The sequence below is a fragment of the Mesorhizobium sp. B283B1A genome, from assembly GCF_020165735.1.
In the GTDB taxonomy this organism is placed as follows: Bacteria; Pseudomonadota; Alphaproteobacteria; order Rhizobiales; family Rhizobiaceae; genus Mesorhizobium; species Mesorhizobium opportunistum.
Genome location: NZ_JAIUIQ010000037.1, coordinates 1 through 56,290 on the forward strand (window position 1 = coordinate 1; position 56,290 = coordinate 56,290).

54 protein-coding genes and 2 tRNA genes (1 of these 56 cut by a window edge) are annotated in these 56,290 nt (G+C 63.6%); 29 read left to right on the forward strand and 27 right to left on the reverse strand.

Features of this window, described 5'->3' with window-relative positions:
* Positions 1-254: 254 nt before the first annotated feature.
* The 3 genes from LB577_RS25435 to LB577_RS25445 form a co-directional block, all read right to left on the reverse strand.
* Positions 255-554 (reverse strand): DUF982 domain-containing protein, encoded by a 300-nt coding sequence (locus tag LB577_RS25435; protein ID WP_023763476.1) that lies wholly within the window; start codon positions 552-554, stop codon positions 255-257.
* Positions 555-600: 46 nt separating this feature from the next.
* Positions 601-1,053, reverse strand: coding sequence for a hypothetical protein (locus LB577_RS25440; RefSeq protein ID WP_224689415.1), 453 nt, complete (start codon positions 1,051-1,053; stop codon positions 601-603).
* Between the two features lie 66 nt (positions 1,054-1,119).
* Complete coding sequence (locus LB577_RS25445; protein WP_224689416.1) at positions 1,120-1,608, reverse strand: Hsp20 family protein; 489 nt, start codon at positions 1,606-1,608, stop codon at positions 1,120-1,122.
* A 347-nt stretch (positions 1,609-1,955) separates the two neighbouring features.
* Here LB577_RS25445 and LB577_RS25450 point away from each other — a divergent pair, with 347 nt between their 5' ends.
* Positions 1,956-2,387, forward strand: a complete 432-nt coding sequence (locus tag LB577_RS25450) for a cupin domain-containing protein (RefSeq protein ID WP_224689417.1) — start codon at positions 1,956-1,958, stop codon at positions 2,385-2,387.
* 97 nt (positions 2,388-2,484) lie between these two features.
* Here the strand turns inward: LB577_RS25450 and LB577_RS25455 are convergent, their stop codons facing one another.
* Together LB577_RS25455 and LB577_RS25460 are read right to left on the reverse strand one after the other, a co-directional pair.
* Complete coding sequence (locus tag LB577_RS25455; protein ID WP_013895073.1) at positions 2,485-2,940, reverse strand: carboxymuconolactone decarboxylase family protein; 456 nt, start codon at positions 2,938-2,940, stop codon at positions 2,485-2,487.
* 126 nt (positions 2,941-3,066) lie between these two features.
* Positions 3,067-3,495: an SRPBCC family protein gene (locus LB577_RS25460; protein ID WP_224689418.1), complete on the reverse strand. Its 429-nt coding sequence runs from the start codon at positions 3,493-3,495 to the stop codon at positions 3,067-3,069.
* A gap of 202 nt (positions 3,496-3,697) precedes the next feature.
* Between LB577_RS25460 and LB577_RS25465 the strand changes: the two genes are divergently transcribed.
* A complete protein-coding gene (locus tag LB577_RS25465) occupies positions 3,698-4,456 on the forward strand; it encodes a copper homeostasis protein CutC (RefSeq protein ID WP_224689419.1) in 759 nt (252 codons plus the stop codon).
* Positions 4,453-4,941 (forward strand): GNAT family N-acetyltransferase, encoded by a 489-nt coding sequence (locus LB577_RS25470; protein ID WP_224689420.1) that lies wholly within the window; start codon positions 4,453-4,455, stop codon positions 4,939-4,941. Before LB577_RS25465 ends, LB577_RS25470 begins: the two co-directional genes overlap by 4 nt.
* Before the next feature lie 133 nt (positions 4,942-5,074).
* On the opposite strand, the gene LB577_RS25475 is transcribed toward LB577_RS25470, so the two are convergent.
* The 4 genes from LB577_RS25475 to LB577_RS25490 form a co-directional block, all read right to left on the reverse strand.
* Positions 5,075-6,097 carry an acyltransferase family protein gene (locus LB577_RS25475; protein ID WP_224689421.1) on the reverse strand — a complete coding sequence of 341 codons (1,023 nt, stop codon included), beginning with the start codon at positions 6,095-6,097 and terminating at the stop codon, positions 5,075-5,077.
* A gap of 273 nt (positions 6,098-6,370) precedes the next feature.
* Complete coding sequence (locus LB577_RS25480) at positions 6,371-7,168, reverse strand: FAD binding domain-containing protein (protein WP_224689422.1); 798 nt, start codon at positions 7,166-7,168, stop codon at positions 6,371-6,373.
* 115 nt (positions 7,169-7,283) lie between these two features.
* Positions 7,284-9,635, reverse strand: coding sequence for a xanthine dehydrogenase family protein molybdopterin-binding subunit (locus LB577_RS25485; protein WP_013895065.1), 2,352 nt, complete (start codon positions 9,633-9,635; stop codon positions 7,284-7,286).
* A gap of 113 nt (positions 9,636-9,748) precedes the next feature.
* Complete coding sequence (locus LB577_RS25490; RefSeq protein WP_224689466.1) at positions 9,749-10,249, reverse strand: (2Fe-2S)-binding protein; 501 nt, start codon at positions 10,247-10,249, stop codon at positions 9,749-9,751.
* Between the two features lie 343 nt (positions 10,250-10,592).
* Here LB577_RS25490 and LB577_RS25495 point away from each other — a divergent pair, with 343 nt between their 5' ends.
* The 3 genes from LB577_RS25495 to LB577_RS25505 all read left to right on the forward strand — a co-directional run bounded on the left by LB577_RS25495 (position 10,593) and on the right by LB577_RS25505 (position 13,617).
* Positions 10,593-11,699, forward strand: a complete 1,107-nt coding sequence (locus LB577_RS25495) for an FIST signal transduction protein (protein WP_224689423.1) — start codon at positions 10,593-10,595, stop codon at positions 11,697-11,699.
* A gap of 14 nt (positions 11,700-11,713) precedes the next feature.
* Positions 11,714-13,054, forward strand: a complete 1,341-nt coding sequence (locus tag LB577_RS25500) for a hybrid sensor histidine kinase/response regulator (protein ID WP_224689424.1) — start codon at positions 11,714-11,716, stop codon at positions 13,052-13,054.
* A 134-nt stretch (positions 13,055-13,188) separates the two neighbouring features.
* Positions 13,189-13,617, forward strand: coding sequence for a hypothetical protein (locus LB577_RS25505; RefSeq protein WP_224689425.1), 429 nt, complete (start codon positions 13,189-13,191; stop codon positions 13,615-13,617).
* 103 nt (positions 13,618-13,720) lie between these two features.
* Here the strand turns inward: LB577_RS25505 and LB577_RS25510 are convergent, their stop codons facing one another.
* The gene (locus LB577_RS25510) at positions 13,721-14,404 is read right to left on the reverse strand and encodes a response regulator (protein WP_013895059.1); all 684 of its coding nucleotides are present in this window, start codon (positions 14,402-14,404) and stop codon (positions 13,721-13,723) included.
* A 206-nt stretch (positions 14,405-14,610) separates the two neighbouring features.
* On the opposite strand from LB577_RS25510, the gene LB577_RS25515 reads away from it, so the two are divergent.
* From LB577_RS25515 to LB577_RS25530, 4 genes are all read left to right on the forward strand, one after another.
* A complete protein-coding gene (locus tag LB577_RS25515) occupies positions 14,611-15,306 on the forward strand; it encodes a fumarylacetoacetate hydrolase family protein (RefSeq protein WP_224689426.1) in 696 nt (231 codons plus the stop codon).
* Between the two features lie 4 nt (positions 15,307-15,310).
* Entirely contained in the window at positions 15,311-15,961 is a 651-nt protein-coding gene (gene maiA / locus LB577_RS25520) for a maleylacetoacetate isomerase (RefSeq protein ID WP_224689427.1), read from the forward strand.
* A complete protein-coding gene (locus LB577_RS25525) occupies positions 15,951-16,436 on the forward strand; it encodes a DUF4262 domain-containing protein (RefSeq protein ID WP_224689428.1) in 486 nt (161 codons plus the stop codon). The genes maiA and LB577_RS25525 overlap by 11 nt, the downstream gene beginning before the upstream one ends.
* Before the next feature lie 88 nt (positions 16,437-16,524).
* On the forward strand, positions 16,525-17,565 hold the full coding sequence (locus LB577_RS25530) for a zinc-dependent alcohol dehydrogenase family protein (protein ID WP_224689429.1): 1,041 nt from the start codon (positions 16,525-16,527) through the stop codon (positions 17,563-17,565).
* Between the two features lie 21 nt (positions 17,566-17,586).
* On the opposite strand, the gene LB577_RS25535 is transcribed toward LB577_RS25530, so the two are convergent.
* A complete protein-coding gene (locus LB577_RS25535) occupies positions 17,587-18,450 on the reverse strand; it encodes a DMT family transporter (protein ID WP_224689430.1) in 864 nt (287 codons plus the stop codon).
* A 106-nt stretch (positions 18,451-18,556) separates the two neighbouring features.
* Here LB577_RS25535 and LB577_RS25540 point away from each other — a divergent pair, with 106 nt between their 5' ends.
* Positions 18,557-19,975: a PLP-dependent aminotransferase family protein gene (locus tag LB577_RS25540; protein ID WP_224689431.1), complete on the forward strand. Its 1,419-nt coding sequence runs from the start codon at positions 18,557-18,559 to the stop codon at positions 19,973-19,975.
* A gap of 2 nt (positions 19,976-19,977) precedes the next feature.
* Here LB577_RS25540 and LB577_RS25545 read toward each other — a convergent pair whose 3' ends face one another.
* Positions 19,978-20,868, reverse strand: coding sequence for a LysR family transcriptional regulator (locus LB577_RS25545; RefSeq protein ID WP_224689432.1), 891 nt, complete (start codon positions 20,866-20,868; stop codon positions 19,978-19,980).
* A gap of 128 nt (positions 20,869-20,996) precedes the next feature.
* On the opposite strand from LB577_RS25545, the gene LB577_RS25550 reads away from it, so the two are divergent.
* The gene (locus LB577_RS25550; RefSeq protein ID WP_224689433.1) at positions 20,997-22,433 is read left to right on the forward strand and encodes an MFS transporter; all 1,437 of its coding nucleotides are present in this window, start codon (positions 20,997-20,999) and stop codon (positions 22,431-22,433) included.
* Between the two features lie 144 nt (positions 22,434-22,577).
* Here the strand turns inward: LB577_RS25550 and LB577_RS25555 are convergent, their stop codons facing one another.
* The 3 genes from LB577_RS25555 to LB577_RS25565 form a co-directional block, all read right to left on the reverse strand.
* Positions 22,578-23,075, reverse strand: a complete 498-nt coding sequence (locus LB577_RS25555; RefSeq protein WP_140573867.1) for a MaoC family dehydratase — start codon at positions 23,073-23,075, stop codon at positions 22,578-22,580.
* Between the two features lie 259 nt (positions 23,076-23,334).
* Positions 23,335-23,763, reverse strand: a complete 429-nt coding sequence (locus LB577_RS25560; RefSeq protein ID WP_023780364.1) for a phasin family protein — start codon at positions 23,761-23,763, stop codon at positions 23,335-23,337.
* Positions 23,764-23,865: 102 nt separating this feature from the next.
* Complete coding sequence (locus LB577_RS25565) at positions 23,866-25,161, reverse strand: DUF445 domain-containing protein (protein WP_224689434.1); 1,296 nt, start codon at positions 25,159-25,161, stop codon at positions 23,866-23,868.
* Between the two features lie 287 nt (positions 25,162-25,448).
* Here LB577_RS25565 and rirA point away from each other — a divergent pair, with 287 nt between their 5' ends.
* Complete coding sequence (rirA, locus tag LB577_RS25570) at positions 25,449-25,910, forward strand: iron-responsive transcriptional regulator RirA (protein WP_013895047.1); 462 nt, start codon at positions 25,449-25,451, stop codon at positions 25,908-25,910.
* Positions 25,911-25,938: 28 nt separating this feature from the next.
* On the opposite strand, the gene LB577_RS25575 is transcribed toward rirA, so the two are convergent.
* The 5 genes from LB577_RS25575 to hemP are packed head-to-tail and all read right to left on the reverse strand — an operon-like array spanning position 25,939 to position 30,096.
* Positions 25,939-26,730: a heme ABC transporter ATP-binding protein gene (locus LB577_RS25575; RefSeq protein WP_224689435.1), complete on the reverse strand. Its 792-nt coding sequence runs from the start codon at positions 26,728-26,730 to the stop codon at positions 25,939-25,941.
* A 22-nt stretch (positions 26,731-26,752) separates the two neighbouring features.
* Positions 26,753-27,856 carry a FecCD family ABC transporter permease gene (locus tag LB577_RS25580; protein WP_224689436.1) on the reverse strand — a complete coding sequence of 368 codons (1,104 nt, stop codon included), beginning with the start codon at positions 27,854-27,856 and terminating at the stop codon, positions 26,753-26,755.
* Positions 27,857-27,861: 5 nt separating this feature from the next.
* Positions 27,862-28,800, reverse strand: a complete 939-nt coding sequence (locus LB577_RS25585; RefSeq protein WP_224689437.1) for a hemin ABC transporter substrate-binding protein — start codon at positions 28,798-28,800, stop codon at positions 27,862-27,864.
* Positions 28,801-28,810: 10 nt separating this feature from the next.
* Positions 28,811-29,869: a hemin-degrading factor gene (locus tag LB577_RS25590; RefSeq protein WP_224689438.1), complete on the reverse strand. Its 1,059-nt coding sequence runs from the start codon at positions 29,867-29,869 to the stop codon at positions 28,811-28,813.
* Between the two features lie 20 nt (positions 29,870-29,889).
* Positions 29,890-30,096: a hemin uptake protein HemP gene (gene hemP, locus LB577_RS25595; RefSeq protein ID WP_224689439.1), complete on the reverse strand. Its 207-nt coding sequence runs from the start codon at positions 30,094-30,096 to the stop codon at positions 29,890-29,892.
* Positions 30,097-30,296: 200 nt separating this feature from the next.
* Between hemP and LB577_RS25600 the strand changes: the two genes are divergently transcribed.
* The 4 genes from LB577_RS25600 to LB577_RS25615 are packed head-to-tail and all read left to right on the forward strand — an operon-like array spanning position 30,297 to position 34,460.
* Positions 30,297-32,474: a TonB-dependent hemoglobin/transferrin/lactoferrin family receptor gene (locus LB577_RS25600; RefSeq protein ID WP_224689440.1), complete on the forward strand. Its 2,178-nt coding sequence runs from the start codon at positions 30,297-30,299 to the stop codon at positions 32,472-32,474.
* 5 nt (positions 32,475-32,479) lie between these two features.
* Positions 32,480-32,923, forward strand: coding sequence for a hypothetical protein (locus LB577_RS25605; RefSeq protein WP_224689441.1), 444 nt, complete (start codon positions 32,480-32,482; stop codon positions 32,921-32,923).
* A gap of 53 nt (positions 32,924-32,976) precedes the next feature.
* A complete protein-coding gene (locus tag LB577_RS25610; RefSeq protein ID WP_318013559.1) occupies positions 32,977-34,086 on the forward strand; it encodes a TonB family protein in 1,110 nt (369 codons plus the stop codon).
* Between the two features lie 59 nt (positions 34,087-34,145).
* Entirely contained in the window at positions 34,146-34,460 is a 315-nt protein-coding gene (locus LB577_RS25615; protein WP_224689442.1) for an antibiotic biosynthesis monooxygenase family protein, read from the forward strand.
* 126 nt (positions 34,461-34,586) lie between these two features.
* Here the strand turns inward: LB577_RS25615 and LB577_RS25620 are convergent, their stop codons facing one another.
* Complete coding sequence (locus LB577_RS25620) at positions 34,587-35,639, reverse strand: glycosyltransferase family 2 protein (protein WP_224689443.1); 1,053 nt, start codon at positions 35,637-35,639, stop codon at positions 34,587-34,589.
* Positions 35,640-35,748: 109 nt separating this feature from the next.
* Entirely contained in the window at positions 35,749-39,357 is a 3,609-nt protein-coding gene (gene putA / locus LB577_RS25625) for a bifunctional proline dehydrogenase/L-glutamate gamma-semialdehyde dehydrogenase PutA (protein WP_224689444.1), read from the reverse strand.
* 163 nt (positions 39,358-39,520) lie between these two features.
* Here putA and LB577_RS25630 point away from each other — a divergent pair, with 163 nt between their 5' ends.
* Positions 39,521-39,973, forward strand: coding sequence for an Lrp/AsnC family transcriptional regulator (locus LB577_RS25630; protein WP_224689445.1), 453 nt, complete (start codon positions 39,521-39,523; stop codon positions 39,971-39,973).
* Positions 39,974-40,042: 69 nt separating this feature from the next.
* Here the strand turns inward: LB577_RS25630 and LB577_RS25635 are convergent, their stop codons facing one another.
* Both LB577_RS25635 and LB577_RS25640 read right to left on the reverse strand, forming a co-directional pair.
* Positions 40,043-41,242, reverse strand: coding sequence for a cytochrome-c peroxidase (locus tag LB577_RS25635; RefSeq protein WP_224689446.1), 1,200 nt, complete (start codon positions 41,240-41,242; stop codon positions 40,043-40,045).
* A 7-nt stretch (positions 41,243-41,249) separates the two neighbouring features.
* The gene (locus LB577_RS25640) at positions 41,250-41,699 is read right to left on the reverse strand and encodes a FixH family protein (protein WP_224689447.1); all 450 of its coding nucleotides are present in this window, start codon (positions 41,697-41,699) and stop codon (positions 41,250-41,252) included.
* 149 nt (positions 41,700-41,848) lie between these two features.
* Between LB577_RS25640 and LB577_RS25645 the strand changes: the two genes are divergently transcribed.
* Positions 41,849-42,769: a sugar kinase gene (locus LB577_RS25645; protein WP_224689448.1), complete on the forward strand. Its 921-nt coding sequence runs from the start codon at positions 41,849-41,851 to the stop codon at positions 42,767-42,769.
* Positions 42,770-42,781: 12 nt separating this feature from the next.
* Here the strand turns inward: LB577_RS25645 and LB577_RS25650 are convergent, their stop codons facing one another.
* From LB577_RS25650 to LB577_RS25660, 3 genes are all read right to left on the reverse strand, one after another.
* On the reverse strand, positions 42,782-43,804 hold the full coding sequence (locus tag LB577_RS25650; RefSeq protein ID WP_023763438.1) for an aldose epimerase family protein: 1,023 nt from the start codon (positions 43,802-43,804) through the stop codon (positions 42,782-42,784).
* A gap of 93 nt (positions 43,805-43,897) precedes the next feature.
* Complete coding sequence (locus LB577_RS25655) at positions 43,898-45,355, reverse strand: NAD-dependent succinate-semialdehyde dehydrogenase (RefSeq protein ID WP_224689449.1); 1,458 nt, start codon at positions 45,353-45,355, stop codon at positions 43,898-43,900.
* 170 nt (positions 45,356-45,525) lie between these two features.
* Positions 45,526-46,476 (reverse strand): AEC family transporter, encoded by a 951-nt coding sequence (locus LB577_RS25660; RefSeq protein WP_224689450.1) that lies wholly within the window; start codon positions 46,474-46,476, stop codon positions 45,526-45,528.
* Positions 46,477-46,602: 126 nt separating this feature from the next.
* Between LB577_RS25660 and LB577_RS25665 the strand changes: the two genes are divergently transcribed.
* From LB577_RS25665 to LB577_RS25710, 10 genes are all read left to right on the forward strand, one after another.
* Positions 46,603-49,623: a caspase family protein gene (locus LB577_RS25665; RefSeq protein ID WP_224689451.1), complete on the forward strand. Its 3,021-nt coding sequence runs from the start codon at positions 46,603-46,605 to the stop codon at positions 49,621-49,623.
* 100 nt (positions 49,624-49,723) lie between these two features.
* Entirely contained in the window at positions 49,724-50,272 is a 549-nt protein-coding gene (locus LB577_RS25670) for a histidine phosphatase family protein (protein WP_013895026.1), read from the forward strand.
* A gap of 206 nt (positions 50,273-50,478) precedes the next feature.
* A tRNA-OTHER gene (locus LB577_RS25675) sits at positions 50,479-50,550 on the forward strand.
* 5 nt (positions 50,551-50,555) lie between these two features.
* A tRNA-Met gene (locus LB577_RS25680) sits at positions 50,556-50,625 on the forward strand.
* 343 nt (positions 50,626-50,968) lie between these two features.
* A complete protein-coding gene (locus LB577_RS25685; RefSeq protein ID WP_224689452.1) occupies positions 50,969-52,111 on the forward strand; it encodes a slipin family protein in 1,143 nt (380 codons plus the stop codon).
* A gap of 232 nt (positions 52,112-52,343) precedes the next feature.
* Positions 52,344-52,625 carry an acyl carrier protein gene (locus LB577_RS25690; protein ID WP_010909964.1) on the forward strand — a complete coding sequence of 94 codons (282 nt, stop codon included), beginning with the start codon at positions 52,344-52,346 and terminating at the stop codon, positions 52,623-52,625.
* A gap of 56 nt (positions 52,626-52,681) precedes the next feature.
* On the forward strand, positions 52,682-53,872 hold the full coding sequence (locus LB577_RS25695) for a beta-ketoacyl-ACP synthase (RefSeq protein ID WP_224689453.1): 1,191 nt from the start codon (positions 52,682-52,684) through the stop codon (positions 53,870-53,872).
* A 43-nt stretch (positions 53,873-53,915) separates the two neighbouring features.
* Positions 53,916-55,193 carry a beta-ketoacyl-ACP synthase gene (locus LB577_RS25700; RefSeq protein ID WP_013895023.1) on the forward strand — a complete coding sequence of 426 codons (1,278 nt, stop codon included), beginning with the start codon at positions 53,916-53,918 and terminating at the stop codon, positions 55,191-55,193.
* A 36-nt stretch (positions 55,194-55,229) separates the two neighbouring features.
* The gene (locus LB577_RS25705; protein ID WP_224689454.1) at positions 55,230-56,258 is read left to right on the forward strand and encodes a zinc-binding dehydrogenase; all 1,029 of its coding nucleotides are present in this window, start codon (positions 55,230-55,232) and stop codon (positions 56,256-56,258) included.
* 13 nt (positions 56,259-56,271) lie between these two features.
* On the forward strand, positions 56,272-56,290 hold the beginning of the coding sequence (locus LB577_RS25710) for a lipid A biosynthesis lauroyl acyltransferase (RefSeq protein WP_224689455.1). Its footprint extends 965 nt past the window's final position; 19 of the gene's 984 nt are visible here — the first part of the coding sequence; its start codon is at positions 56,272-56,274; its stop codon lies off the right edge, out of view.

Genomic DNA, 56,290 nt, shown 5'->3' on the forward strand with positions numbered 1-56,290 from the left:
TGCACACCAAATTACCATCGATGGTTGAATCAACCGTTACCGCACGTGCTTTCCAGTGTGCGTTCCTGATCATTAGATTTTGACGGAACGGAGGGTTCCGGAACATTTTAGACGAACTGAAAGTTCGATGGGATGACGAACCTATCGGACCTCGGCCCGCCGATCTCCGGAAAGTTGCACGGCGGCGCAGACATCCGGAAGAGCAGCATAGCGGCAGCGACGCCACCTTCGTGGCGCCGCCACCATTGTCGAAATCAAGCCGCGATCCCGCCGCGGCCGGAATTCATGCCGCCCATCCAGGGGAGCGGAGCAAGCGGCTCTTGCAGGATTTTGACGGATCTTGCGAACCCGGCGACAGCATCACGCGCGACCGACAGTGAAACCTGGCCGTCGTAAGCACGCTGGCAGGCCCGGAAGGCGGTTTCGAAAATCGGGCCCCGCCGCTCCCGTGGCCAATCATGCAAGAAGTCGAAAGCGTCTTCGAGACATCCCAGTTCTTGAATGAACTGGCCATTGCTTACCAACACCGGTTGATCGAACATCCTATCGCCCATCTAGACCTCCTTTCGGTTGAGCGAACCAGTTTGCCGAATCGGCTCGTCACGTGGCTGCATGCTCAGGCTCCGCGAACACGCCACCATCTCCGCGTCTGGGCGGGACCGCGACATACGCGGGAACCGGCGGCGGATCATCGTCGTCATCTCGCCAGGGGTACCGCAACCAGCTGCGTCTGGCTTTGTCGCGACACCGATCTGAGGATCGGCCGCCGCTCTCCTGCACCCTGGAAACCGGCGGCTTGCGTCCAATTTTGTCCAAGTGGTTGAGAGCACGAAGAATATCGCCGACCTCCACAATGACGCCATTGTCCAATCGACGTAAGGCAGGCCTGCCCGGAACCGCATGGACATCGGAAGCCCAAAAAGCGAGCAAAGCCCGTTTTTCGCCGATCGTCATCTCCTCGTTCAGGACATCGTGGGGCGTCTGCAGCGCCGCGTATTCCCCGGCGAGATCTTTCGATTCAGGTTCATGATAATCGTAAGCTTCGGATCTCATCTCCATTCTCCGCAATCTGTGCCTCCCGGCAGAGCCGGGAGGCAGGCGACAAACTGGACTGCAGGGTCAAGCGGCTTCGCGCTCCGGTTCTGCGTTCAGCTTGATGGCTTCCTTCTTGTCGGATTTCTTGAGGGGAAGCCCTTTGGCTTCGGAGCTGATCTCAATGCGCCGGGGCTTGAGTTCCTCGGGCACTTCGCGGACCAGGTCCACCGACAGCAGGCCATTCTGGAGATTGGCTGCCTTGACCTTGACGTGGTCTGCAAGTTTGAACACCTGTTTGAAGTTGCCTATCGCCAGACCGCGATGGAGGATCTCCCGATTTTCCTGGTCAGGTTTCCTCTGTCCGATCACGGACAATTCGGGCCCGTTCTGCACAAGCTCCACTTCGTCGAGACCGAAGCCGGCGACGGCCATCGTGATGCGATAGTCATTGTCGCCATTCTTCTCGATGTTGTAAGGAGGCCAGTCCGAACGCACGCTGTTTTGGAGCATGTCGAAGAGTCGGTCGAAACCGACTGTTGTGCGGTAAAGGGGGGCATAATCAAAGCTTCTCATAGCCATATCCTCCGTGAAGCAACATGGGGAGGCCGCCGCAGCGTCGCCGCGACGCCATTTTGTCGAGCCGTAGCCTCGACGGAAAACGATCTGGGAATCGCGTTTTTTCTCTTCAAGAGGTCGTTGCTAAAATTTTTTCGGAACAGCACCAACGATCCTTCCCTGGCGGTACGAGACCGCTGTTGTGAGAGCCGTGTCGTGATCCTAGCGACTACATGCGTGACGTTAGCGAGTGCGTGGATCATGGGCCGGCCCGCCGTTACTCGATCGCATCGCCCTCAACTCAAGTACAATGCTTGCGCGCGGTTGTGCGCCGCGCGATAGATGTGCCGGTTCAGGGAGGAATCATGCGGAGAATCTCAGCATCGGTGCTGCTGCTTGCGGCTGCGCTTTACGCGAATTGTGCCTTGGCACTCGACAGCAGCGGCACGCCTGTCGTGGTCACGCCGCTGGCTTCGCGCACCACCACCGCGTCCGGGCAGCCGATCACGCTGCCGCAGAAGAACGTGCAGGTGGTGGTATCAACTTACGACATCGCGGCGGGCGCGACCTTGCCGGTCCACCGGCACCCCTTCCCCCGCTATGCCTATGTCGAGGCCGGGACGCTGAAGGTCACCAATGTCGAGACCGGCAACAGCAACACCTACAAGACGGGCGATTTCATCATCGAAATGATCGGCCAGTGGCATCAGGCCACCAACATCGGCGATGGCCCGATCAAGCTGCTGGTGATCGATCAGGTCGAGGAAGGCACCAAGAATACGGAGCTGCGCCAGTAGCCAAGGCGATGCCTGTGCCCTGAAGGCGGGCGCGATGCGCCGCCCGCCTTCCCCCGGTCGCCGACAATCGGCCCGCCCCAAGCGCTCGACCCAGCGCTCAGCCCCAAGAGCCGACCATCTGTCGTGTCGTCGCGTTCAGCCGGTTGAAAGCGTTGATCAGGGCGATCTGGACAACGAGCGCGGCAAGCGCCTTTTCGTCATAGTGCCGGGCAGCTTCGTCCCAGACATCGTCCGGCACGGCGTCTGCCCGGTCGGCGAGCCTTGTGCCGGCCTCGGCCAGCGCCAGGGCCGCGCGTTCGGCATCGGTGAAGTATGGCGTCTCCCGCCATGCCGCCAGCGCAAAGATGCGCTCGTCCTTCTCGCCGGCCTTCTTCAGTTCGCGCGCATGCATGTCGACACATAGGCTGCAGGCATTGATCTGGCTGGCGCGCAGATGGATCAGCTTGCGCGTCACATAGGGCACGTCGGCCGCCTCGGTCGACTTGTCCAGCGCCAGCAACGCCTGCAGGGCGCCTGGGATAAGCATCACCGGGTTCTTGATTCTCGCTTGCATGGTCTTCTCCTTTGAAACCGTGTTTCGGTAGGGCGTGTTTTGCCGAGCCCGGAAGCGGAGCCTCCGGGCGCGAAGTGTTGCGATCGGCAGCAGTGCCGACCGGTTTGGTCGATGAAAGCTCGGCCGTCAGCCTTGCTTCGCGGCCACCTGCTCCAGCCGTTCCAGAATACGCGGCCAGCCGCTTCCCATGCCGACATATCCGCGCTCGTCGGCGGGCCGGAACCCCGAATGCTCCATCCGCACCCGGGTCGCCGCACCTTCGGGCGTGAGCGACCAGGTCACCACGGTCTTCAGCCCGCTGTCGGATTCGCTTCCGTCGCCCCAGCTATAGGCCAGCAGGCGCGGCGCCTCGACTTTCAGCACCACGCAGTTCGTCACCCCGGACCAGCCCGGCACCGGTGCCGCCCGGAAGGTGAAGCGATGCCCCTCCTGCGCCGCCAAATCGTTCTGCATGAGCCGCTCGGCAACGAGTTCAGGCACGGTCAGTGCGCGCCATATCTTCTCCGCCGAATGCGGAATCAGCCGCTCGACGACGATCGATTTGGTTTGCGTCATGCCTCGTTCCTCCTTGCCGTGTTCGCGCTGCTCGGGCGCAATCAATAACTCGACAGCTATGAATTAACCCATAACCCTGCAGTTATACAACTGTCAAGCCGGGAAATGCCCGCCTGGTCCAAATGGCGGCCTGCCGTTCACGCTTTCGCGCCGGCCGGCCGGGTGCTAGGGCTTTTCGCGACATCATGGATTGGATCATCCCTTGACCGCTGAAACTCGCCCACCGCTGATCGAAATCTGTGTCGAAGGCATCGATGGCCTGCTCGCCGCGCAGGAGGCCGGCGCCGACCGGGTCGAACTGTGCGCCAGCCTTGTCGAAGGCGGCATCACGCCGAGCCTAGGCGCGGTGCGCGCCGCGCTGGACCAGGCCACCGTGCCGTTTCACGTCATGGTGCGGCCGCGCGGCGGCGATTTTCTCTACAGCGAGACCGAATACCACTCGATGCTCGCCGATGTCGCAGCACTCCGCGACCTCGGCGTGCCCGGCGTGGTGTATGGCTGCCTGAACGCCGATGGCACCTTCGATGAACGCCGCATGGGCGAATTGACCGAGGCGGCGGGTCCGCTGAACGTCACCTGTCACCGCGCCTTCGACATGACGCGCGATCCCAGCGAGGCGCTGGAAGCGCTGATACGCTGCAAGGTTGGCCGCGTGCTGACCAGCGGCCAGCGCGACACCGCCATCGAGGGTTTGCCGTTGCTGGCGGATCTGGTGCGGCAGGCCGGTGACCGGATCATCATCCTTGGTTGCGGCGGGCTCGATCTCGGCAACATCGCCGAGGTGCGCGGAAAGACCGGGCTGGCGGAAATGCATTTCGCCGCCCTCAAGGAGGTGCCGAGCGCCATGCGCTACCGCAATCCAAGGGTTGGCATGGGCGGCTCCGATCTCGACCGTGAGTACCGCAACATTTTGACCGACACACCGCTGGTGGCGGCAACGATCGCGGCGGCCAAGGCATGACCTCCCCTATCAGCCGCGTATCGCAGGGCGACGAAGCCTTTATCCTCGCCCTCAACAACGAGCATGCCGCCGAACTGTCGTGGCTCGAAGCAGAGCGGCTGTCCTTCCTGCTCGGCGAAGCGTTTTACGCCAGGCGCATCGGCGATCTCGAAGCCTTCATCATGACCTTCGACCAGGACGCCAGCTACGACAGCCCGAATTTTGTCTGGTTCCGCGAACGCTACGAACGCTTCGTCTATGTCGACCGTGTCGTGGTGGCCGCGCATGCGAGGGGCCTTGGCCACGCGCGCCTGCTTTATCAGGATCTGTTCGACCACGCCCAGCGCGCCGGCCACACGCTGGTCACCTGCGAGGTCAACAGCGACCCGCCCAACCCCGCCTCGGACGCCTTCCACGCCACGCTCGGCTTCGCCGAAGTCGGCGACGCGGTCATCCATGGCGGCAAGAAGGCGGTGCGCTATTACGCGCGGCAGATCGTTGCCTAATCCTGTGGCGCTGGCGGCGCCATCTGGCCGAGAAATGAGACGATCGGCTAACGGTAGGCGAAAATTCGTCCTGCCCGTAGGGATGGCTGGCGTGCCGTCCGCGCCGCGATCGTACGACCTTTGCGTGCCGCATTCACCAGTTGCGGTTGAGCCATTCGCGCGCCGGCCGCTCGATGACGTAGTAGCTGCAGAGCGCGCAGGCAAAAACTCCGGCCAGCATCAGCCACGGGTCGCTGCCTTGTTCGTAGACGAATTTGTAGAATGGCTGCTGCCACAGATAGAGCGAATACGACCACAGGCCCAACGTCGCCATCGGCCAGGACGACAGCAATCCGGAAAAGAATTGGGTGCTGAAATCGAGCGCGTTGACGGCAATCGCCAGCAGCGGCACGGCGACCAGGTAATGGATCGGCGTCGGCACGGGGTCCATGAACAGCAAAACCGCGCCGGCCGCAGCCGCCAGGGCGACATAGGGCCCCTTCAACATGGGCGGCAGCCTGCCATCGGCCTTGAGCAGGCAGATCGATGCCGACAGCAGGATCGATGCGATGTGCACATCGGTGCGCCAATAGGTGGTCTCATAGTCCAGTCTGAACACCCAGTAAGACACCGCCCCGTTCGCCATTGCGAGCAAGGCCAGCGCCAGCAGCAACGGTATGACGCGGTCGCGCCTGGCAACGGTGGCGCTGATCAGGGCCAGGATCACATAGGCATGCTCCTCGACGCAGAGCGACCAGATATGGTCCAGCGCACCGGCCCGGGTGACGAGAATTCCGGCGTAGTTGTAGCTGAATGTCAGCGCCGTCAGCGCCGCCTTCCATTTGAAGGCGATGAACGTGCCCGACAGCGCGACCATGGCAACGGCAACGAACACCAGAAGCGCTGGATAGATGCGCGAAAAGCGGCGCTTGAAGAACTTCTTCAGCGGGTAGCGTTCGATGAACAGGATCTCGCCCATCAGCCGGCCGCTGAGCACGAAGAAGAATTCGACGCCCAGCACCCCGAGATTGATTCCGGGAACCGGAAAGAAATGCCCGATCAGCACCAGGGCGATCGACAGTCCGCGCCAGCCGTCGAGATAGGCCAGCCTGGTTCTGGCCGATCTGTCGGCGACCGATAGCGGCGGAGCCAGATGGGTGACGGAAACTTCGGACATGCCGATCCCTTCGCGTTGGACATGCGAAAGGCACGGCGGTGCATGCTCCGAACCCGGCTCGCATTCCCGCCCAGTGTCATATTGCAGTGCAAGATAAATTTGTGCAAGTGCGAGATTGCAGTCGGGCAGTACCAGGAGAAGCAGCTGGCCGTAATTGCTTCAAGCAGAGGCACTGCGCAGGGGTCGATTCCCTAGGGGAATTGGACCGCTAAGGGTCGCCGCATACGAAAAAGGGGCCGTGGCGGCCCCTCTCCTTGTCCAAAACCGATGGTGTCAGGCGTTGGCTGCCGCCACCGCTCGCTTGGCCATCACCGAGATCAGATTGGCGCGATAATCGGCGGAAGCGTGGATGTCGGTCATCAGGTTCTTGGCTGGCACCTTCACGCCATTGAGCGACGCGGCGTCGAAGCTCTTCGCCAGCGCCGCCTCGATCTCCTTCGAGCGGAAGACGCCGTCGTCGCCGGCGCCGGTGACGGCGACGCTGACGCCATCCTTGCCCTTGGCCACGAACACGCCGACGATCGCGTAGCGCGAGGCCGGATTGCGGAATTTTTCATAGGCGGCCTTCGCCGGTGCGGTGAAGGTGACCGCGGTGATGATCTCGCCATCCTTCAATGCGGTCTCGAACAGTCCCTTGAAGAACTTGTCGGCGGCTATCTCGCGCTTGTTGGTGACGATGGTGGCCCCCAGCGCCAGCAGCGCCGCGGGATAGTCGGCCGCCGGATCGTTGTTGGCGATCGAACCGCCGATCGTGCCCCTGTGGCGTACCGCCGGGTCGCCGATCAGCGACGCCAGATGGGCAAGCGCCGGGCACGCCTTCTTCAGCTTCTCGTCATTGGCGACCTCGAAATGCGTGGTGGCGGCGCCGATGGTGATCGTCTTGCCCGACACTTTGACACCTTGCAACTCCGTGATGCGCGACAGATCGACGAGATCGGAAGGCGCCGCCAGCCGCGTCTTCATGGCCGGGATCAAGGTCATGCCGCCCGAGAGCAGCTTGGCGTCGTCCGTCTTGATCAGCTTGGCGGCTTCAGTGACCGAGGCGGCACGGTGGTAGTTGACTGCGTACATGGGGTCCTCCTTGAGAGTGCTTGGTCAGTAGTGGGTAGTCGGTAGTGAATGCTCAGCTGCCGTTGTTGATGAAGCGTTTCCCTATTCGCTACTCACTACTCCCTGCTCACTCTTTTCAGTGCTTCGTCGCGGCACGGATCGCTGCCCACACGGTGGACGGCGAAGCCGGCATGGCAATGTCGGGGATACCGATGGCATCGGTGATGGCGTTGATCACCGCCGGCGGCGAGCCGATGGCGCCGGCCTCGCCGCAGCCCTTGATGCCGAGCGGATTGCCCGGACACGGGGTGTTCGACGTCGAGACCTTGAACGAAGGCAGGTCGTCCGCGCGCGGCATGGTGTAGTCCATGTAGCTCGCCGTCAGCAGCTGCCCGCTGGCGTCGTAGTGAGCGCCTTCCAGCAGCGCCTGGCCGACGCCCTGGGCGATGCCGCCATGCACCTGGCCCTCGACGATCATCGGGTTGATGATGTTGCCGAAATCGTCGGCGGCGACGAACTGGACGATCTCGGTCGTACCGGTTTCCGGATCGATCTCGACCTCGCAGATATAGCAGCCCGCCGGGAAGGTGAAATTCGACGGATCGTAGAAGGCCGTTTCCTTCAGCCCGGGCTCCATTCCGGCCGGCAGATTGTGCGCGGTGTAGGCGGCAAGCGCCACCTGGAACCACGGCACGTTCTTGTCGGTGCCGGCGACCTTCAGCGCGCCGTTCTCGATGACGATGTCGCCTTCGTCGGCCTCGAGCAGATGCGCGGCGATCTTCTTGGCCTTGGCCTCCACCTTGTCGAGCGCCTTGGCGATCGCCGACATGCCGACCGCACCCGAGCGCGACCCGTAGGTGCCCATGCCCATCTGCACCTTGTCGGTATCGCCATGGACGATCGAAACTGAATCGATCGGCACGCCGAAACGCTCGTTGACCAGCTGCGCGAACGTCGTCTCATGGCCCTGGCCATGGCTGTGAGAGCCGGTCAGCACCTCGATCGTGCCGACCGCGTTGACCCGCACTTCCGCCGATTCCCAAAGGCCGACGCCGGCGCCGAGCGAGCCGACCGCCGCCGACGGCGCGATGCCGCACGCCTCGATGTAGCAGCTCATGCCGATGCCGCGCAGCTTGCCCTGCTTTGCCGCCGCGGCCTTGCGCTTGGCAAAGCCGGCATAGTCGGAGGTCTTCATGGCCGCATCGAGCGAGGCGCCATAGTCGCCGGCGTCATAATTCATGATCACCGGGGTCTGGTGCGGAAAGACGGTGATGAAGTTCTTGCGCCGCAGTTCGGCCGGAGAGACGCCGAGTTCGCGCGCTGCTGCTTCCATGGTGCGTTCCAGGAGATAGGTGGCCTCCGGCCGCCCTGCCCCGCGATAAGCATCGACGGGTGCCGTGTTGGTGTAGACGGTGCGCACATTGGCATGGATGGCCGGAATATCGTACTGACCCGACAAAAGCGTCGCATAGAGATAGGTCGGCACGCAGGACGAAAACAGCGACATGTAGGCGCCGAGATTGGCGATCGTGTCGACCTTGAAGCCGGTGATCCGGTTGTTCTTGTCGAACGCCATCTCGACGGTCGAGACATGGTCGCGGCCATGCGCGTCGGTGAGGAAGCTTTCGGTGCGGTCTGCGACCCATTTGACCGGCACGCCGGTCTTCTTCGACGCCCACAGGCAGACGATCTCTTCGGGATAGATGTAGATCTTGGAACCGAAGCCGCCGCCGACATCGGGTGCGATCACCCGCAGCTTGTTTTCCGGCGCGACATTGTAGAAGGCGCTCATCACCAGCCGCGCGACATGCGGGTTCTGCGATGTCGTCCAGCAGGTATAGTGATCTTCCGCCTTGTCGTAGTGGCCGAGAGCCGCGCGCGGCTCCATGGCATTCGGCACCAGCCGGTTGTTGACGATCTTCATGCGGGTGACATGCGCCGCCGCCTTGATGGCGGCGTCGGTCGCCTTGGCATCGCCGATCTCCCAGTCGAAGATCAGATTGTTCTCGGCTTCGGCGTGGACCTGCGGCGCGCCCTTTTCGAGCGCCTTGGTGGCGTCTACGACGGCCTTCAGTTCCTTGTAGGTGATCTCGACCGCCTCGGCCGCGTCGCGCGCCTGGCCCTTGGTCTCGGCCACGACGATCACGACGGCGTCGCCGACATAGCGGACCTTGTCGACGGCCAGCGGCGACCATGCGCCCATCTTCATCGGAGAACCGTCCTTGGAATGGATCATCCAGCCGCAGATGAGGTTGCCGATGCCGTCGGCCTTGAGTTCCTTGCCGGTCAGCACGCCGATGACGCCCGGCATGCCCTGCGCCTTCTTGACGTCGATCTTCTTGATCTGCGCATGCGCGTGCGGGCTGCGCACGAACGCCGCGTGCTTCATGCCGGGAACCACCATGTCGTCGACATAGCGGCCGGCGCCGGTGATGAAGCGCTTGTCTTCCTTGCGCGCCACGCGAGCGCCTACACCTTCAATGCCCATCAGAAATTCCCTCCCGAGATTTAGGGGGAGTAGGTGAGTAGGGCAGTACGGCAGTAGGGAAAATTGGCTCCGGTTCCCTACTGCCCTACTGCCTTACTGCCCTACTGCCTCGTTCACGCAGCTTGTTTCGCTTTACCCTTGGTCCCCTTCGACATCGTCTTCGATGCGGCAAGGATCGCCTTGACGATGTTGTGGTAGCCGGTGCATCGGCAGATATTGCCCTCCAGTTCGGCCCGTACCGTCGCCTCGTCGAGGCCTTCGGGATGGCGCTTGATCATGTCGGTAGCCGTCATCATCATGCCTGGCGTGCAGAAGCCGCATTGCAGGCCGTGATGTTCCTTGAACGCCGCCTGCACGGGATGCAGGTCGGCGCCGTTGGCCAGACCTTCGATCGTCACCACACTGGAGCCGGACGCCTGGACCGCGAGCATGGTGCAGGACTTGACCGCCTTGCCGTCGACATGCACGACGCAGGCGCCACATTGCGACGTGTCGCAGCCGACGTGCGTGCCGGTCAGGCCGAGATTCTCGCGCAGGAAGTGAACCAGCAGCGTTCGATCCTCGGCAGCGCCGCTGACCCGCTTGCCGTTCACCATCAACGAAACGTCCGACATGGTCCCTCCCTGGGTATCAACCTTGGTCATCACGCTGCCGACGCGCTGTGGCACTTCGGCCATGCGTCATTCGTACACCGCACAATGCACAAAAAACAGCGCGACGGAAAAGCGGGATCATTGTACTTTCGGTCATGGCCAGGGCCAAGGATGCATTCCCCTCACCCCATTGCCAAAACGCCGGTTGGAAGCAACAATGTCCTTCGACGCCCGCGCGCCGGAAGCTTGTAAAAACAGCAGCGCATAAAAACAGCGTCGGAGGAAATGCGGGAGAACGCCGCTGACGAGTTCACGGACGCGCTACGCATGCGGCTTGTCGGCGCTGACGACGGACGAGCCCGACATGGACGCATTTGCATGCGCGGTGGCGGCCGAGGCTGCCGCCATCGACGCTGGTTTTGCCCTGTTGTTCTTCTCCCAGAGCCTCGTCGAGGCCGACGCCCTGTCACGGGCACTTCTGGCCCACGCACCGGGGCTCCACCATGCCGGCTGCTCGACCGCCGGCGAGATCACGCCACAGGGCCTCGAGGACGGCCATGTACTCGCCATGCTGCTGCCCTCCGCGGCGTTCACCGCCGTCAGCACCATGGTCGACGATCTGTCCTCGTCGGGCATGGACAGGATCACCGGCGAGGTTGAAGCCTTGAGGCGCAACCTGCGCGGCCGGGTCGGCGGCGAGCACACCAGGAACACTTTCGCGCTCTGCTTCATCGACGGGCTATCCTATGCCGAGGAGGCGGTCAGCTCCGCCATCCACTGGGGCCTTGACGACATCCCCCTGCTCGGCGGCTCGGCCGGCGACGATCTGAAGTTCGAGACGACACACCTGATCTCGAACGGCAGGGTCACCTCGGACAGCGCCATCATCGTGCTGATCGCCACGGAAATCCCTTTCCACGTCTTCAAGACCGACAATTTCGTTCCGACCGACGAAAAGCTGGTGGTGACGGCATCCGATGCCGATCATCGCATCGTGCGCGAGTTCAACGCCACCAATGCGGCAGACGAATATGCCGCTTCCGTGGGCATCCTCCCGCAGGCCCTGACGCCCTTGAGCTTCGCCTCGCATCCGGTGGTGGTGAAGGTGGGCGGCGAATATTACTGCCGCTCGATACAGAGAATGCACGCGGACGGTTCGCTGTCGTTCTTCTGCGCCATCGACGACGGCGTCGTGCTGTCGATCGCCCAGCCCAAGGACATGGTGGAATCGACACGCGCCGCCCTGCGCGAGGTCGAGGAGCGGCTGGGTGGCATCGACCTGATCCTCGGCTTCGACTGCGTGCTGCGCCGGCTGGATGCGCGCAACCGGCAGGTCTTTCGCGACATTTCGGAGCTTTACCGGATGAACAATGTCGTCGGCTTCGGCACCTATGGCGAGCAGTACCGGTCGATGCATCTGAACCAGACCTTCACCGGCATCGCTTTCGGCGTCCGCCAGGCGGCAGAATAAGGCGGCCGAACAACATGCCGCTCAGGGACATAAACGATCTTGAAAAGCTGAAGAAGATCAACGCCGCACTGGTCAGTCGCGTCGAGCGGTCGATGGACCAGCAAGGCAACGCCTTCTCGCTGTTCCAGACCGCGATTTCGCTGGAAAATCGCGTGCGAACGCGCACCGAAGAGCTGCATTCGACGCTGCGCCGGCTGGAGCAATCCAACATCGACCTCAGCGCCGCCAAGGAAAATGCCGAGCTGGCGAACCTGTCCAAAACAAGGTTCCTCGCCGCCGCCAGCCACGACGTGCTGCAACCGCTGAACGCGGCTCACCTCTCCGTCTCGGCGCTGGCTGAAGTGCAGACCAGCGACGAAGGCAGGAAGCTGGTGCGCCAGGTCGAGCGCTCGCTCGAAACGATGGAGGACCTGCTGCGCACCCTGCTCGACATCTCCAAGCTCGATGCCGGCGTGGTGCAACCCGACATCGGCGACGTCAGCCTGGAGGCGTTGTTCTCGTCGCTGCGCTCGGATTTCCAGCCGGTGGCGGCACTCAAGCAGCTGTCGCTGAAATTCCGCCCGGTCAATGCCGTGGTCCGCTCCGACCGCACATTGCTGCGTCGCATCCTGCAGAACATCCTTTCCAATGCGCTAGGCTATACCCGTTCGGGTGGCGTCCTTGTCGGCACCAGGCATCGCGGCGACACCATCCGCATCGATGTCGCCGATACGGGCTGCGGCATTCCCGAGGACCAGCGCGAGGCGGTGTTCGAGGAGTTCCATCGCGGCACCTTGCCCGCCAATGCCGAGCTCGACGGCGGCGGTCTCGGTCTCGGGCTCGCCATTGTGCGCCGCATGGCCGGCGCGCTCGGGCACCCGGTGACGTTCTCGTCGAAGGTCGGGCGCGGCACGATCTTCCACATCGATGTTCCTGTCGGCATCGGTGCCCCTGCCGACGCCATCGCCAGCGCCGCCAGTCTGGAGCGGCCGCGCGGCTACGGCCTGTTCGGCACCAAGGTGCTGCTGGTCGAAAACGACATCGAGGTGCTGGAGGCGATGACCTTCCTGCTCGAACGCTGGCAATGCCTGGTGCGGGCCGCTACCTCGACCGACGATGCGCTGGACATGCTTGGCGATACCGACTGGGTGCCAGACATCGTCATCGCCGACCAGCATCTCGACGGCGGCGATCTCGGCACCGCCACCATATCAGAGGTCCGCGACTATCTCGGCCGCGCCGTGCCGGCGCTGATCGTCACCGCCGACGGATCGGAGGCCGTAGCCAAAGCCGCCCGCGCCGCAGGGATCGAGCTGATGCGCAAGCCGCTGAAACCGGCGCAATTAAGGGCGCTGCTAGCGCATCTGCTGGCTTGAGCCCTTCTCCCCGTCACTATACGGGGAGAAGGTGGCGGCAGCCGGATGAGGGGCAGCGCCGACGTTCGCGATCTCTCTTCGATGGCGAGAAAGAAAATAGTGCACTGTCACCGTAATTCCCGAGAAAACCCATCATGATAGTGCAATTCTATGGCATCACCTTCGACGCGCCCGTCGGATGGGAAGACATAACTCACGACCTTCCTGCAGGATCACCGCCCACCATAGCTAAGGCATCGGGCGTCAGCGCCGTTCAATTCTCTATTGCGAAGTATCGAAGCGGGAAAAAGCCAAACGCGGATTTTGGCGTTCTCAGGTCATTTATGCTCGAGTTTTGTCAAAAAAACAGTATAGATTCCAAGCACATTTGGGCTAAAAAATTTAACAACACAATGTGTGTTGGTGTATTATCAAAGACCGAAAAACAAGTACTGGCTGCATGGTACTTATCACACAGAAATAATTTCGCGCTCGTCACATATATATCTCTTGATGAAGAGCAGCACCTTGTGGATGAGGAATTGGAAGAAGCAAGAAAAATAGTTTCGTCTATATCATTCTAACGTAAGAAAAAAATCAGTAAATATTATGCAATTGCGCAAACCCCGCTCTTCACACCTTTAACAGCGCATTTCGGCCATGTTCGCCCGACCATTGGCACCGCCCTCAAAATCCCGCCTGATCGCGAAACAGCTCCGCATTGTCCAGCTTCGAAACCTCGATCACCGCTTGCGTGCGGCTGTAGACATTGAGCTTGCGCAGGATCTCGGAGACATGCGCCTTGACCGTGGTCTCGCCGACCTGCAGCTCATAGGCGATCTGCTTGTTGAGCAGACCCTGGCGCAGCATCTGCAGCACCCGCAACTGCTGCGGCGTCAGCTTGGACAGGCGCTGGACCATGTCGGCGCGGTCGCTGCTGTCGGCGTCCGCCGGCTGGCCCTCATAGGTTTGCGGCACGTAGATGGCGCCGTCCATCACCGAGCGGATGGCGGCCGCCAGGTCGCTCTTGCGCGCCGATTTCGGAATGAAGCCGGCCGCACCATAGGACAAGGCCTCGGAGATGATCCTCGGCTCCTCATATCCCGACACGATCACCACCGGCAGGCGCGGATAGCGGGTCCTGAGCTGCAGCAGGCCGTCGAAGCCATGCACGTCGGGCATTGAGAGATCGAGAAGCGCCAGGTCGAAAGGCTTGGCGTCAGCCAGGAGATCGAGCGCCTCGGTGATCGAGCGCGCCTCGACCGTATCGACTTCCGGATAGGCCATCTGAACGGCGCTGTGCAGCGCCTCGCGAAACAGCGGATGGTCGTCGATGATGAGGAACCGGGCGCGATCATTGACTGCGGTCATGACATTCGTTCCGAAGCCCCGTATTCAGTTTCCAGCACAAGCTAATCCCACGAGCATGACCGGATTATTGCCAAATAGTCTACCGTTGATCGCCGGATTCGCATACAGGCACGGCGGCGCGAGTGCCCTGTGAAATGGGACGCCTTGCCCGGCCCCTGAATTCGGCCGAAGGTACCCGGCATCCGACGTCCAAGACAGAGACCGCCATGACCGCCTTCGTTCTCCCCGTCCCGCCAACGCCTTCTGTCGCCGTCAGCGGGTCAACCGAGCGGTTCGCCGTGCGCCGCATCTTCTGCGTCGGCCGCAACTACGCGGCGCACGCGCGCGAATTCGGCAATGATGAGCGCGATCCGCCCTTCTTCTTCACCAAGCCGGCCGACGCAGTGGTCGATTCCGGTATGACCATTCCCTACCCGCCGCTCACCGCCAACCTGCACCATGAGATCGAGCTGGTCGCCGCGATCGGCAGACCGGGCTTCCGCATCCCGCGTGAGCGGGCGCTGGATCATGTCTGGGGTTATGGCGTCGGCATCGACCTAACCCGCCGCGATTTGCAGGACGAGGCCAAGAAGGCGGCGCGGCCCTGGGACTGGTCGAAGGCATTCGACCGCTCGGCGCCGTGCGGCCCACTGGTCCCGGCGCAAAAAAGCGGCCACCCACGGGAGGGCCGCATCTGGCTCGCGGTCGACGGCAAGGTCAGGCAGGACGCCGACCTCGCCGAGCTGATCTGGCCGATCGCGGACATCGTCTCGATCTGCAGCGAGGCGATGGAGCTCGCTGCCGGCGACCTGATCTTTACCGGCACGCCCGCCGGCGTCGGCGCGGTCAAGCCGGGCGAGACGATGACCGGCGGCGTCGACGGCATCGGCACGATCGAAGTCACCATTGGCCAACCGAAGTGAGCGCATGAGCGAGTTCGTCCTGCACAATTATTATCGGTCCTCCACCTCGTATCGGGCACGGATCGCGCTGGAGATGAAGGGGTTGAGCTATGACTATGTCCCACACCATTTGCGCCGTGGCGACCATCTGGAACCGGCCTATCTCGCGGTCAATCCGCAGGGGCTGGTGCCGGCGCTGGTGCTGGGCGACGGGACCCTTTTGACGCAGTCGCTGGCGATCATCGAATATCTCGACGAGATCCAGCCCGAACCGCCGCTGCTGCCTGGGGACGCACTTGGCCGGGCGCGCGTGAGAATGCTGGCGCAGATGATCGCCTGCGACATCCACCCGGTGAACAATCTGCGTGTGCTGACCTCGCTGCGCACCCTGTTCGGCGCCGGCGACCAGGACATCACCAACTGGTTCCGCCACTGGGTGAACGAAGGTTTCCAGCCGCTTGAAAAGCTCCTGGCGTCGTCGCCGCAGACCGGAACATTCTGCCACGGCGAGACGCCGGGGCTCGCCGATATCTGCCTGGTTGCACAAATCGCCAGCAACGCCCGTTTCGGCGTCGATTTGGCGCCCTACCCAACGATCGCACGCATCAACGCCGTCTGCCTGGCACTGCCGGCCTTCCAGAAAGCCTCGCCTGAGAAACAAATCGATGCCGAATAGGGAAGCCAAAGATCCCGCGGAAGCCAAGGCGCTGGCCGATGTCGAGGCATATGGCTGCCACATTCTCTACGTGATGGAAGAGGACGACAACCCACCGTTCAGCTACTCGGTTGGCATAGAGCACAACTTCAAGGCTCCAGAGTTGATCGTCATCGGCCTGAAGCCTGAAATCTCCCAATCCATCATCAACGAATATTGCAGGCGAGTCCGATCAGGCGAGATCTTCGAACCAGGACAGCGAGCGTCCGGCTTCGTCAACGGCTTCGATTGCCAGTTCGGCACCGTTCATGTGGGGCATTATCGCGAGCATTTCGGCTGGGATATCTGGTTCTACGATGGGCTCGATTTTCGCGTCATGCAGCTGATCTTTCCCACGACCGAAGGGGTCTGGCCATGGGAGGCCGACGCCAGCGACTGGTTCCGAGCGCGCCAGCCATTGCTCGATACCGAGCCTTCGCCAAAGGACATGGACTGACCTGTCCGGCGGAATCGATTTCCGCTTGACCGGACAAGGAATCGGCTATCGTTTCACGAACGCATGCCGTCTTAGGGTGGAGTGACCGATGAAAGCCGTCGTCTTCGAGAAATTCGGCGAAGCGCCGACGATCCAGACCGTTCCCGATCCGAAACCGGCCGCCGACGGCGTCGTCATCAAGGTCGAGGCGACCGGGCTCTGCCGCAGCGACTGGCATGGCTGGATGGGCCATGACGCCGACATCCGCCTGCCGCATGTGCCCGGCCACGAACTCGCCGGCATCGTCGTTGCCGCCGGCAAGCAAGTGACCCGCTGGAAGGCCGGCGAGCGCGTCACCGTGCCGTTCGCCGTCGGCTGCGGCCATTGCTTCGAATGCAATTCGGGCAATCACCAGGTCTGCGAACATCAATCGCAGCCCGGCTTCAACGCCTGGGGCTCCTTCGCCGAATATGTCGCCATCGAGCACGCCGACACCAACCTGGTGCGCCTGCCCGACGAGATGGAATTCGCCACCGCCGCCAGCCTCGGCTGCCGCTTCGTCACCTCGTTCCGTGCCATCGTCGACCAGGGCCGGGTGACGCCGGGCGAATGGGTGGCGGTGCATGGCTGCGGCGGCGTCGGCCTGTCGGCGATCATGATCGCCAGCTCGATGGGCGCCAATGTAATCGCCATCGACCTCACCGACGAGAAGCTGGAGTTCGCCAGGAAGATCGGCGCCGTCGCCACCATCAACGCGTCCACGACGCCGAACGTGGTCAAGGCAGTCAAGCAGATCACCAACGGCGGCGCGCATGTGTCGATGGACGCGCTCGGCCACCCGACCACCTCGTTCAATTCGATCGCCAATCTGCGCCGGCGCGGCCGCCACGTGCAGGTCGGGCTGATGCTTGGCGATCACGCCCGCCCGCAGGTGCCGATGGACAAGGTGATCGCCTTCGAACTCGAAATCCTCGGCAGCCATGGCATGCAGGCCTATCGCTACCCGGCGATGATGGAGATGATCCGCCACGGCAAGCTCAAACCAGAACTGCTGGTCGGCAAGAAGATCAGCCTCGACGAGGCGCCCGCCGCGTTGATGGCGATGGGTGGCTTCGAGGGGATCGGCATCGGAGTGGTGACGAAGTTCTAGGTGCGGGACTCGCTCCTCCAACTACCGCGCAAACTTCTTCGCCCCGAACACGCACCCCACCACGCCGAGCGTGACGGCCACCATCAGCGGGCTAACCTGTTCGTGCAGCAGCATCGCCGCCAGCGCGAGGCCGAAGAAGGGCTGCAGCAACTGCAGCTGCCCGACCGCGGCGATGCCGCCTTGCGCCAGACCGCGATACCAGAAGACGAAGCCGATCAGCATGCTGAACAGCGAGACATAGGCGAGCCCGATCCAGGCGTGGGAGCCGACGGCGGCAAACGACGGCGGCAGGGTCGCCAAAGTCAGCACCAGCATGATCGGCAGCGACAGCGTCAGCGCCCAGCAGATCACCTGCCAGCCACCGAGCTTGCGCGATAGCGCGGCGCCCTCGGCATAGCCCAGGCCGCAGACGACGATGGCGGCGAGCATCAAACCGTCGCCCGCCGGCGAGGCCGTCACGCCCTGCATCAGCGCAAAGCCCCCGACCAGCGCGCTGCCCACGCAAGAAAACAGCCAGAACGCCGGTCGTGGACGCTCACCGCCGCGCAGCACGCCGAAGATCGCGGTCGCCAGCGGCAGCAGGCCGACGAAGATGATCGAGTGGGCGGAGGTGACGTGCCTCAGCGCCAGCGCGGTCAGCAGCGGAAAGCCGACCACCACGCCGAGTGCGACGATCACCAGCGACAGCAAATCCCCGCGCTCCGGACGCTTTTGCCGGAACAGGAGCAGCATGGCCAGGCCAAGCAGCCCGGCAATCGCGGCGCGGGCCGATGTCAGGAATGTCGGATCGAAATCCACCACCGCCACGCGCGTCGCCGGCAGCGAGCCGCTGAAGATCAGCACGCCGATAAATCCGTTCAGCCAGCCGCTCGCGATCTTGTCCATTCCAGGCTCCATGTCTTTCGCCCTCTATCGGGCAGGCACCCATGGTGCAGCCAGAGACAATGGGATACAATTTCACGAAACTGTAATGAACAATTGAGCAGTACAGATGGCCGAACCCGCTTTGGAACCGGACGGTGCACACGCTATTGTCGCGACCACCCTCGTCGAGACTGTCATGGCGACCATTCGCCAGCGTATCGCCGCGCGCAGCCTGACACCGGGAGCGCGACTGCCCTCGATCCGCGCCTTCGCCAAATCCATGCAGGTGTCGAAATCCACCGTGGTCGAGGCCTATGAGCGGCTCGCAGCCGAAGGCGCGATCCGCTCCCGGCCGGGCTCCGGCTTTTATGCCGCCGGATCGCTGGCGCCGCTGTCGCTGGCCGAGATTGGCCCTCGCCTCGACCGCGCCGTCGATCCGCTCTGGGTCTCGCGCCAGTCGCTGGAAGCCGGCGACGAGATCCTGAAACCCGGCTGCGGCTGGCTGCCGGCCTCATGGATGCCGCAGGCCGGACTGCGTCGCGCGCTGCGCACGGTGGCGCGTGCCGATGATGTCGCGCTCGCCGATTACGGCACGCCGCTCGGCTTGCCGCCATTGCGGCAATTGCTGGCGCGGCGCATGGCCGGGCATGGCATCGAAGTCTCGCCTGAACAGATCATGCTGACCGAATCGGGCACGCAGGCCATCGACCTGTTGTGCCGGTTCCTGATCGAGCCCGGCGACACGGTGCTGGTCGACGATCCCTGCTATTTCAATTTCCACGCTTTGCTGCGCGCCCACCGCGCCAAGGTGGTTAGCGTTCCCTACACGCCATCGGGACCGGATATCGAGCTGTTCGCGCAGGCGCTCGCCGAACACCGGCCGCGGCTCTACATCACCAATTCCGCCATCCACAACCCGACCGGCGCGATCCTGTCGCCGGTCACGGCGCACCGGCTGCTGAAACTCGCCGATCAATCGGACCTGACCATTGTCGAGGATGACATCTTCGCCGATTTCGAACATGCCCCCGCCCCCAGGCTGGCGGCCTTCGATGGTCTCAGCCGCGTTGTCCAGATCGGCAGCTTCTCCAAGACACTGTCGGCCTCGGTACGCTGCGGCTTCATCGCCGCGCCCCGCGACTGGATCGAGGGCCTGACCGACCTCAAGATCGCCACGACCTTCGGTGGCGGACGGCTGGCGGCAGAACTGGTGCTGACGCTGCTGAAGGACGGCAGCTACCGCAAGCACATGGACTTGCTGCGCGCCAGGCTTGCGCGCGCTATGAGCGAGACCAGCACCCGCCTGAAGGCGATCGGCATCACGCCCTGGATCGACCAGCCGGCCGGGCTGTTCCTGTGGTGCAGCCTGCCCGATGGCGTGGACGCGGCCGAAGTCGCACGCCGCGCCCTGGCCGATAATGTCGTGCTGGCGCCCGGCAACGCGTTCAGCCTGTCCCAGACCGCCAGCCGTTTCCTCCGCTTCAATGCTGCCCAGTGCGAAGACAAACGGATTTTCAAGGTGCTCGAGGCGGCGATAGCGCGCTGATCTCAGCGGCTCACGCAAACCTCCCGCACGCAGTCACGCAACCAGCGTTGCGCCGGGTCGGCATCGAGGCGCGGATGCCAGAGCATCGATATGGTGACATCCGCGATGGCGACCGGCAGCGGAAAACTATGCATGCCGGCGCGCGCACCAACCGTATGCCGCTCGGGCACGCTGGCGATCAGGTCCGAGCCGCGTGCCATGGCGAGCGCGGCCGAGAAACCCGACACCATGCACACGACCGTCCGCTGCAAGCCAAGCGCGCTCAGGGCCTCGTCGATCGGCCCTCTCTCGCGGCCACGCCGCGAGACGCTGATGTGCCGGCCCGCCGCATAGCGCTCGGGCGTCACCGGGCCTTCGCCCAAGGGATGGCCGGCTCGAACAACACCGATGAAGCGATCGCGAAACAGCGCCTGGATACGCACTTCGGGACCGGTTTCACCGGCGACGCCGATTTCCAAGTCGATCGCCGCTTCGCGCAGCGACATCGCGTCCTTGTCGGACTTCGGCGCGAAACGCAGCCGCACCCCTGGCGCATCGGCCTCGATGCGGGCGACGAGACGTGGTCCGAATTCCTCGACGAAGCCTTCGTTGGTGCGCAATGTGAAGACTTGGTCCAGGCTTGAGAGATCAAGCAGTTCGGCGGGGCGCAGCAGCGCCTCCGCATCCTGGACGACAGGGCCGACCTGCCGCCGCAATTCTTCCGCGCGCGGCGTCGCCACCAAGCCGCGTCCGGCGCGAACCAGCAGGGGATCGCCTGTCGCCTCGCGCAGCCGTGCAAGTGTCCGGCTCATGGCCGAAGGGCTGAGACGCAAACGGCGCGCGGCGCGTGCCACGCTGCCTTCCGCGAGCAGAACGTCCAGCGCAAAGAGCAGATTGAGATCGGGTGACGTCATCGGCCGATCATAGCATGATATGGCGTTTGATGCACGAGTATGATGCAAATGCTGCGCCTTCCGCCATATCAGCCACAGGGCTAGACCTCCGACAGCTCCGGTACCGGAGCCGACAAAAGGAGATCGTCATGGCAGTCGCCGAGCAAAATGGGCTGATATCAGCGCCGCAACAGAAAGAATCCGCCGGCTGGGCGCTGGCCAGCCTGTCGCTCGCCACGCTTTTGTCGTCACTCGGAACCAGCATTGCCAGTGTCGGGCTGCCGTCGCTGATGCAGACGTTCGGGGCCTCGTTCCAGGCCGTGCAATGGGTGGTCCTGGCCTATCTCCTTGCCATCACCACGCTGATCGTCAGCGCCGGGCGGCTGGCCGATATGTTCGGGCGCCGGCCGTTGCTGCTTGGCGGCATCGCACTGTTCACGGCGGCGTCCGTGCTCTGCGGCCTCGCGCCGACACTGTGGCTGCTGATCGCCGCGCGCGTCGTCCAAGGACTGGGGGCGGCGCTGATGATGGCGCTGACGCTGGCCTTTGTCGCCGAAACGGTGAGCAAGGACCGGACTGGCAGCGCCATGGGCCTGCTCGGCGCTATGTCCGCGATCGGCACGACACTCGGTCCTTCGCTCGGCGGCTTGCTGATCGCCGGCCTCGGCTGGCGGGCGATCTTCCTGGTCAATGTCCCGCTGGGCCTCCTGACCTTTGCGCTCGCCTGGCGTGCCCTGCCCGCTCGCAGCAATGGAACGCATGCCGCCCGACGCAAGTTCGACGCGACAGGCACGGCGCTGCTCGCCCTGACCCTGGGCGCCTATGCGATGGCGATGACGCTTGGCCGGGGTAGTTTCGGCGCGCTCAACATCGGCCTGCTGGCCGCGGCCGGCATCGGCGTCATCCTGTTTGCCATTGCGCAGACGAGAGTGAAGACACCGCTGGTCCAGCTCGCCAGCTTCCGCGACCTCCAGCTCAGCGCCTGCCTGGTGATGAGCCTGATCGTCGCCACGGTGATGATGGCGACCCTGGTGGTTGCGCCGTTCTATCTGTCGCGCGGGCTTGGGCTGGATGCCGCGATGGTTGGTCTGGTGCTTTCCACCGGGCCGCTGGTCTCGGCCCTGTCGGCGCTGCTGGCCGGACGACTTGCCGATCGTTTCGGAGCCCACAGGATGATGGTCGCCGGCCTGCTCAGCCTCGCCATGGGCACCTTACTGCTGTCGCTCGCGATGACGAAGCTCGGCATCACCAGCTATGTCGTTCCCATCACCGTCACCTGCTTCGGCTACGCCCTGTTCCAGACCTCCAACAATGCGGCCGTCATGAGCGGTGTCGGCGCCGGCGAGCGCGGGGTGATATCAGCCCTGCTCAACCTGTCGCGCAATCTCGGCCTGATCACAGGCGCATCCTTGATGGGGGCGATATTCGCGGTCGCGTCGGGGCAAGGCGCTGCGGACACGGCGATCCCGTCGCCGGCCGCGGCTGCGCAGGGAATGCAGACCACTTTCGAAGCGGCAACCGGCATGGTGCTAGCTGCGCTGATCCTAGCAGTTCTTTCGGCCCGTTTTTGCCAGCCGGATACCTAGCACCTCCGCCTCACAATAGTGGTGGTTTCCGGGAGCCGGAGCGGAGCGTACTGAAGTACGTGACCACAGTTCTACTGTGACGCAGTAGAACGGGGATGCGCAGGAGGCCAGCGTTTGCAAGCCGGCCTCACCTGAATATGGATATCAGGCCCCTGCCCGTTTGCGGCGCTCATAGAGCAAGACCAATGTTTCAGCCGTCAGCGCCGGCTTCTCCTCGCCTTCGATCTCGACCGTGTTGGCGGCCTTCATCAGATACTGGCCGGGCCCCCTGTCTTCCATGGACAGCAGCACCGTACGCAGCCTGATGCGCGCGCCGACCTTGACCGGCGCCAGGAAGCGGACCTTGTCGAAGCCGTAGTTGAACGCAGCCTGCGTATTCTCCGGCACGATTCCCATGCCGAGCGCCAGCGCGCCGATGATCGACAGCGTCAGGTAGCCATGCGCGATCGTGGTGCGAAACGGGCTTTGCCGCCGCGCCCGTTCCGGATCGACATGGATCCATTGATGGTCGCCGGTGCATTCGGCGAACTGGTCGATACGGTCCTGGTCGACAGTGGTCCATTCCGAGACGCCGAGTTCCTGCCCGGACATCGTCCTCAACTGCTCGTAGGTCGGCGGCGTTTTAGGCCGTATTTCTGTCATTCCTGCTTTCCCGATCGCTTTCAGCGCCTCCGGACCACGAACTGACGGCCTCTGTCAATTCGCCCTGCGCGAATCCGTTCCGCCGAATTCCAGCGGAATCGTGCCATGCCTTGCGATTCAATGGCAGGGTCGAATCCGGATTTTCGGGCCTCCCGGCCCTGCTGGCGCTTATTCCATGGCGTGGATGCAACTACGCGCAAGGTTGCGGAACTGCGAGCCGGCGTGCCCGGATGAAGGCGGAGCGACAGGCCTCGAGAGCCTATTTCTGCCCATAACCGGCGCGGATTTCCTCCATCGCCTCCTTGATGCGCGCGCGCAGGATATCGATCGATTCGGTGCCGGATTTCCGGGCCAATTCAGCCACTTCCCCAGCATTTTTCAGCGCGGCCTCGAAGGATTTCTTGGCGAACTCCGTCTGCTTGGCCATGATTTCCTGCGGATTGCCCGGCGCCCGGTAACCCTGCGCCATGTCGGCAACCTCGCGCAGCGTGTCCTGCAGCATCTCGCGTTGCCTCGACAACAGCGAGGTCGCGCCCGCGGCGCCGGCTCGCGCCGATTTCTCCAAGGCTTCGAGGTTCTTGCGATGATGGGCAAGGATCGCCTCGACATCGACATTGGGCACCTTCAGGTCGCGGCCGAACCTGCCGAACATATCCATGAAGGAATCGGATTCCGGTTGTTTGGCCATGATGTCTTCTCCCCTATGCCGCGGATGCGGGTGCCTCGTCGGGAGCATAGCACTCGGCTGCCGCGTGTCCATTTCGAACACGGGCATGGCGACCGATGCGCATCAATTGACCGGGAGCAGGAGCTCGATCGTGTAGAGCGCGATACCCGCCAGCCCGCCGATGATCATGCCGTTGAAGCGGATGTATTGCAGGTCCCTGCCGATGTTCATCTCGATCAGCCGCGTCAGTTGGGCAAGGTCCCAGCGCTTGACCTGATCGGCGATGAATTTCGACACGCCGCTCTTCTGGCTCTCGACGAAGGAGGCGAGCGCCACGACGAACCCCTGGTTCATGTCGGCCCGGATCTGCGCGTCGCCGGCAAGATGGCGCCCGACCTCGACGAACATGTTGGCGAGATGCGCGCGGATCATCGAATTCGGCGCCTTGGCGTCCTGCTCGATGAACAGGCTGAGGCTTGCCCACATGTCGCCGGTCAATCCCTTGACCTCCGGCCGGGCCAGAAAATCCCGCTTCATCTGCTCGGCGCGCTTGGCATATTGCTTCGACGTTCTGAGTTTTTCGATGAAGCCTTGGGCGAAACGGTCGAATTCGGCGCGCATCGGATGGTCGGGATCGGCCCGCACCTCGTCGAGCAGCGAGCCGGCCGAGGCGACGATCTTCTTCAGGAGATAGGCGTCGGCCCGGAACAGGTTGAACAGCGACGGCAGCTCCTCGCGGATTTTTTCGCGCATCGTTGCCAGTGCCTGTTCGTCATTGAGGAACCGCCCGATCACCTTGGTGAATTCGTCGAACAGTTTCTGGTGACGGCGGTCGTCAGTGAGCGCGGACAAGAGTTCGGCGGCGAGTGGCGCCAACGGCACCTTTTCGATCTGCTCCAGCATGCGGCTGGTGACGAAGCCACGCAGGCCGGATTGTTCTACGGCAACCAGCGTCTGCGGCACCAGCCGCACGACAAAGCGCGACAGCCCGGCTGCGCGTTCGCCGTCGGCCAGCCAGTCGGCGACCAGCGCCGAAAAATCGACCTCGGCAAGCTTTTCACGCACCGGTTCCGGGGCGAGGAAGTTCGCCTCGATGAAGCGGCCGAGATTGTCGGCGATGCGGTTCTGGTTCTCGGGAATGATGGCTGTATGCGGGATCGGCAGCCCAAGCGGCCGCTTGAACAGCGCCACAACCGCATACCAGTCGGCCAGACCGCCGATGGTCGCCGCCTCGGCGAAGGCCGCGACGAACCCCAGCCACGGATAGGTGTGTTCGAACGACTTGGCCAACGCAAACACCAGCACGCAAAGCGCCAGCGCGGCCGTGGCGACGAACTTCGTCCGCCGCAAAGCGGAAAGCTTGGCGGCAGCGTCGGCATCGAAACGGACTGGCGCCAGGGACGAAGCCGATTGTGCCATGGATGAACTGCTCCTCGCCGATCTCTGGGATTGGATCTCGAGCCTATCTAGTGTTGCGACCGCCGAAATGCCCGTGACAGCCACATCGCCCCGCGTTTTGCCCGGCTCCGCACATAAAGTTGACGAGAATATTCATCTATAATGCCCGGCTAGTCTGGAATTATTCCAAGGTATAGGCCATATTCGGCCAAGGCCAGCGCGGCGAATCCCAAATTCCGGATGAGAGCCGCGCCGGCAAGTTCTGGAATCTGGCGCGTTGCACCGCACCAGCGCTGAGTGAGGACGAAATGCGGCTTACACGCCAGACCAATTATGCCATGCGCATCCTGATGTATTGTGCCGCCAACAACGACCGGCTGAGCCGTATTCCGGAGATCGCGGCCGCCTATTCGGTGTCGGAACTGTTTCTGTTCAAGATCCTGCAGCCGCTGGTCGAGCACGGCCTTGTCGAGACCGTGCGTGGTCGCAATGGCGGCGTCAGGCTTGGCCGCGCTGCCGAAGCGATCAGCCTGTTCGACGTCGTGCGGGTGACGGAAGAAAGCTTCGCCATGGCCGAATGCTTCGAAAACGATGCCGCCGAATGCCCGCTGGTCGACAGCTGTGCGCTGAATTCGGCGCTGCGTGAAGCGCTGAACGCGTTCTTCGCGGTGCTGGAGCGCTACACGATCGCCGATATGGTGGCGGCGCGCCCGAATGTGCGCAGCCTGCTCGGCATCGATATGCTGGAGCGCCGCGCCCCGGCCGCCTGACCTGGCCAGGCCGGCCTTACCTGAAATATCAACCGACCGACGATTGCGGCAGCACGAACGGCATGTTGCCGGTCGGCAGCACACCGACCCGGAGCCGGCAGTCGAAAACCTTCTCGATCAGATCATCGCTCAGCACATCCCGTGGCGAACCGGTCGCAGCCAGCCGGCCGCGATGCATGACGAAGATGCGGTCGGCGTACATGGCCGTCAGATTGAGGTCGTGCAGGATGGCGACCACGCCACCGCCCCTTCTGGCAAAGTCGCGGGCGATGTTCATGATGATCAGCTGGTGCTTGATGTCGAGGCTGGAAACCGGCTCATCGAGGAACAGATAGCGCGGTCTGCCGTCGAGCACCGGTGCCCAGACCTGGCACAGCACGCGTGCAAGCTGGACGCGCTGCTGCTCGCCGCCCGAAAGCTCCTGGTAGAAACGCCCGGCAAAGCCGTCGAGATCGACACGCGCCAGCGCCCGCTCCGGCAGCCGCAGATCCTCGCCCGGCAAGGCGCCCGAGCGGCCACCGACAAGGCCAAGCTTGACCACCTCGCGCACGGTGAACGGAAACGACAGTGTTGTCGCCTGCGGCAGCACCGCCCGCTGGACGGCGATCTCGACCGGCTTCATGGCCAAGAGATCGCGGCCGTTGAGAACGACGCGTCCGGTAAAGGCAAGTTCGCCCGACAGGGCCTTGAGGAAGGTCGTCTTGCCCGACCCATTGGGGCCGACGATCGCCGCCACCTCGCCTGGCCGTGCATCGAAATCGACACCGCCGACGATGCGCTTGCCAGCGATATCAACCGAAACATCCCTCGCCTCGATCATCCCAGCCTCATAATCCCAAGCCTCACAGGTCAATCACGCCGCGCTTGCGCAGCAGGATCCACAGGAAGAACGGTGCACCGGCTATCGCGGTGACGATGCCGATCGGCAATTCGGCCGGCGCCACGACGGTGCGGGCGACAGCGTCGGCGAGCAGCAGCAGCGAGGCGCCGAGCAGCGCCGAAGCCGGCAGCAGGTAACGATTGTCCGGGCCGATCAGCAGGCGCAGCAGATGCGGCACCACGATGCCGACGAAGCCTATGCCGCCGCTGACGGCGACCGATGCGCCGACCGCCGCCGAAACGCCGATGATGGCCGTGTACTTCAACCGCTGCACCGGAATGCCGAGATGGCCGGCGGTCGCCTCACCCAGCGCCAGTGCGTTGAGGCCGCGCGCCAGGAACGGCATCGCTGCCAATGCCAGCACGATGATCGGCCCGACCGAAGCGATCTTGCCCCAGGTCGCGCCGCCGAGCGATCCGAGCGACCAGAAGGTCAGGTCGCGCAGCTGGCGGTCGTCAGCCGTGAAGATCAGGATTCCGGTCAGCGCCATGGCAAGCGCTGCCAACGCGATGCCGGCCAAAAGCATGGTGGCGACCGAGGTTTGCCCGCGCCGCGTGGCAACCTGATAGAGCACCAGCGTCGTGGCAAGGCCGCCGAAGAACGCCGCCAGCGGCAACGCAAGCGTGCCGAGCAAGGCCGTCACTGGAGCTAACATTGTCCCACCGAGCACGATGATGGCCACCGCGCCGAGACTGGAGCCGGCCGAAACGCCGATCAGGGCGGGGTCGGCCAGCGGATTGCGGAACAGGCCCTGCATGACGGCGCCGGAGACCGCAAGTGCTGCACCAACCAGCATGCCGAGAACGACGCGCGGCAAGCGGATGTCATAGACGATCAGGCTGTCGCGCGCGCTCAGCGCCGCATCGCCTGGAACGGCTCCAGACAACCAGTCCCTGATGACGTTGACGGCGGATGCGTCGGACGCACCCGATGTCAGCGACAGGAACACGGCAGCCGCGAGCCCCACGCACAACAGCAGGATGACGATGCGGGCGCGACCCGAGCGGTCGCCTTCGGATGCATTCGCCATCACCTTCACCGGGCCGGCGATCGACTGATCGACCATGATGCTCAGTCCGTGACCTGCGCGCCGTAGAACGAGACGGCGAGATCGTGGATGGCATCCGCCGTGCGCGGCCCGAAGCCGAGCAGATAGCCGCCATCGATGCGGATCAGCTTGCGCGCGGCACCCGCTGGCGTCGAGGCGATCAACGGATTGCCGAACAATTCGTCGTCCGACACCGGCGGCCCGGCATTGCTCATCATCAGGATCACGTCCGGCCTGGCGGTGATGATCGCTTCGTCGGACAGTTGCTTGTAGCCGGAGAAGCCCTCGATGGCATTGACCCCGCCCGCCAGCCTGACCATGCCGTCGGCCGCGGTGTCGCTGCCGGCCGCCAGGATCTTGCCGCCCTGTATGGACAGCACGAACAGGACGCGCTTGCGCTCCTTGATCGAGGCCGTCCGCCTTTCGGCGGCGGTGAGCTTGGCATCGAGCTCCTTGGCCAGCACCTCGGCCTTGGCGTCGACGCCGAGTGCCTTGCCGACAATGCGGACCTTCTCGAGAATGCCTTCGTGACTATAATGCTCGGGCACTTCGATGAACGGAATGCTGGTCTTCTTCAGCACATCGACGGCTTCCCTGGGGCCGCTGCCATGCAGCGCCAGGATGCCGGTCGGATTGACCGATAATACGCCCTCGGGCGAGAGCGCGCGCATATAGCCGATATCGGGCAGGTCGAGCGCGGCCTTTGGATAATTGCTGGTGGAATCGCGGGCCACCAGACGTTTCTCCTCGCCGAGCGCATAGACGATTTCGGTGATCGAACCGCCTATCGCCGCGATCTTCGACGGGTCGGAGAAGACCGAGACGCCTTCGGCGGCGCCGGCCGGCTGCAGCGCGGCAAAAGCAAGGGAGAGGCCGATCATCGGCGCAAGGATTGATCGGCGTACTGCCGGCAGGTTCATGGCCGGCCGATTCAGGGCCGGCATGTTCAGGAAAGAACGCATCACACTGTCCTCAGGCTGCCGTGGGGTTTGGGATGCGCGGCAGGTTCTCGGCCAGGAACCGCCAATCGTCGCGCTCGCTTTCGCCTTCGTGGCGCTTGCCGAAGAACTGGATGATCATGCTGCCGTCGGCGGCGTAGACCTCGAGCGATGTGACATGGCCATCCTTGGTCGGCTTGCGCACCGCCCAGACCTCATGAATGTGGTCGGTCCGCAGGTGCAGGTGGAAGGTCTCGTCCAGCACGTTGATCCACGGCCCCATCGGCTTGATCGACTTGACTGGCCCGGAATGGATCTGGATGCAGCCGCGGTTTCCGACAAAGCACATGATCGGCATCTCGCCTTGGGCGGCGTGATGGAACATGGCCTGGACCGCGTCATTGTCGAGCAGCCAGGCATAATCCTGGCCGACCATGCGCACCGCCTGGCGGCGGCTGAGCTTCAGCGTCTTCAGCATGCCGAAGAACTGGTGCACATCCGTCAGCCGGCTCCAGCGGTCGCGCAAATCGTCGAGATTGGCGGTGGCCGCCGAGGCCTCGTTCTCTTCGGAGATTGGCCCTGAAATGTCGATCGTCGGCTCCTGGTTCGATGATTCCAGGGAGGCGACCAGCTTCTGGTAGGCGTAGAGGCTGGAGCCCGGCCGCAAATGCACCTTGTGCACCGCCTCGCCCGCCGCGTCGAAGAACTGCAGGCTGCGGCGGATCTCTTCGCCATCGCGCTTTTCAACGGCAAAGCCGTGCGCCCAGATTTTCGGGAAGATGCGCAGATCGATGTTTTCGCCAAGCACCATGGCATTGTGGTTGCCGGTGACGACCTTGTCGTAGACGCCGATCTTTTCATGCACGGCGCTTTCGTTGCGGGTCAACGCCATCACCTCCCCGACGGCCTCGAGCCCGGTCAGTATATCGTTGACGCGCGGCTCGATGCGGACCACGCCGTCACCGCAATGCGCGGCGACCAGCTCGGCCTCCGAAATGCCGAGCTGGCTCGCCAGGTCACGCTCGCGCGTTTTCGGATTCTCCATCCGTGCCCGCCGGATTTCATGTGGGGCGGGTTTTACGCGCTGGTCCATGTCTTACCCCTGATAGCTTGTTACTTGTTCAAAATGAGCTTGCCCTGCCGGGTGATCTTCAGCCTGTAGAGAGCACCATGGTGCTCGATGCCGATCTCGTGCTCGCCCTGGAACAGCGTGTTGCTGGAGAGCGTTCGCACCGCCAGCGGGATCCGATCGAAACGGACTGCGGTGTCGTCGGAACGGCGGACGCGATGGCGAAAGTCATTGGGATTGTGCGTGTTCATCTGGGTCGATCCCTTTCCTGTGCCGGGCATCTGGCTAGGCGTTGCATAATTACCGATTCATTTCTTGACTCGAATAATCATGTTTATTAGTCAGTGCAATACCGGAGCAAACGAGTCAAGATTTAAGACGCCGGACACGATCAAAAATGCCAGCCAGCCCCGGGCGAGCCAGCATCGAACTTGGAATCTGGAGTTGGGGCATGGGGTTGATGAATTGGGAACGGCGCGGCCGGTTGGCGGCGAACGGTGCGGCGGTTTTGCTGGCAGGCGTGGCGGCGATCGCGTTATCGGCGCAACTTGCCAACGCCCAGCAGGCAACGCAGCTGACGGATGAGGCGAAAAAGACCGATCAGGAAAAAGCGGCGCCTGCGGGCGCGACGCTGCTCGACAAGGTGTTGGTCATCAGCCGCACCGGCGAAACGGCGATCGAATCGCTGGCCTCGGCCAGCCATGTCGACCAGGAGCAACTCGACCGCCGCATGGCGACGACGCCGAACGAGATGCTGCTCGGTGTTCCCGGTGTTGCGACACAGGCCGACGCCAGGCGCGTCAGCACCAGCATCAACATACGCGGCCTGCAGGATTTCGGCCGCGTCGCGGTCATCGTCGATGGCGCGCGGCAGGATTTCCAGCGTTCGGACCACGGCACCCAGTCGACCTTCTACATCGACCCGGAGCTCGTCAAATCCGTCGACGTGATCCGTGGTCCCGTCGCCAACACCTACGGCTCGGGCGCCATCGGCGGCGTCGTCTTCTTCGACACCAAGGATGCCGTGGACTTCCTCAAGCCGGAGGAGACATGGGGCGCTTCGGTAACCGGGCGCTATGAGAGCAATGGCAAGGGCTGGACCACCAGTGCCTCCGGCGCCTATCGTTTCAACGAGAACTGGGATGCGCTCGGCAATATCGTCTACCGCAACTACGACAACTACAAGGATGGCGGCGGCGATACCGTCAACGGCACCGGCTTCGACGTGCTGAGCGGCCTGCTCAAGACCACCCTCCGTCCGACTGACAACAGCGAATTGAAGCTCGGCTGGGTCGGTTCCAACGACAGTTGGGACGAAACCAGCGGCGGCGTGCCGGTCAACGATGTCGACCTGAAGTCGAACACCTTCACGGCCCGCTACAACATCACGGATGAGGACAAGAGCTGGCTCGATCTCCACATCAACACCTCATACAACAGGACCAATCTCGATCTGACCAGCCTCGTTCCGCAAAACCGCTTCGATCCGGTCACCGGCCTGCCCGTGGTTCTCCCGGCAGGATCGCAGTCGACATTTGACGTCGGCACGACCGGCATCGACATCTGGAATACGTCCCGGTTCGAAACGGGCGGCGTCGCCCATGAACTGACCTATGGCGGCGACTGGGTCGGCGACAACGTCAAGACCGGCGGCGCTGCCGGCGGCGACAGCTTCTATACGCCTTCGGGCAAGCGCAACGTGTCCGGCGCCTATGTCCAGGACAAGCTCACCTGGGAGTGGCTCGAGGTGATCGGCGGCCTGCGCTACGACAGCTACAGCCTGAAGGACGATACCCACGACATTTCCGGCGACAGGGTATCGCCGCGCATTACCGTCGGTGTCTCGCCGTTTGAATCCGCCGGGCTTGCAGGCCTTCAGTTCTATGGCACCTATGCGGAAGGCTATCGCTCGCCATCGATCACGGAGACGCTGATCAGCGGCAATCATCCGGCCGGCGTCAGCTTTCCTTTCCTGCCCAACCCCAATCTGCGGCCCGAGACAGGCAAGACCACCGAATTCGGCATCAACTACAAGCAGAATGACATCCTTGAGACCGGCGACGCGTTCCATCTCAAGGCGGCCTATTTCAACAACGACGTCGACGACTATGTCGATGGCGTGACGCTGTCGCCGTTCGACCCGACCAGCGGCTGCCCGTTTGGGCCGGGCATCCCGATCTGCTTCCAGTACCAGAACTTCGCCAAGGCAAAGATCAACGGCTTCGAATTGGAAAGCGTATACGACGCGGCATGGGGTTATGCAGGTCTCTCTGCCTCGATCACCAACGGCTATACCATATCGTATGAAGGCGACCGGGCGGACCTCGCCACCATCCCCTCCTCGCAGGTGACGGCGCAGCTCGGGCTGCGCTTCCTGGAAGACAGGCTAACCGTCGGCGGCGAAGTGCAGTACAATGGCAAGCCGAAGGGCAATGCGGTGGCCGAGGACTATACGCTGGTCAATGCCTTCGCCAGCTACCAGGCCACCGACAATCTCAAAGTCGATTTCCGCGCCGACAATCTGTTCGATGTCAAATACGTCAACCCGCTCAACGGCAGCACGACAGTCGCCGTCTACGAGCCCGGCGTAACCTTGAAGCTGGCGGCAACCATGCGCTTTGGAGGCTGATGACCATGACGAGCTTGACGACATCCCTTCGTCTGCTGACCTCGATGCTGGCGATGTCGCTTGCGACGGCTCCGGCGTGGGCTGAAGAGCCCGCGCCGGTTCCCGCGCTCACCCTCGAACTCAACGCCGCGCAGCCTTCCGACAAGGGCTGCCGGCTGACCTTCCTGGTCAACAACAGTCTCGGCGCCGACCTCTCCAAGGCGGCGTTCGAGATCGCGCTGTTCAACGAGGCCGGTGTCGTCGACCGGCTGACCGTGCTCGACTTCAAGGATCTGCCGGCCGGCAAAACCAAGGTGACGCGTTTCGATCTCGCCGGCACCGACTGCGCCAAGATCAGCCGCGTGCTGATCAACAGCGCAACGGAATGCGCCGGCACCGGCGTCGAACCGAACGCCTGCATGCGCAAGCTGAAGACAGGCACCAAGACCGGCATCGCGTTCGGCGTCTGAGAACGGCGTTGGGACTGCATCCCGCATTCACGCGAAACACTGTGGCCTGGCCGATGGCTGCCTATGACCAGCAGCCGCCGTCAGCGAACGAACTTGATTTGACAATTCTGCTCAGGTCGCTGCAGGTCTCGTCGCGAGACATGCAGGACATCAGCCCGCTCCCCGACGCCAGCGCCGAGCTGGCTATAAAACCAATCGAACCGCTTGCGTTGGTGGGGCCGACTGCTGGCGCCGGCAAGTGGGCGACGGCAATCGTCACCTCCGGCCTGCTCCATGCCGCCGTGGCGGCGGCTTTTCTGATTTCATCCTCGGGATCGTTCGATTCCAAGGATGCGGTGCAGCCGGAAGGCAGCGATCAGGTCGGAGACAAGATAGCCGGCAGCGCACTGGACAAGGATCCGGCGGCAGTGAATGTCAAGCTGGTGCCGAGCCCGCCGCCGGCCAAGTCAGAACCCCCAAGGGCAGCCAAGCCGGTACCGCCCACAAAACCTTTGCAGCCTGAGCAAGAAACCGTGAAGCATGCTCCCGAGCCTGTCCGGGACGCGGCGAAGCAGGCATCGGAGCCCTCGCCGGAACCAGCCAAACAGTCTGTGGCCACGCCGGACATACTGGTGGCGGCAACGCCGCGCCCTGATAACCAGAGCGTCGCCGCTGAGAATATGACTGCCAAGACGGAAACGCCGGCACAGCCAGGCGTCCAGGCCGAAACCGTCGAAATGCCTGTCGCCGTTCCAGACCAACCGCCAATCCCCAGCGCCAGGCCAACCCCGGCTGCCGCCCCTTCAAAAACAGCGGACGAGAAGCGCGGCACGGCGGATGGCCGGGATGAACTGGCGCAGGCGGCCAGCAAGGGTAAAAAGCAGAAGGAAGCAGGCAGCGACGCGGAATTCAGCTATCGCAGTGACGTCATCAGAAAGCTTAGCCGTGTCAACCGCAGCGTCCCGCCTTCGGTGCAACTGACCGCACGCAACAACGCCGTGGTGACGTTCGTCATCGGCAGCCGAGGCGGCATCGATGAACTGCGCATCCTGCAAAGCTCAGGATCGCCCAACTTCGATCAGACCGCCCTCGGCATCGTGCGCAAGGCCGCGCCCTTCCCTCCAATTCCGCCTCAGGCCGCAAGCTCGAGTTTGGAGTTCGAGGCTGAAATCGGCCCATTTTGAATACGCCCGGAACGAACTGCCGCCGCGCCAACCATCAACGTCCGCATGAAAGGAACCCCATGTACATCGCCATGAACCGCTTCAAGGTGCAGGCCGGCTCGGAGGCCGATTTCGAAGCCGTCTGGAAGAACCGCGATTCCAGCCTTGCCGAGATGAAAGGCTTCCGCGAATTCCATCTGCTGCGCGGCCCGGTCAACGAGACCGAAGGCTACACGCTGTTCGCCTCGCACACGGTGTGGGCGAGCCACGACGATTTCGTCGCCTGGACCAAGTCGGAGAACTTCCGTGCCGCGCACAGGAATGTCGGCACCACGAAAGTCCACTATCTCGGTCACCCGCAATTCGAGGGCTTTTCCGTCGTCGAGGGTGCCTGACGATGGAAACGTCGTGCAAGCCGCCTGAAGTCTCGTCCTGCTACATCAAGGCGGCGAAGTGCCGTCGCTGCATTTTCGGTTGCGCCCCGGAAGAGGCGTAGGTCCCAGCGACCACGACACCAACTTTTAGGCTTGGCCGAACAAGCGCCGCAGATGCCGGACGGCACTCTTGCGCCACCATCGCCAACGGTTTCTTGGGCTGAGAAAGGGCGCTATGCGTGGATCGTCAAACAGCCTGCCAAATCGCCTTAGATGATGGGCAAGCACCTCTGACACGAAGCCCTTGCCGTGTATCGAGTCGAGGCGTTCGGCATCGGCCAGGACATAGTCCAGGACTTCGGCGCCCAGCTTGATGTGGCTGGCGTTATGCGCCGGCGTCTGCTGGACATGTCCACCCGCGTAGGCATCGTTGGTGGAGGCGTTGGCCCCGTGCAGCCGGTAGAGGCCCAGACATTCGGACAGGAGCAAGCTGCCGGCCGCCAAATGCGCGCAGGTCGCCGTAAGATAGTCGGTGCTCATGCGGGACTGGAACGGGAAGGCCAGAACCGGTTCCAGCGCTCCGCGTCGGAAAACCATCGAGGATGTCGGCGCCCATAGCCAACCATAGGTTCGGGGTCCGAAGTAGGTGATCGCGTGTTCCGTGGAATAGCCGATGCCTGCGGCTATTTCGCCGAGCCGACTGGTGGGCGGCACGGCGACACCGCGTGGGTCCATCTCCGAACGTGGCTTGCGCATCATAACGTAGGTGCCACCAAGGACGACGCGATCGCGATCGACCACAAGGACGTCGGAACTCGACAGAGATGCCGGGTGTACCAAGTTCAGATGAGCCGACAGGTGCGCGGCGAGAAAATTCGGCAGCCAGACATCATCGGCATCGAGGAACGCCACGAATGGCTGATCGCCGGCGGCAAAACCGTCACGGAACGCTGCAATCTGGCCGCCATTTTGCGGCCGCACCAGCAGACGCAGGCGAGGGTCGCCTATCGTTTCGAGAAGCTGGCGCACATGTTCGGCCGAACCATCCGTCGAGGCATCGTCAACGATGACGCAGTCCCATTTCTGATAGGTCTGCGCCAACACCGAGCGGATCGCATCCCCGACATAGGCGCAATAATTGTGACAAGTGATGATAACGCCTACTCGAGGAAGCTCGAATAGCATTGTCGTGCTTGGCATGCGCGGCTTGCCCCGATTGATGCCCAGGTTTTCGGGCTCTTGCCCTTTGCACCGGCCCCAAGCCGATGACAAGGGACCCGAAGCCGATGGCAAGGGAAAAGCCTTCCTCCTAAGCCGCGGCGAGCAGGCTCGCATTGCCGCCCGCCGCCGTCGTGTCGACGCAGACGGCCCGCTCATGCGCATAAACCGCCGGATTGAGCACCTCGCTGACCAGCGGCACGATCGGACCAGCCCTGTCGGCAATGACCTTGCGCACGATACGCGTCGCTTCAGCCGTACCCGAAAAAGCGACGACATCGACGCGCAGCGAGCGCGCCTCGACTGGATCGGGCCGGCCGTCGATCGCGGCCAGCGGCAATCCCTTGCCGGTCAAAGCCGAGAGTGCGGCCGGTGCGCCCGGCGCCACGGCCAGGACCGCATTGCCGGCGGCAAGCGCCTGGATCGTCTGGGCAAGCAGCGTATCGGCGTCGGGACCGAGGCACAGCACGCGTCCGCGCGGCGACAGCGATAGCGTGTTAGCCTCGCCGGTCGGCCCGGGAAGGTCGACTTGGCCGAAGTCGATACCGGCAGCGGCTCCAATGGCGGCCGCGCCCTTGCCGCGCAGATGCTTCCTCAGGATGGCGATGCGATCAGGCCGCGTCGACCAGCCGCCGAGTGTCGGATCGGGCAGGTTGTCGGCCAGTTCGGTCGCCGTCACCTTGTGGCCCTCGCCAACTTCGGTGCCGGCTTCCGGCCCCTTGCGGAAGCGCCGGAGATAGTGCGGTCCGCCGGCCTTCGGCCCGGTGCCCGACAGCCCCTCGCCGCCAAACGGCTGCGAGCCGACGACGGCGCCGATCTGGTTGCGGTTGACGTAGATGTTGCCGGCATGGATGCCGTCGACGAAATGCTGCACGCGGCCTTCTATACGGGTGTGCAGGCCGAACGTTAGGCCATAGCCCTTGCGGTTGATGGCGGCGATCACCGCGTCGATCTCGTCGGCGTCGAAACTGGCGACATGCAGCACCGGGCCGAACACCTCGCGCTCCATGTCCTCGATGCCCTTGACCCGGAAGACATGCGGCGCGACGAAGCGCCCGTCTTTCGGCGCCTCGAGCTTAGCGATCAGGCGGCCCTGCAGGCCCATCGTGGTGCAATAATCGCGGATCGAAGCCTGCGCCTCGTCGTCGATGACCGGGCCAACATCGGTCGAGATCCGCCAGGGATCGCCGATGTTGAGCGCTTCCATCGCGCCCTTCAGCATCTCCAGCATCTTCTTCTCGACGTCCTTCTGCACATAGAGCACGCGCAGCGCCGAGCAGCGCTGGCCGGCACTCTGGAAGGCCGAGGCCAGGATGTCGCGCACCGCCTGCTCGGGCAGCGCGGTGGAATCCACGATCATGGCGTTGAGGCCGCCGGTTTCGGCGATCAGCATGGCGTCGGGCGCGGCGGTCTCGGCCAGCTGTTTCTCGATCAGCTTGGCGACCTCGGTCGAACCGGTGAAGCAGACGCCGGCGATGCGTGGATCAGCAGTCAGCGGCCCGCCGACCGATGGGCCGTCGCCGGGCAGCAACTGGATCACGTCTTCCGGCACGCCGGCCTCGCGCAGCAGTTCGACGGCGCGGAAGGCGATCAGCGGCGTCTGCTCGGCCGGCTTGGCGATCACCGAATTGCCGGTGACCAGCGCTGCCGCGATCTGGCCGGTGAAGATGGCAAGCGGGAAATTCCACGGCGAAATGCAGACGATGGCGCCACGCGCCTGCGTGCCCGGCTCGGCATTGGCCGCCTCGGCCGCGTAGTAGCGCAGGAAGTCCACGGCCTCGCGCACTTCCGCCACACCGTCGGCCAGCGACTTGCCGGCCTCGCGGGCGGCGAGCGCGAAAAACTCGACGGCATTCGCCTCATAGAGATCGGCGGCACGGTTGAGGATGACGGCACGCTCGGCCACGGGCCGCCTGGCCCAGGCCGGCTGCGCCTCGACCGCGATACGCACTGCGGTCGCGACTTGCTTGGCGGCGGCCTCGTGAACCGTACCGACCACTTCGTCAGGCTTCGCCGGATTGACGATCGGGCGCTGCTTGCCGTAGCCGGCGGCGCGCGTGATCGGCTTGGCATGCCAGCGGTCGGAACCGGCAAAGGCCGCCCTGGCCTTGTCGATCGCCGCCAGCGTCACGGTGTCGGTGATGTCGAATCCCCTGGAGTTGCGGCGGCCGGCCCCAAAAATCTGGGATGGCCGGGCAATCGCTGGATTGGCGGCAGGGCCCTGGCTCTCGACGGTTTCCAGCGGATCGCGCGCGATGTCCTCCGGCTCGACGTCCTCGTCGGTCAGTTGGTGCACGAAGGAGGAATTGGCGCCGTTCTCCAGCAGACGACGAACCAGATAGGCAAGCAAATCCGAATGCGCGCCGACCGGCGCATAGATGCGGCAGCGCGTGCGTTCGGACCGGCGCACCGTCTCGTGCAGCGCCTCGCCCATGCCGTGCAGGCGCTGGAACTCGAAGGCGTCGCGGTTGTCGGCCATCGACAGGATGGCGGCGACGGTGTGGGCATTGTGGGTGGCGAATTGCGGATAGATCCGGTCCGTCATGCCAAGCAGTTTTTTCGCGCAGGCGATGTAGGAGACGTCGGTGTTGGCCTTGCGGGTGAAGACGGGATAGCCCGGCAGCCCGAGCGTCTGCGCCCGCTTGATCTCGGTGTCCCAATAGGCGCCCTTGACCAGCCGCACCATGATGTTGCGGTCGTATTTCTTGGCCAGCGCGTAGAGCCAGTCGATGGCAAAGGCCGCACGCGGCCCGTAGGCCTGGACGACGACGCCAAAGCCGTTCCAGCCGGCGAGCTCCGGCTCGGCCAGCACCCGCTCGATGACGTCGAGCGATAGATCGAGGCGGTCGGCCTCCTCTGCGTCGATGTTGAGACCCATACGCGAATGCCGTGCGGCCAGCGCCAGCGACAGCAGCCGCTCGGCCATCACCGGCAGCATCTCTTCCTTCTGCGCCACCTCGTAGCGCGGATGCAGCGCCGACAGCTTGACCGAGATGCCATGGTTCTGCCGGATATCGGGGCCGTTGGAACCGCTGTCGAGCGAGGAAATGGCGTCGGCATAGGCCTTGTGATAGCGCAGCGCGTCGGCCTCGGTGCGGGCCGCCTCGCCCAGCATGTCGAAGGAATAGAGATAGCCCTTCTGCGTCATCGGCCGGCCGCGCTTGACCGCCTCGGCGATAGTGCGGCCGAGCACGAACTGTTCGCCCATTTCGCGCATCGCGGCCGCCACCGCCTTGCGGATGACCGGCTCGCCCAGCCGCCGCACCATCGAGCGTAGCGTGCCTTCGATGCCGCCCTCGCCCTCATCGAGGACGCGGCCGGTCAGCATCAGCGCCCAGGTCGAGGCGTTGACGAAGATGGAGCTCGAACCGCCCGAATGCGACGACCAGTCGTGCGGTGCGATCTTGTCGGCGATGAGATCATCCATCGTCTCGGTGTCCGGCACGCGCAGCAGCGCCTCGGCCAGACACATCAGCGCCACGCCCTCTTTGGTGGAGAGGCCATAGGCGGAGAGAAAGACTTCCATCAGCCGCGGATCGGACGAGCCGCGCACCGCGCGCACCAGATCGGCCGCGCGGGCCGAGATCGCCTTGCGGTCCTTCGCCGAAAGCCCCGTCACCTCGGCCAGCCGCTTCACGGCCTCGTCTTCGTCGGGCAGGTAGTTGGCACGGATCTGCTGGCGGATGGTGTCGAGCGGCATGGCGGTCCTGCGGAGCGAGCATCGGGGAGCGGGCCGGCGGTCACCGGACCGAATGGCGCAAGCTAGCACAGGAGCGGAATTTCAGCCGGTCCAAAGAAATCGACATGGCAGGTCATTTCATCTATCATCGCGGTCAAAATCTAACAAACAGACTGCCATTTTAATGACAGAAGATCAATTGGACCGCATCGACAGGAACATCCTGTCGGCACTGGCAAGCAATGGCCGGCTCTCCATGTCCGAACTGGCGGCAAAGGTCGGTCTGTCCAAAACGCCGGTGCAGGCACGGGTGAAGCGGCTGGAGAAGGACGGCTATATCAGGGGCTACCAGGCGATCATCGACCGCGAGCGCATGGGTGAAGGCCATGTCGCCTTCGTCCAGGTGAAACTGTCCGACACCCGCTCCGCGGCGCTCGACGCCTTCAACCGGTCGGTGCAGGGTGTAGCCGAGATCGAGCAGTGTCATATGATGGCATCGAGCTTCGACTATCTGCTGAAGGTCCGCACGAAGGACATCGCCGCCTATCGCCGCGTTCTCGGAGAGCGCATCTCGGCCCTACCCCATGTCGCCCAGACCTCGACCTTCGTGGCGATGGAAACGGTGAAGGACAGGTAGAGCCCCGGGATTGGCCGAAGCCCCTCCACCTTCGTCATCCACTAGCGCAACCATCTTTCGTCGGCAGCTTTACTCCGACAGCGTCTTCAGGAAAGCCACCAGCGCCGCGCGTTCACGGTCGGACAGCTCCAGCGGGTGAATCTCGGATATCCCCTGCATACTGGGCGCGGCCTTGGCATAGTGCGCCACCACTTCGTCGAGCGACGAGAATTGCCCGGCATGCATGTAGGGCGGTCGCGTTGCAGCGCCGCGCAGCGACGGCGTCTTGTAGGCGCGAACCAGTTGCGGCGCATCCTTGACCATGAAGCGCAGCTCGCCGCAGGCGCCGGCATCGCCGTCGCGATAGGCGCCGAAGCAATTGAACGGATCCGCCTCGACCTGTGTCACCGCGTCGACGCGGCCGCGATCCGGCGGCAGGCCCGTTACGGGCGGCACGCCAGTGTTGTGAAAACCGTTGTCGGTGAAGCGCGGGCCGTCGTGGCAGGTCACGCAATTGGCCTTGCCCATGAACAGTTTTAGCCCGAGGATTTCCTCCCGGGAAAAGACGGCATCGCCCTTCGGCTCTGCGCCGGTGGCAAGGTCCAGTGCAAAGCGGTCGAAGCGCGTCTGTGCCGGCTCGATCGACCGCTCGAATGCGGCGATCGCTTTGCCGATATTGGAAAAGACGCGGTTGATCGCGTCGCGCTGCGTGTCGCTCATCGCGCTCCAGGCGGCCTTTTCGGCATCGGTGCCAAGCGGACTGGCATTCGCCGGAATGCCGGAAAAATCGGGCAAAGGCCCGAAGATGCGCTCATAGCGCTCGCCGAAGCGCGCCTTGATGTAATGGGCGTAGGCGGCGCGGTTTCCCGCTTGCTCCAGCGGGTTTTCAAGTGGTGTCAGCGCTTGCGCCCAAAGACTGTCGCGGCGGCCGTCCCAGAAGAACCAGGGATCGCGCGCCACGCCGGCCAGCGGCATGGTGCGCCGGTTGGTGCGGCCGACACCGACGGCTTGCGGCAGGTCGTCCTGGAACTGGCGGTCGATCTTGTGGCACGTCGAGCAGGAGACCGTGCCGTCACGGCTCATGCCGAGATCGAAGAACAGCGTCGAGCCGAGCGCGGCTGCCGCCGGCACATCGGCAAATCGGTTCGTCGTGTCGGGCTTCAGTGGCGGCAATGTGTTTAGCGCCAGCGAAGCGATCGTCTTCTTCTCCGCGTCGGAAAAATCCGGCTTGCCGTAGCCGGCGAGGACAACGGCCACCATCAGCGCCAGAAAATAAGAAAGGCGCCTCATCGATCGCTCACAGCACCACGTTGAACAGCACCGTGTCGGAACCGGCGGTGGCCGATATGGCGAAATGCAACTGCCACCAGCCGCTCATGGTGAACTTGACCCCTTCGATCCGGTAGCGCCCGTCGCCGAGATAGTCGGTCGCTTGCGGGCTGGTCGGCAGGCCGTGATTGTGCAGCGGCATGCCTCCGGAGATCGCGATCGCGGCCCCTTCCACCGGCGCGCCGGCCTTGGTCTTCAGGGTCAGCAGCCAGGATTCCAGTTCGCCCTGCCGTACGACGCCCCGCTCCGGCGAAAAACTCGCCGTGAACAGCCCGTTGTCGCTGTTCCTCGTGCGCGACACATCCGGGCCGGCGGGCAGCGCCGAGTGCGGCGCGGTCAGGTAGACGACCGCCAGGATGCTGACCAGCAAGGCAGCCAGACCAAGACCCGCCAAGAGATAACGCCATAACGATGCCAAACCGGTTCCTCTTCTGCAGACAACGTTTGCCGGGCGGATCGCATCCCGTCGGCTGTGGGAAAACGCTGTGGCGCAAAAAAGCCTGCTTGCCAAGCATGGCGCTGCCGGTGGCAAAAAGCTACAGCACCGAAATCACTGGAGGATTCTGGATGGCTGGAAACGGTGTCGCTTCGATCGGCGAATGCATGCTCGAACTGTCGGGTCAGACGGGTCCGAACTGGCGCATGGGTTTTGCCGGCGACACATTCAACACGCTGTGGGCGCTGCATGCGCTGAGCGGTGACCGGCCGGCAACCTATGTCTCGGCCTTCGGCGACGATCCCTTCTCGCAAGGTCAGATCGGGTTCTTCGCCGAAAACGGTATCGGCATCGGCTCCAGCCCGGTCATACCCGGCGCACGGCCCGGCCTCTACGCGATCACGCTGACCGGCGCCGAGCGCTCCTTCACCTATTGGCGCAGCGACGCCGCTGCCCGGCAGCTTGCTTCGGACCCCAAAGCCCTTTCAAAAAACCTTGAAAATCAGTCTCTTGTGTACTTTTCCGGAATCACTTTGGCAATTCTGGACGATGCCGCGCGCGCCACATTGCTGGCGGCCATTGCCAAGGCGCGGGCGGCAGGCTCGCTGATCGCCTTCGACCCCAACTATCGGCCACGGCTCTGGCGCCACCGCGAGGACGCGCAGGCTGCGATCGTCGAAGCCCTTGCCGCCACCGACATCGCATTGCCGACCTTCCCCGACGAGCAGATGCTGTTCGGTGACGAAACCCCGCGAGCGACCGCGGACCGTCTCGGCAAATTGGTCGATGAGGTAGTCGTCAAAAACGGCGAGGCGCCGGCGCTGATTGCCGGTAAAGGGACACGGCACGACGTACCGGCGATCCATGTCGCGGCACCTGTCGACACGACCGGAGCCGGCGATTCCTTCAACGGCGGCTATCTTGCGGCGCGCCTTGCCGGCCATGAGCCAGTGGAAGCCGCGCGCCGCGGCCACCGCGTCGCCGCCGCGGTGGTGCAGGTGCGCGGCGCGCTGGCGCCGTTCGGAACACTAAGAGCGGCCTTCGACGGCTGAGGTCTGCTGATCTTAGGGCAGACGGAAACGATATTCCGTCACGTGGTGATAAATAGCGCCTGGCCACAGCGTGGCCTGCGGGAAATACGGCCGGTTCGGCGCATCCGGCCATATCTGCGGCTCGAGGCAGAAGCCGGAAAAGGCCTTGTAGTCCCGCCCTTCCAGGCCCGTGCGCGGCGTCACATACTGGCCGGTATAGAGCTGGACGCCTGGTTCCGTGGTCCAGACTTCCATCTCGACGCCGGAACTCGCCCCTTGCGTCCATGATGCCTGCCGCAGCGGCCCGCGCGTCGCGCCGAGGCAGAAATTCTGGTCATAAGGCAGCTGTTCGCCCTCGGTCTCCATGCGTAGCGGCCGTGCCTGGCGGAAATCGAAGGGCGTGCCGTCGACCGGCTTGACCACGCCGGTTGGAATCATATCGCTGTCGACAGGCAGATAGGCGCCGGCGTTCAGCATCATCCTGTGGTCGAGAACGTCGCCGGCACCGCCATCATCCAGGTTGAAGTAGGAATGCTGGGTGAGATTGCACAATGTCGGCTCCTCGCAGGTCGCCGTCAGCTCGACGCTGAGCGTGCCGGGGATCTTCAGCCGGTAGGTGCAGGTGACATCGAGCGCGCCGGGAAAGCCCATCGCGCCGTCGGGATCATGTAGCGTCAGCGTAACGAAGTCCCTGCCATGCAGCGAAACCGCCCACGAGCGGCGCGCATAACCTTGCGAGCCGCCATGCAGCGTGTGCTTGTCGAGGAAATTCTGCTCGGTCTGGTAGCGGTTGCCGCCGATGGTGAAGCGGCCGTCGCGGATGCGGTTGGCATAGCGGCCGACAACCGCGCCGAAAAAGGCGTTGTCGGCCTCATAGGCTTCCAGGGTGTTGTAGCCGAGCACCAGCGGTGCATCATGCCCGGTCAGCCGCAAATCCTGGATGACGGCGCCGAGTCCGATGATGTTGGCGGTGAGACCGCCACCCCTGATCGTAAAGCGGCGCACCGGTTCGCCCGCCTGCGTCGTACCGAAAACCTCGCCGTCTTTCATCGCCATGCCCGCAAATGCCAAATTGATCCAGAGGGCTTCGGCTGGTTTTCTTAAGCCCAGGTGGGCAGGTCACCGACCCGCCCGTCTCAGAGCAGTCTATCAGAGGCCGAGGCCGCCGATGCAGACATATTTGGTATCGAGGTAATCCTCGATGCCCTGATGCCCGCCTTCCTTGCCGAGGCCGGATTCCTTGACGCCGCCGAACGGCGCTTCCGGCGTCGTGATCAGGCCCTCATTAACGCCGACCATGCCGTATTTCAGCCCTTCCATAACCCGGAAGGCACGGCCGAGATCGCCGGTGTAGAAGTAGCAGGCAAGGCCGAATTCGGTGTCGTTGGCGAGCGCGACGGCCTCTTCCTCGGTCTCGAACTTGAACACGGGTGCTACCGGCCCGAAGATCTCTTCCTTCATGAAGCGCATCTTGGGCGTGGCGTTGGCGATGACGGTCGGCTGGAAGAACGAGCCGCCCAGCGCATGGCGCTTGCCGCCGGCGACGACCTTGCCGCCCTTCGATGTGGCGTCGGCGATCAGTTCCTCGACCTTCTCGACCGCCTTCTCGTCGATCAGCGGGCCCTGCTGCACACCCTCTTCGAGGCCGGAACCGACCTTCAGCCCGTTGCTGGCGGCGGCGAGCTTCTCGACGAACTTGTCGTAGACGCCGGCCTGAACCAGGAAGCGGTTGGTGCAGACGCAGGTCTGGCCGGAGTTGCGGTACTTGGCGGTGATCGCGCCGGCGACCGCACGCTCGATGTCGGCATCATCGAAGACGATGAACGGCGCGTTGCCGCCCAGTTCCATCGACACCTTCTTGACGGTCACCGACGACTTCTGGATGAGAAGCTTGCCGACCTCGGTCGAACCGGTGAAGGTGATCTTCGATACCAGCGGGTTGGCGCAGATCTCGTCGCCGATCTCGCTGGCCGAACCGGTCAGGATGTTGACGACGCCCTTGGGGAAGCCGACTTCCTCGGCCAACGCACCCCAGGCCAGACCCGAATACGGCGTCTGCGAGGCCGGCTTGACGACCGCGGTGCAGCCGGCGGCAAGGGCCGGGCCAAGCTTGCGGGCCAGCATCGAGGACGGGAAATTCCACGGCGTAATGGCGGCAATGACGCCGACCGGTTCCTTGGTCACCAGGATGCGGCGGTCCGCCCACGGCGACGGCACGACGTCGCCATAGGTGCGGCGGCCTTCCTCGGCGAACCACAATATGTAGGCCGCGGCCGAACCGATCTCGCCCTTCGATTCGAACAACGACTTGCCCTGCTCGATGGTCAGCAATTCGGCCAGCACATCCTGGTTATCCATCATCGCGTCATGCAGCTTGCGCAGCAGCTTCGAGCGCTCGAGCGCGGTCGTCTTGCGCCAGCTCTTGAAAGCTTCGCTGGCGGCTTCGATGGCGCGGCGGGTCTCGGCCTTGCCCGACTTCGGCACGGTGCCGATCTTGAGGCCGGTGGCCGGGTTGTTGACGTCGACCGTCTGGCCGCTGTCGGCCTGCACCCATTCGCCGTTGATGAGATTGGCCTGCCGCATGAAATGGCTGGTTTTCTGAAGCATGGTCTATCCTCCGTTCGGCGCACTGACGGGCCGGCCTGTGAATTCTTCGGTGAGCGGGCGCCACGCCTCTGGAAAAGCCGGCACGCCGGAGCCACTGCTCTTTACCTAGGGCAAGGCCCGCAAGCAATCGCAAGATGGCATATAGGGCTTGGGCCAGCGCGAGACGAGAGCTACCCGAAAACGTGCAAGACAACCGTCAGCCAGAAAGCCGTGGTGACAGCGGCGCAGGCCGTGGCGATGGTCATCTGGTTCGACGCCAGCGCCTGGCCGGTGTTGAACTGAACGGCGATGAGATAGGAATTGATGCCGGACGGCAAGGCGGCAACCACGACAGCGACCTTGGCCGTCAACGGCGGCAGCCCGAGCAACCAGACCAAAGCAAGCACCAACGCCGGCATCAGGAACAGCTTCAACACCGAAAGCGCCAGCGCCGGTCGGACATTGCCGGATATGCCGAAGCGGCGCAGGCTGAGCCCCATGGCGAACAGCGCCACCGGCCCTGCCGTGTCGGCCAGCGCATCGACCAGCCGCATGACGAGGTCGGGCAGCGGCACGCCGCTCAGCCGCCATGCCAGCCCCAGGAGAATGCCGATGATCAGCGGGTTGATGAACAACCGCCGCAGGAAACTGCGCAGCACCCGCAGCGGATGCACATGCTCGCCACCGCCGCGGCCGAACATCTCGAACAGCACGATCGATGCCATCATCATCACAGGCAAATGAACGGAAACCAGCAGTGACAGCACTTCGAAGCCGCTCGGGCCGAATATGCCGAGAATGAAGGGAGCACCGAGCAGCACGACATTGGAATAGGCTGATGACACGCCTCCGACGACACCAGCGCGTGCATCGCGCCCGAAAACCCGTGTGGTGACGACATGGCCCGCCGCCCAGGTGATCGCCACGGCGGTGAAGTAGGCGCCCCACAGCGGCCATGGCGCCACGCCGTGGAAATCGGCGTTCACCATCGTCTGGAACAAAAGCAGCGGCATCGCCACCGAGATGGCGAAATCGGCTATCCCCTCGCCGCTCGCCGGTCTGAGATAGCCCGTGAGCCCGGCGAAATAGCCGAGCGCCACGAGGCTAAAGACAAAAAGCACGGTTTCGGTAAGCGGAGACATTTTTCAGGGATAGGCGAGCAAGGCCGGTGGCGCAATCGCGCCCAAATTTGATCACGGTGGACTGACAGCGTTATACACTGACAGCGTTATACAGGGTTGGAGTATCAGGGCGGACGCGGGCGACAAATGGGCTTTGTCGAAATCTCGAAGCGTAATCTTTTTGCGCAGGTGTGGCGGACAGCTTTCGTCGTCGCGCTGTTCTGCCTTGCCGCTACCACGCTTGCACTTGCCGAGACCAAAAGCCTCAAGGGCGTGGCGCTGATCATCGGCCAGTCGCAATACGAACACATCGCCGCCCTCCCCAATCCAGCCAACGATGCCCGCGACATGGCCAAGATGCTGACCGATCTCGGCTTCGACGCCCGCAACGTCAGCGATCGCGATGCCGCCAAACTCAAGCGCGACCTCGAGCGTTTTGCGGAAGATGCCGAGGGTGCCGACGTCGCCCTCATCTATTATTCCGGTCACGGCATCGAGGCCGGCGGCGAGAACTACCTGGTTCCGGTCGATGCGGACGTGTCGTCGCTCGCAGATGCCGACCAGGCGCTGGTGCCGATATCGGCGGTCATGGACGCGTTGAAAAAGACCGTGCCGGTCACGATCGTGCTGCTCGATGCCTGCCGCACCAACCCGTTCCCGGCCAACGCCATGGTCCGGCGGGCGCCGACCGCCTCCGCCGAGCCGATTGGCGCTGGCGGACTGGAGCCGGTGCGTGGCGCCAAGCCGCTCGGCAACGCGCCGGCGGCCGACGCCAGCCTCGGCACGGTGGTCGGCTTCGCTGCCGAACCCGGCCGCCCGGCGCTGGATGGCGCTGCTGGCGAAAACAGCCCCTACGCGGCAGCGCTGCTGCGCCATCTCGCCGCGATGAAGGGCACCGAGTTCGGCTCGGTCATGCGCATGGTGACCGAGGAGGTCTATCTCGACACCAAGGCAAGGCAGCGCCCCTGGGTCAATGAAAGCTTGCGCCGGCTGCTCTATTTCGGCGTGGCGCCGCCGGAACCGACCGGCGACGACGGACTGATCACCGGCGAACGGCGGCAGTTGCTTTTGACCATATCCGACCTGCCCGACCCGAAGCGTACCCAAGTAGAACTGGCCTCGCTGCAGGAAAATGTGCCGCTCGATGCACTCTATGGTGTGCTGAGGGCGCTTGGCACGGAGAAGATCCCCGAGGATCCGACCGACCTGCAGAAAGTGCTCGACGCGCAGGCAGAGCGCCTGAAGAAGATGATGTCCGAGCGCGCCGCGCTGCGCACCGACGATCCGGAGATCAAGCGCCTGGTCGCCTCCGCCGACAAGGCCATCGGCCAGGGCGCGATCGTGACGGCGCGCAAGTTCCTCGACGACGCGGTCGGCCGGGTCGAGCGGACCAGCGATGCGGTCGACGAGGCCGAGGATCTCGTAAAGCAGAAGCGCCTTGCCGACGCTGCGATCTATGCTAGGCGCGCCGACGCCTCGGCACTGGTCTTCGACTACAAATCCGCCGCCGGCGATTACGCCAAGGCGTTTTCGCTGGCGCAGAAATGGGACGACAAGCTGCGCTGGAACTACAAGAACCAGCAAGCGGAAGCGCTCAACGCCTATGGGTACGCCACCGGCGACCTCGATGCGCTGCAGCATTCCATCGAGGCCTATCGCGTCATCCTGAACTTCATCCCCAATGGCGAACAGAATCGCGACTGGGCGATCACTCGCAACAACATGGCGGTGGTGCTGCAGACCATCGGCGAGCGCGAGACCGAGACCGCGCGCCTCGAAGAGGCAGCGCGGATCTTCCGCGATTCGCTTGTGGTGTTCGATCGCGTGAAGGACGATCTCAACTGGGCCGCCGCGCAGAACAATTTGGCCAATGTGCTGCTGAAGATCGGCGAGCGCGAAAGCGACCCGAAGCGGCTGAACGAAGCGGTTGCGGCGATGCGTGCCACACTGGAGAAGCGCCCGCGCGACAAGGTACCGCTCGACTGGGCCTCGTCGCAGAACAATCTCGGCCTCGCGCTCTATGCGCTCTCCGAGCGCGAACCCGCCGGCGAGCATCTCAGCCAGGCGGAAGCAGCCTATCGGCTGGCGCTTGAGGAATACACGCGTCAAAAGACACCCGTGGAATGGGCGATGGTCGAGAACAATCTCGGCAACACGCTTGTGACGCTTGGCATCCAGCTCAACGACAAGGCCAAGATCAACGAGGCAGCGGATGCTTTCCGCGCCGCGCTCGAAGTGCGAACCCGTGAAACCTTCCCGGTCTCGTGGGCCACCAGCCGCCTCAACCTCGGCAATGCGCTGAGCGGCGTCGCCCGCTTCGACATGGGAACCGGCACGCTCGAAGAGGCGGCGGAAGCTTATGACGACGCACTGACGGTATTTACCCGGCAAAGGTTCCCGATGGACTGGGCGTCAGCCCAGAACAATCTCGGCTCGATCTATCAGACGCTTGGCCAGCGCACCCGCGACGCAGCCAAGCTCGAGCAGTCGGCAGCAGCGTTCCAGGCAGCCCGGCAAGTCTATGTCAGGCGGAAATTCCCTCTCGACTGGGCCATGAGCTACTACAATCTCGGCAACACGCTGCAGCTTCTTGGCGGCGTGACGGAAAAACCCGAGCACTACAGCCAGGCGGTCGACGCCTACCGCGATGCGTTGCGCGAGTACAAGCGCGAGACGAACCCTCGGCAGTGGGCGCTGACCCAGGCCGGCATCGGATCGACGCTGCACTGGCTGAGCATGAGCAATGCCGATCCCAAGACCTTGCAGGATTCGATCGCCGCGCGGCGGGCCGCGCTTGAAATTCTCACCATGGAAACGGCACCCGTCGACTGGGCCAATGCCCAGAACGGCATCGGCATGAGCCTGCTCAACCTCGGGAACATCCAGCGCACCGGCAAATATCTCGACGATGCGGAAGCGGCCTTCACGGCGACGCTGAAAGTGTTCACCAGGGAAAGCCAGCCCATGCAATGGGCGTTCGAACAGAACAATCTCGGCGACATCCACTGGAACCGCGCCGGCTATGGCGGCGGCAAACCGGAATATCTCAAGGCGATCGAATTCTTCGAGAACGCCAAGCAGGGCTTTACCGAAGCCGGCTACACCATGCCTATCCCGCTTACCGACCAGAAGATCGACCTGGTGAAGAAGCAGATCGCCAAAAAGTGAGGCGACGGGGGCCACAGGTGCTTTGCTTGTCTTTGTGCCGGCTTTCCGATCCCTATATGCGAATGACCGGCGCGTGATGCCACGCCCCTGGAAGGTTGCGATGATTCGATTTGCCTTGGCGTTGTTTCTGCTCGTCATTCCTTTCACTGCCCACGCCACGGATGCCGGCTGGGCACTGCTGCGTGACGGCGGCCATGTCGTGCTGCTTCGCCATGCCATGGTCACCGGCACCATCGATCCAGCCAATTTCGACATCGACAGCTGCGCCACCCAGGTCAATCTCTCGGCGCGCGGCAAGCAACAGGCGAGCAAGATCGGCGCTTTGTTCGCCGCGCGCGCCGCTCCCATCGAGCGCGTGCTGTCCAGCCGCTATTGCCGCTGCCTCGACACCGCGCGCATCGCCTTCGAGGCCGAACCAGAACCCTTTGCGCCGCTCGACCTGCTGAAGGGCGGCGATGCGCAGAAGGCAGAGCAGGTCGCCGCGATCATGAAGGAAATCCGCGCCTATTCCGGCTCCGACAATCTGGTCATGGTCACCCACCTGGAAGACATCGTGGCGTTGACCGGCATCTCGCCGCGCGAAGGCGAGGCCGTGGTCGTCGAGCCGCAGGGCGACGGCCTGCGGGTGCTCGGCCGCGTCACGTTTTGAGACGGCGGCAGTGTTGCCGAAATACCACTATCCGAAGAAGCCGCGAATTCGCCGCGACAATGCCGCTTGCGACAACCCGTCGCAGGCTCTATAGCCGCGCTCCCGGTCACGAAAACCGAAGCGAGCACAACGGTTGGAGCTTTTGCCTCCGCCCGTGCAGGCGGCTTTGCCGCCCTGTATACGGCGCCGCTTCGGGTGTTGGGATTGCGGGTGTAGCTCAGAGGTTAGAGCGCCGGATTTGGGTCCGGAGGTCGAGGGTTCGAGTCCCTTCATCCACATCACGGATAGCTCAGATTGGTTAGAGCATCAGACTCATAATCTGATTGTCGAAGGTTCGATTCCTTCTCCACTGGCCTGATAAGCCATCTGAAAAACGGTCCGGGGGCTGGAATGCTGAAGACCTGACGGACGGCCGAAGCCTTCGGGCCAAGGCCGTATCGAAAGGTTTGACGCCATCGGCTCGCGGCCAGGCCCGCGGTGACGATCAAGGCGCAGCGTCGCCGGCAAGGGGGCCAAGGCCTCCGGCGCCCGCTTCATTGCCCCCGCGATCCGCTCCCGAAGGCCCGCCGCGGATTGATGCCACCAGTCCCCGGATCATTCGTGCCCGGACCATGACGACGTGAAACGAGAAACGAAGGGAAGATCGACGCATGACGTGACGCCTCGCATGGGGCCATGCCCGACAGGAGTATGACAATGATTGTTCTCGATAAGGTTCTTGGACGCCAGCGCGTCCTCGTAAAGGAAAACGAACGTGCCCTCACCCTCTACAAGGGCGAGATCAAGGCTGTCCTGCTGCCGGGCGAGCATCGGCTCGCCAACCGGGGTGGAAGCCTTGAAGTGTCGCGGCACGATCTGAAGAACCCGGAATTCGTTTCGGCGTACGAGAAGGCGTTGTTCGATAAGCTCCCGGATGTGGCCACGCGTCATTTCACCGTCGTTCGCACCGGTCGCGCGGATGTCGCAATCATCGAGCGTGACGGCAACCTGCATGCCGTTCTGGCGCCGGATCGCAAGCTGGTGCTGTGGACGGATGCCGGTCCGTGGAAGGTGACGCTGGTCGACACCTCGGCCGATCTCGCCATCGATCCGGCGGTGATGCGCCGGCTCGGCCAGGCCCGGAAGGCGGAATTGATGTCCGTCCACCCGGTCCTCGACGGCCAGGCCGGGCTGCTGTTCATCGACGGTGTGCTGGTGCGCACGCTCGCCGCTGGCGTGCATGGCTTCTGGAATGTCGGACGCATGGTGCAGATCAAGGTCGTCGACCTCAAGCGCCAGTCGCTCGATGTCGCCGGGCAGGAAGTGCTGACCAAGGATCGCGTCACGATCCGCGTCAACATCGCCGCCGAATACCGGGTCGTCGATCCGGTCAAGGCGGTGAGCGCTGTGAAGGACTTCTCCGAGGCCCTCTACCGCGCCCTGCAGTACGCCTTCCGCAAGACGCTTGGCTCGCTCACCCTCGACCAGATCCTGGAAAAGAAGGTGACAATCGACGAGGAAGCGGCGGCCAAGGTCCGCGCCGGGATGGCCGAGATCGGGGTCGAGGTCAGCGATATCGCTCTCAAGGATGTTATCCTGCCGGGCGAAATGCGCGAGATCCTCAACCAGGTGGTGTCGGCCGAAAAGCAGGCCGAGGCCAACGTCATCCGCCGCCGCGAGGAGACGAACGCCACGCGTTCCCTGCTCAACACGGCCAAGGTGATGGCGGAGAACCCGGTGATGCTGCGGCTGAAGGAGCTCGAGGCTCTGGAAACCATCGCCGGCAAGGTCGAGCGGCTGACCGTCCACAACGGGACGAGCGGGTTGCTCAACGACCTTGTGAAGCTCCGCGAAGGTTGATGCATGTCGCCCAAAAGTGGGGCCGGCTTTGGGATAACGACATGCATCCAAACAAGGCTGACGCAACGTCAATGGGAAGGGCCGCAGGTTTGACCGGCGGCCCTTCTTGCCTTTCCTGGGCACGCTTCCCATCTGCGCCCGGCTTATCAGGCCTTTTCCTGCCGGGAAAAACCGATTAGACAGCGCCCAAACGAATGCGGACAAGATTCCGCCCGCAAAGAAGGAAGAGCCCTTGTCCACCACGTTCGACAAAGTCGCCAAGATCATTGCCGACACCAGCGAGATCGATATCGACACCATCACGCCCGAGAGCCACACGATCGACGATCTCGGCATCGACAGCCTCGATTTCCTCGACATCGTCTTTGCCATCGACAAGGAATTCGGCATCAAGGTGCCGCTGGAAAAGTGGACCCAGGAAGTCAACGACGGCAAGGCATCGACCGACGACTACTTCGTCATGAAGAACCTGTGCGCCAAGATCGACGCGCTGGTTGCCGCCAAGACCGCCTGAGATCGGGCAAGCGCGCGGCCTTGACGGGCTGCGCCTCCTGACCCACAAAGCCGCTCATGAGCAGCCCCCACGACGTCGTCATCACTGGCATCGGCCTTGTCTCCTCGCTGGGAGAAGGCCCTGACGCACACTGGCAGAAGCTCTCGCAGCCAGGCCTGCAGCCGGTGCTCGAAGCCGCGCGCTTTGCGCCCTACACCGTCCATCCACTGCCCGAGATCGACTGGAACCTGCAGATCGCCAAGCGCGGCGACCAGCGGCAGATGGAAACCTGGCAGCGGCTCGGCACCTATGCCGCGGGACTTGCGCTGGATGACGCCGGCATCAAGGGCAATGACGAACTGTGCACGACCATGGACATGGTGGTGGCCGCCGGCGGCGGCGAGCGCGATGAGGCGGTCGATGCCGCCATTCTGGCCGCTTCGGAAAGCCGAAACGACCGCGATGTGCTGCTCAACGAGAAGCTGACGACGGAATTGCGGCCGACTTTGTTTCTGGCCCAGCTCTCCAATCTGCTCGCCGGCAACATCTCCATCGTCCACAAGGTGACGGGCTCGTCGCGCACCTTCATGGGCGAGGAAGGTGCGGGTGTCTCCGCCGTCGAGACGGCCGCCGCGCGCATCCGCTCGGGCCAGTCGACGCACGTCCTGGTCGGCGGTGCCTTCCAGACCGAACATTCCGACATGCTGCTCGGCTATGAACTTGCCGGCTACCTGCATCGTGGCCCCTGGAAACCCGTCTGGCAAAGACAGGGCATCGAGGGCGGTGGCGTGGTGTCGGGCTCCGGCGGCGCCTTCCTGGTGCTGGAGCAGCGCGAGCACGCGGCAAGCCGTGGGCGCAAGATCTATGCCGAGCTCGGGCCGGTCGTCTCCGGCCGCGCGAGACGTTCGCGCGGGGAACTCGACGCCGAGATCGCAGCACTGCTCAGCCGGGCGGCCTTGCCGAACGGCAAGCTGCTGGCGATGTCCGGCGCCTCTGGCGCGCATGCGGCGACCATCGCCGAGAAAGCGGCCCTCGATGCTGTCGAGGCAATCGCGGCGCGCGGCTTCTCGACGCTGACCGGGCATATGAAGGAAGCGCAGTTTCCGTTCGCCGTGGCGCTGGCGGCACTGGCCGTCGACCGCAAGGCTGGCTACCCTGTCTTCGATGCCACAGCCGAGAAGCCGTTCGAAGGCATTCCCGCAAGCGTCCTTGCAACGGCGATCGGCTATCACCAATTCGAGGGCATGGCGCTGGTCAACGCCGCGTAACGCGGCTCCACGATCCATGCTGCAACGACAAGAGGGCGCCCGAATGGCCAATCTCAGAGATCACATGGGCAGGCCAATCGTCGCCGTCACCGGCATCGGCGTGGTGACCTCGCTTGGCGTCGGCAAATCAGACAACTGGGCGGCATTGACCTCCGGCAAGTCAGGCATCCATCCGATCACCCGCTTTCCCATCGATCAACTGAACACCCGCATCTCCGGCATGGTCGACTTCCTGCCGTCGAGTTCGAAAGGCGCGAGCCCCCTCACCTACGAGTTGGCCGAGCTTGCGGGTATCGAAGCCGTGGCCGAAGCCGGTCTTGATTCCAACGATTTCGGCGGACCGCTCTTCCTTGCCTCCCCGCCGGTCGAACTTGACTGGGCCGAGCGCTTTTCGCTCTACAATTCCGACAAGGACAAGGATGACACCGCCGCCGAACGACTGCTCCGGGTGGCGCGCAGCTTGAAAGAGCTTGATATTTTCGAGACTACCCAGTTCGGTTCGATCGCCGACCGCCTTGCCGACCGCCTTGGCACGCGCGGTCTTCCGATCACACTGTCGACGGCTTGCGCCTCGGGCGCCACAGCCATCCAGCTCGGCGTCGAGGCGATCCGCCGCGGTGAATGCGACCGGGCGCTTTCGATCGGCGCCGACGGCTCGGCGACCGCCGAGGCGCTGATCCGTTTCTCGTTGCTTTCGGCGTTATCTACGCACAACGACATTCCCGAAAAAGCATCGAAGCCTTTCTCCAGGGATCGCGACGGCTTCGTGCTGGCCGAGGGATCCGGAGCACTGGTGTTGGAATCGCTTGAGGCGGCTTTGGCTCGCGGCGCCACCATCCTCGGCATCCTGGGCGGTTGCGGCGAAAAGGCCGACGACTTCCACCGCACCCGCTCGAAACCGGACGCTTCGCCAGCCATTGCCGCGGTTCGCGCCGCGCTGGCCGATGCCGGCCTGGGTGAAGACGAAATCGACTATGTCAACGCCCACGGCACGTCGACACCGGAGAACGACAAGATGGAACATCTGGCGCTGTCGACGGTGTTCGGCGAGCGCATAAGCTCCATGCCGGTCTCATCGAACAAGTCGATGATCGGCCATACATTGTCGGCGGCCGGCGCTGTGGAGGCCGCTTTCTCGCTGATGACGATGCGCGAAAGCGTTATTCCGCCGACCATCAACTACGACAATCCGGACCCCGCGATCGTGCTCGACGTGGTGCCGAACAAGAAGCGCAATGCCGAGGTTCGCAGCGTTTTGTCGAACTCCTTCGGCTTCGGCGGCCAGAACACTTGCCTTGTCATGGCGCGGGAACCGGTCTAAGCGACCTTTTTCAGCCATACAGAACCGACAGGCCTCATGCGCGCACTGCAACTTATCGAGGACCGCCGTCTTGAAACGGTGGACCTGCCGCCCCCGCCGCCACCCGCACTCGGCGAAGTCACGCTGCGCATCAAGGCGGTGGCGCTGAACCATATCGACGTCTGGGGCTGGCGCGGCATGGCCTTCGCCAAGCGCAAGCTGCCGCTGGTCGTCGGCGCCGAAGCCTCCGGCGAGGTCGAGGCGGTCGGTCCTGGTGTTTCCAGCCTGCTGCCCGGCCAATTGGTGTCGATCTACGGGGCACGCACCTGCGGCCTTTGCCGCGCCTGCCGCGAAGGCCGCGACAATCTCTGCGAGCATGTTTCGGGCGTCCACGGTTTTCATCTCGACGGCTTCGCGCAGGAGAAGATCAACCTGCCGGCGCGTCTGCTTGTCCCCGCTCCTCCCGGCGTGACCGATATCGGGGCCGCAGTGGCGCCCGTGACCTTCGGCACCGTCGAGCACATGCTGTTCGACAACGCCAGGCTTCAGCCCGGCGAGACGATCCTGATCCATGCCGGCGGATCCGGCATCGGCTCGGCGGCGATCCAACTGGCCAAGCGCATGGGCTGCACAATCATCACCACGGTCGGCTCCAACGACAAGATCGACAAGGCCAAGGCGCTCGGCGCCGACCATGTCATCAATTACCGTGACGACCGTTTCGAAGGCGTCGTGCGCAAGCTGACCAAGAAGAAGGGCGTCGACGTCGTCTTCGAACATGTCGGCGCCGATACTTTCGCCGGCTCGATGCTGTGCCTGAAGCGTGGTGGCCGCCTGGTGACGTGTGGGTCGACGTCGGGCGTGTCGACACAGATCAATTTGATGCAGCTGTTCCAGCAGCAGCTGAAACTGCTGGGATCCTTCGGCTGCCGCATGGAAAACATGGCCAACGCCATGCAGAAGATGGCGGCGGGCCAAGTCTCGCCGGTCATCGACACCGAGGTCGGCTTCGATGACATCGATGCGGCGCTGAAGCGCATGGAAGGCCGCGACGTCTTCGGCAAGATCATCCTGCGCGTCGTCTAGAGCCTTGATTTCGGTGCTCAAGAAGTTTCGCC

Excerpts from the sequence above, each read along its gene's own strand:
- LB577_RS25605 (WP_224689441.1), top strand. The coding sequence starts at position 32,480 with ATGACGAGCTTGACGACATCCCTTCGTCTGCTGACCTCGATGCTGGCG.
- LB577_RS25565 (WP_224689434.1), bottom strand. The coding sequence starts at position 25,161 with ATGGCACAATCGGCTTCGTCCCTGGCGCCAGTCCGTTTCGATGCCGAC.
- rirA (WP_013895047.1), top strand. The coding sequence starts at position 25,449 with ATGCGGCTTACACGCCAGACCAATTATGCCATGCGCATCCTGATGTAT.
- LB577_RS25480 (WP_224689422.1), bottom strand. The coding sequence starts at position 7,168 with ATGTACGCAGTCAACTACCACCGTGCCGCCTCGGTCACTGAAGCCGCC.
- LB577_RS25535 (WP_224689430.1), bottom strand. The coding sequence starts at position 18,450 with ATGGACAAGATCGCGAGCGGCTGGCTGAACGGATTTATCGGCGTGCTG.
- LB577_RS25495 (WP_224689423.1), top strand. The coding sequence starts at position 10,593 with ATGGACGCATTTGCATGCGCGGTGGCGGCCGAGGCTGCCGCCATCGAC.
- LB577_RS25475 (WP_224689421.1), bottom strand. The coding sequence starts at position 6,097 with ATGTCCGAAGTTTCCGTCACCCATCTGGCTCCGCCGCTATCGGTCGCC.
- LB577_RS25600 (WP_224689440.1), top strand. The coding sequence starts at position 30,297 with ATGGGGTTGATGAATTGGGAACGGCGCGGCCGGTTGGCGGCGAACGGT.
- LB577_RS25665 (WP_224689451.1), top strand. The coding sequence starts at position 46,603 with ATGGGCTTTGTCGAAATCTCGAAGCGTAATCTTTTTGCGCAGGTGTGG.
- LB577_RS25455 (WP_013895073.1), bottom strand. The coding sequence starts at position 2,940 with ATGCAAGCGAGAATCAAGAACCCGGTGATGCTTATCCCAGGCGCCCTG.
- LB577_RS25560 (WP_023780364.1), bottom strand. The coding sequence starts at position 23,763 with ATGGCCAAACAACCGGAATCCGATTCCTTCATGGATATGTTCGGCAGG.
- LB577_RS25705 (WP_224689454.1), top strand. The coding sequence starts at position 55,230 with ATGCGCGCACTGCAACTTATCGAGGACCGCCGTCTTGAAACGGTGGAC.
- LB577_RS25545 (WP_224689432.1), bottom strand. The coding sequence starts at position 20,868 with ATGACGTCACCCGATCTCAATCTGCTCTTTGCGCTGGACGTTCTGCTC.
- LB577_RS25650 (WP_023763438.1), bottom strand. The coding sequence starts at position 43,804 with ATGGCGATGAAAGACGGCGAGGTTTTCGGTACGACGCAGGCGGGCGAA.
- LB577_RS25620 (WP_224689443.1), bottom strand. The coding sequence starts at position 35,639 with ATGCCAAGCACGACAATGCTATTCGAGCTTCCTCGAGTAGGCGTTATC.
- LB577_RS25635 (WP_224689446.1), bottom strand. The coding sequence starts at position 41,242 with ATGAGGCGCCTTTCTTATTTTCTGGCGCTGATGGTGGCCGTTGTCCTC.
- LB577_RS25450 (WP_224689417.1), top strand. The coding sequence starts at position 1,956 with ATGCGGAGAATCTCAGCATCGGTGCTGCTGCTTGCGGCTGCGCTTTAC.
- LB577_RS25610 (WP_318013559.1), top strand. The coding sequence starts at position 32,977 with ATGGCTGCCTATGACCAGCAGCCGCCGTCAGCGAACGAACTTGATTTG.
- LB577_RS25695 (WP_224689453.1), top strand. The coding sequence starts at position 52,682 with ATGAGCAGCCCCCACGACGTCGTCATCACTGGCATCGGCCTTGTCTCC.
- putA (WP_224689444.1), bottom strand. The coding sequence starts at position 39,357 with ATGCCGCTCGACACCATCCGCCAGCAGATCCGTGCCAACTACCTGCCC.
- LB577_RS25485 (WP_013895065.1), bottom strand. The coding sequence starts at position 9,635 with ATGGGCATTGAAGGTGTAGGCGCTCGCGTGGCGCGCAAGGAAGACAAG.
- LB577_RS25445 (WP_224689416.1), bottom strand. The coding sequence starts at position 1,608 with ATGAGAAGCTTTGATTATGCCCCCCTTTACCGCACAACAGTCGGTTTC.
- LB577_RS25515 (WP_224689426.1), top strand. The coding sequence starts at position 14,611 with ATGACCGCCTTCGTTCTCCCCGTCCCGCCAACGCCTTCTGTCGCCGTC.
- LB577_RS25500 (WP_224689424.1), top strand. The coding sequence starts at position 11,714 with ATGCCGCTCAGGGACATAAACGATCTTGAAAAGCTGAAGAAGATCAAC.
- LB577_RS25575 (WP_224689435.1), bottom strand. The coding sequence starts at position 26,730 with ATGATCGAGGCGAGGGATGTTTCGGTTGATATCGCTGGCAAGCGCATC.
- LB577_RS25435 (WP_023763476.1), bottom strand. The coding sequence starts at position 554 with ATGGGCGATAGGATGTTCGATCAACCGGTGTTGGTAAGCAATGGCCAG.
- LB577_RS25585 (WP_224689437.1), bottom strand. The coding sequence starts at position 28,800 with ATGCGTTCTTTCCTGAACATGCCGGCCCTGAATCGGCCGGCCATGAAC.
- LB577_RS25670 (WP_013895026.1), top strand. The coding sequence starts at position 49,724 with ATGATTCGATTTGCCTTGGCGTTGTTTCTGCTCGTCATTCCTTTCACT.
- LB577_RS25540 (WP_224689431.1), top strand. The coding sequence starts at position 18,557 with ATGGCCGAACCCGCTTTGGAACCGGACGGTGCACACGCTATTGTCGCG.
- LB577_RS25700 (WP_013895023.1), top strand. The coding sequence starts at position 53,916 with ATGGCCAATCTCAGAGATCACATGGGCAGGCCAATCGTCGCCGTCACC.
- LB577_RS25630 (WP_224689445.1), top strand. The coding sequence starts at position 39,521 with ATGACAGAAGATCAATTGGACCGCATCGACAGGAACATCCTGTCGGCA.
- LB577_RS25440 (WP_224689415.1), bottom strand. The coding sequence starts at position 1,053 with ATGAGATCCGAAGCTTACGATTATCATGAACCTGAATCGAAAGATCTC.
- LB577_RS25645 (WP_224689448.1), top strand. The coding sequence starts at position 41,849 with ATGGCTGGAAACGGTGTCGCTTCGATCGGCGAATGCATGCTCGAACTG.
- LB577_RS25510 (WP_013895059.1), bottom strand. The coding sequence starts at position 14,404 with ATGACCGCAGTCAATGATCGCGCCCGGTTCCTCATCATCGACGACCAT.
- maiA (WP_224689427.1), top strand. The coding sequence starts at position 15,311 with ATGAGCGAGTTCGTCCTGCACAATTATTATCGGTCCTCCACCTCGTAT.
- LB577_RS25555 (WP_140573867.1), bottom strand. The coding sequence starts at position 23,075 with ATGACAGAAATACGGCCTAAAACGCCGCCGACCTACGAGCAGTTGAGG.
- LB577_RS25525 (WP_224689428.1), top strand. The coding sequence starts at position 15,951 with ATGCCGAATAGGGAAGCCAAAGATCCCGCGGAAGCCAAGGCGCTGGCC.
- LB577_RS25660 (WP_224689450.1), bottom strand. The coding sequence starts at position 46,476 with ATGTCTCCGCTTACCGAAACCGTGCTTTTTGTCTTTAGCCTCGTGGCG.
- LB577_RS25460 (WP_224689418.1), bottom strand. The coding sequence starts at position 3,495 with ATGACGCAAACCAAATCGATCGTCGTCGAGCGGCTGATTCCGCATTCG.
- LB577_RS25490 (WP_224689466.1), bottom strand. The coding sequence starts at position 10,249 with ATGTCGGACGTTTCGTTGATGGTGAACGGCAAGCGGGTCAGCGGCGCT.
- LB577_RS25530 (WP_224689429.1), top strand. The coding sequence starts at position 16,525 with ATGAAAGCCGTCGTCTTCGAGAAATTCGGCGAAGCGCCGACGATCCAG.
- LB577_RS25470 (WP_224689420.1), top strand. The coding sequence starts at position 4,453 with ATGACCTCCCCTATCAGCCGCGTATCGCAGGGCGACGAAGCCTTTATC.
- LB577_RS25615 (WP_224689442.1), top strand. The coding sequence starts at position 34,146 with ATGTACATCGCCATGAACCGCTTCAAGGTGCAGGCCGGCTCGGAGGCC.
- LB577_RS25580 (WP_224689436.1), bottom strand. The coding sequence starts at position 27,856 with ATGGTCGATCAGTCGATCGCCGGCCCGGTGAAGGTGATGGCGAATGCA.
- LB577_RS25550 (WP_224689433.1), top strand. The coding sequence starts at position 20,997 with ATGGCAGTCGCCGAGCAAAATGGGCTGATATCAGCGCCGCAACAGAAA.
- LB577_RS25505 (WP_224689425.1), top strand. The coding sequence starts at position 13,189 with ATGATAGTGCAATTCTATGGCATCACCTTCGACGCGCCCGTCGGATGG.
- LB577_RS25590 (WP_224689438.1), bottom strand. The coding sequence starts at position 29,869 with ATGGACCAGCGCGTAAAACCCGCCCCACATGAAATCCGGCGGGCACGG.
- LB577_RS25685 (WP_224689452.1), top strand. The coding sequence starts at position 50,969 with ATGATTGTTCTCGATAAGGTTCTTGGACGCCAGCGCGTCCTCGTAAAG.
- LB577_RS25655 (WP_224689449.1), bottom strand. The coding sequence starts at position 45,355 with ATGCTTCAGAAAACCAGCCATTTCATGCGGCAGGCCAATCTCATCAAC.
- hemP (WP_224689439.1), bottom strand. The coding sequence starts at position 30,096 with ATGAACACGCACAATCCCAATGACTTTCGCCATCGCGTCCGCCGTTCC.